The 55375-nt window shown below is 64.7% G+C and carries 52 protein-coding genes, 1 pseudogene and 1 riboswitch (2 of these 54 running past the window's edge); of the genes and pseudogenes, 35 read left to right on the plus strand and 18 right to left on the minus strand.

What is annotated here, in order from left to right; translation table 11 throughout:
- The 3 genes from uvrA to ASD75_RS05210 form a co-directional block, all read left to right on the plus strand.
- Window positions 1–1941, plus strand: partial view of an excinuclease ABC subunit UvrA gene (gene uvrA, locus ASD75_RS05200; RefSeq protein ID WP_056743809.1) — the 3' end only. The gene continues 3933 nt to the left of window position 1, outside the view; 1941 of the gene's 5874 nt are visible here — the last part of the coding sequence; its start codon lies beyond the left edge, outside the window; the stop codon is at window positions 1939–1941.
- A 182-nt stretch (window positions 1942–2123) separates the two neighbouring features.
- The gene (locus ASD75_RS05205) at window positions 2124–2630 is read left to right on the plus strand and encodes a hypothetical protein (protein ID WP_056057896.1); all 507 of its coding nucleotides are present in this window, start codon (window positions 2124–2126) and stop codon (window positions 2628–2630) included.
- 275 nt (window positions 2631–2905) lie between these two features.
- Window positions 2906–3265, plus strand: a complete 360-nt coding sequence (locus ASD75_RS05210; RefSeq protein ID WP_056743811.1) for a hypothetical protein — start codon at window positions 2906–2908, stop codon at window positions 3263–3265.
- A 12-nt stretch (window positions 3266–3277) separates the two neighbouring features.
- On the opposite strand, the gene ctlX is transcribed toward ASD75_RS05210, so the two are convergent.
- Window positions 3278–4270 carry a citrulline utilization hydrolase CtlX gene (ctlX, locus tag ASD75_RS05215; protein WP_056743813.1) on the minus strand — a complete coding sequence of 331 codons (993 nt, stop codon included), beginning with the start codon at window positions 4268–4270 and terminating at the stop codon, window positions 3278–3280.
- A gap of 128 nt (window positions 4271–4398) precedes the next feature.
- Between ctlX and ASD75_RS05220 the strand changes: the two genes are divergently transcribed.
- From ASD75_RS05220 to ASD75_RS05230, 3 genes are all read left to right on the plus strand, one after another.
- Complete coding sequence (locus ASD75_RS05220; RefSeq protein WP_056057905.1) at window positions 4399–4830, plus strand: Lrp/AsnC family transcriptional regulator; 432 nt, start codon at window positions 4399–4401, stop codon at window positions 4828–4830.
- Between the two features lie 141 nt (window positions 4831–4971).
- The gene (locus ASD75_RS05225) at window positions 4972–5934 is read left to right on the plus strand and encodes a tripartite tricarboxylate transporter substrate binding protein (protein WP_056743815.1); all 963 of its coding nucleotides are present in this window, start codon (window positions 4972–4974) and stop codon (window positions 5932–5934) included.
- Window positions 5935–6006: 72 nt separating this feature from the next.
- Window positions 6007–7518, plus strand: coding sequence for an NYN domain-containing protein (locus ASD75_RS05230; protein ID WP_056743817.1), 1512 nt, complete (start codon window positions 6007–6009; stop codon window positions 7516–7518).
- 3 nt (window positions 7519–7521) lie between these two features.
- Here ASD75_RS05230 and ASD75_RS05235 read toward each other — a convergent pair whose 3' ends face one another.
- Complete coding sequence (locus tag ASD75_RS05235; RefSeq protein ID WP_056743819.1) at window positions 7522–8580, minus strand: PfkB family carbohydrate kinase; 1059 nt, start codon at window positions 8578–8580, stop codon at window positions 7522–7524.
- Between the two features lie 136 nt (window positions 8581–8716).
- On the opposite strand from ASD75_RS05235, the gene ASD75_RS05240 reads away from it, so the two are divergent.
- The 5 genes from ASD75_RS05240 to ASD75_RS05260 all read left to right on the plus strand — a co-directional run bounded on the left by ASD75_RS05240 (window position 8717) and on the right by ASD75_RS05260 (window position 13297).
- Entirely contained in the window at window positions 8717–9730 is a 1014-nt protein-coding gene (locus tag ASD75_RS05240; protein WP_015015733.1) for a sugar ABC transporter substrate-binding protein, read from the plus strand.
- Between the two features lie 81 nt (window positions 9731–9811).
- Complete coding sequence (locus ASD75_RS05245; RefSeq protein WP_015015732.1) at window positions 9812–10771, plus strand: ABC transporter permease; 960 nt, start codon at window positions 9812–9814, stop codon at window positions 10769–10771.
- Window positions 10772–10773: 2 nt separating this feature from the next.
- Window positions 10774–11580 carry an ATP-binding cassette domain-containing protein gene (locus tag ASD75_RS05250; protein ID WP_056743821.1) on the plus strand — a complete coding sequence of 269 codons (807 nt, stop codon included), beginning with the start codon at window positions 10774–10776 and terminating at the stop codon, window positions 11578–11580.
- Between the two features lie 9 nt (window positions 11581–11589).
- Window positions 11590–12042 (plus strand): RbsD/FucU family protein, encoded by a 453-nt coding sequence (locus ASD75_RS05255; RefSeq protein ID WP_056743823.1) that lies wholly within the window; start codon window positions 11590–11592, stop codon window positions 12040–12042.
- Window positions 12043–12055: 13 nt separating this feature from the next.
- Complete coding sequence (locus tag ASD75_RS05260; protein ID WP_056743825.1) at window positions 12056–13297, plus strand: ROK family transcriptional regulator; 1242 nt, start codon at window positions 12056–12058, stop codon at window positions 13295–13297.
- Window positions 13298–13486: 189 nt separating this feature from the next.
- Here ASD75_RS05260 and ASD75_RS05265 read toward each other — a convergent pair whose 3' ends face one another.
- From ASD75_RS05265 to ASD75_RS05285, 4 genes are all read right to left on the minus strand, one after another.
- On the minus strand, window positions 13487–14308 hold the full coding sequence (locus ASD75_RS05265) for an HAD-IIB family hydrolase (RefSeq protein WP_200947565.1): 822 nt from the start codon (window positions 14306–14308) through the stop codon (window positions 13487–13489).
- Between the two features lie 1530 nt (window positions 14309–15838).
- Window positions 15839–16231 (minus strand): GtrA family protein, encoded by a 393-nt coding sequence (locus ASD75_RS24265; protein ID WP_056743831.1) that lies wholly within the window; start codon window positions 16229–16231, stop codon window positions 15839–15841.
- Window positions 16209–17174 (minus strand): glycosyltransferase family 2 protein, encoded by a 966-nt coding sequence (locus ASD75_RS05280; RefSeq protein ID WP_192422255.1) that lies wholly within the window; start codon window positions 17172–17174, stop codon window positions 16209–16211. Before ASD75_RS05280 ends, ASD75_RS24265 begins: the two co-directional genes overlap by 23 nt.
- Before the next feature lie 80 nt (window positions 17175–17254).
- Complete coding sequence (locus ASD75_RS05285; protein ID WP_056743833.1) at window positions 17255–18880, minus strand: peptide chain release factor 3; 1626 nt, start codon at window positions 18878–18880, stop codon at window positions 17255–17257.
- Between the two features lie 176 nt (window positions 18881–19056).
- Window positions 19057–19136, plus strand: a riboswitch (S-adenosyl-L-homocysteine riboswitch).
- Window positions 19137–19209: 73 nt separating this feature from the next.
- Between ASD75_RS05285 and ahcY the strand changes: the two genes are divergently transcribed.
- The 4 genes from ahcY to ASD75_RS05305 all read left to right on the plus strand — a co-directional run bounded on the left by ahcY (window position 19210) and on the right by ASD75_RS05305 (window position 23191).
- Window positions 19210–20643 (plus strand): adenosylhomocysteinase, encoded by a 1434-nt coding sequence (gene ahcY, locus ASD75_RS05290; RefSeq protein WP_056743912.1) that lies wholly within the window; start codon window positions 19210–19212, stop codon window positions 20641–20643.
- A gap of 150 nt (window positions 20644–20793) precedes the next feature.
- The gene (locus ASD75_RS05295) at window positions 20794–21780 is read left to right on the plus strand and encodes a TlyA family RNA methyltransferase (RefSeq protein ID WP_056743913.1); all 987 of its coding nucleotides are present in this window, start codon (window positions 20794–20796) and stop codon (window positions 21778–21780) included.
- On the plus strand, window positions 21777–22628 hold the full coding sequence (gene metF, locus ASD75_RS05300) for a methylenetetrahydrofolate reductase [NAD(P)H] (protein ID WP_056743835.1): 852 nt from the start codon (window positions 21777–21779) through the stop codon (window positions 22626–22628). Before ASD75_RS05295 ends, metF begins: the two co-directional genes overlap by 4 nt.
- Before the next feature lie 176 nt (window positions 22629–22804).
- Window positions 22805–23191: a septal ring lytic transglycosylase RlpA family protein gene (locus tag ASD75_RS05305; protein WP_369817452.1), complete on the plus strand. Its 387-nt coding sequence runs from the start codon at window positions 22805–22807 to the stop codon at window positions 23189–23191.
- A gap of 34 nt (window positions 23192–23225) precedes the next feature.
- Here ASD75_RS05305 and ASD75_RS05310 read toward each other — a convergent pair whose 3' ends face one another.
- Window positions 23226–24113 carry a 23S rRNA (adenine(2030)-N(6))-methyltransferase RlmJ gene (locus tag ASD75_RS05310; protein WP_056743839.1) on the minus strand — a complete coding sequence of 296 codons (888 nt, stop codon included), beginning with the start codon at window positions 24111–24113 and terminating at the stop codon, window positions 23226–23228.
- A 250-nt stretch (window positions 24114–24363) separates the two neighbouring features.
- Between ASD75_RS05310 and ASD75_RS05315 the strand changes: the two genes are divergently transcribed.
- From ASD75_RS05315 to mdtD, 7 genes are all read left to right on the plus strand, one after another.
- Window positions 24364–26331 (plus strand): serine/threonine-protein kinase, encoded by a 1968-nt coding sequence (locus tag ASD75_RS05315; protein WP_056743841.1) that lies wholly within the window; start codon window positions 24364–24366, stop codon window positions 26329–26331.
- A gap of 191 nt (window positions 26332–26522) precedes the next feature.
- A complete protein-coding gene (gene rplM, locus ASD75_RS05320; protein ID WP_015015720.1) occupies window positions 26523–26954 on the plus strand; it encodes a 50S ribosomal protein L13 in 432 nt (143 codons plus the stop codon).
- Between the two features lie 11 nt (window positions 26955–26965).
- The gene (gene rpsI / locus ASD75_RS05325) at window positions 26966–27358 is read left to right on the plus strand and encodes a 30S ribosomal protein S9 (protein WP_005798582.1); all 393 of its coding nucleotides are present in this window, start codon (window positions 26966–26968) and stop codon (window positions 27356–27358) included.
- A 157-nt stretch (window positions 27359–27515) separates the two neighbouring features.
- Window positions 27516–28226, plus strand: coding sequence for a DUF6776 family protein (locus tag ASD75_RS05330; RefSeq protein WP_056743844.1), 711 nt, complete (start codon window positions 27516–27518; stop codon window positions 28224–28226).
- A 155-nt stretch (window positions 28227–28381) separates the two neighbouring features.
- The gene (locus tag ASD75_RS05335; RefSeq protein WP_056057955.1) at window positions 28382–28780 is read left to right on the plus strand and encodes a polymer-forming cytoskeletal protein; all 399 of its coding nucleotides are present in this window, start codon (window positions 28382–28384) and stop codon (window positions 28778–28780) included.
- A 60-nt stretch (window positions 28781–28840) separates the two neighbouring features.
- A complete protein-coding gene (gene erpA / locus ASD75_RS05340) occupies window positions 28841–29206 on the plus strand; it encodes an iron-sulfur cluster insertion protein ErpA (protein WP_008907234.1) in 366 nt (121 codons plus the stop codon).
- Window positions 29207–29309: 103 nt separating this feature from the next.
- Window positions 29310–30731 (plus strand): multidrug transporter subunit MdtD, encoded by a 1422-nt coding sequence (mdtD, locus tag ASD75_RS05345; protein WP_056743846.1) that lies wholly within the window; start codon window positions 29310–29312, stop codon window positions 30729–30731.
- A 33-nt stretch (window positions 30732–30764) separates the two neighbouring features.
- Here the strand turns inward: mdtD and ASD75_RS05350 are convergent, their stop codons facing one another.
- Both ASD75_RS05350 and ASD75_RS05355 read right to left on the minus strand, forming a co-directional pair.
- Complete coding sequence (locus tag ASD75_RS05350; RefSeq protein ID WP_056743848.1) at window positions 30765–31874, minus strand: anhydro-N-acetylmuramic acid kinase; 1110 nt, start codon at window positions 31872–31874, stop codon at window positions 30765–30767.
- A gap of 35 nt (window positions 31875–31909) precedes the next feature.
- Entirely contained in the window at window positions 31910–33280 is a 1371-nt protein-coding gene (locus ASD75_RS05355) for a M23 family metallopeptidase (protein ID WP_056743850.1), read from the minus strand.
- A 204-nt stretch (window positions 33281–33484) separates the two neighbouring features.
- Here ASD75_RS05355 and tyrS point away from each other — a divergent pair, with 204 nt between their 5' ends.
- Window positions 33485–34717, plus strand: a complete 1233-nt coding sequence (tyrS, locus tag ASD75_RS05360; protein ID WP_056743852.1) for a tyrosine--tRNA ligase — start codon at window positions 33485–33487, stop codon at window positions 34715–34717.
- A gap of 91 nt (window positions 34718–34808) precedes the next feature.
- On the opposite strand, the gene ASD75_RS05365 is transcribed toward tyrS, so the two are convergent.
- Window positions 34809–35810: a LysR substrate-binding domain-containing protein gene (locus tag ASD75_RS05365; RefSeq protein WP_056743853.1), complete on the minus strand. Its 1002-nt coding sequence runs from the start codon at window positions 35808–35810 to the stop codon at window positions 34809–34811.
- Window positions 35811–35941: 131 nt separating this feature from the next.
- On the opposite strand from ASD75_RS05365, the gene ASD75_RS05370 reads away from it, so the two are divergent.
- Entirely contained in the window at window positions 35942–36481 is a 540-nt protein-coding gene (locus ASD75_RS05370; RefSeq protein ID WP_056743855.1) for a DUF2917 domain-containing protein, read from the plus strand.
- Between the two features lie 105 nt (window positions 36482–36586).
- Window positions 36587–36964, plus strand: a complete 378-nt coding sequence (locus ASD75_RS05375; protein ID WP_056057975.1) for a DUF2917 domain-containing protein — start codon at window positions 36587–36589, stop codon at window positions 36962–36964.
- Between the two features lie 88 nt (window positions 36965–37052).
- Here the strand turns inward: ASD75_RS05375 and ASD75_RS05380 are convergent, their stop codons facing one another.
- Window positions 37053–37676, minus strand: coding sequence for a TetR/AcrR family transcriptional regulator (locus tag ASD75_RS05380; protein WP_056057976.1), 624 nt, complete (start codon window positions 37674–37676; stop codon window positions 37053–37055).
- Between the two features lie 159 nt (window positions 37677–37835).
- Here ASD75_RS05380 and fabF point away from each other — a divergent pair, with 159 nt between their 5' ends.
- Window positions 37836–39110 carry a beta-ketoacyl-ACP synthase II gene (gene fabF, locus ASD75_RS05385; RefSeq protein ID WP_056743857.1) on the plus strand — a complete coding sequence of 425 codons (1275 nt, stop codon included), beginning with the start codon at window positions 37836–37838 and terminating at the stop codon, window positions 39108–39110.
- 55 nt (window positions 39111–39165) lie between these two features.
- Here the strand turns inward: fabF and ASD75_RS05390 are convergent, their stop codons facing one another.
- Window positions 39166–39564, minus strand: a complete 399-nt coding sequence (locus ASD75_RS05390) for a BLUF domain-containing protein (protein WP_056743858.1) — start codon at window positions 39562–39564, stop codon at window positions 39166–39168.
- A gap of 125 nt (window positions 39565–39689) precedes the next feature.
- Here ASD75_RS05390 and ASD75_RS05395 point away from each other — a divergent pair, with 125 nt between their 5' ends.
- The 3 genes from ASD75_RS05395 to ASD75_RS05405 all read left to right on the plus strand — a co-directional run bounded on the left by ASD75_RS05395 (window position 39690) and on the right by ASD75_RS05405 (window position 43006).
- Window positions 39690–40445 carry a Crp/Fnr family transcriptional regulator gene (locus ASD75_RS05395; protein ID WP_056743860.1) on the plus strand — a complete coding sequence of 252 codons (756 nt, stop codon included), beginning with the start codon at window positions 39690–39692 and terminating at the stop codon, window positions 40443–40445.
- A gap of 175 nt (window positions 40446–40620) precedes the next feature.
- Window positions 40621–42039, plus strand: a complete 1419-nt coding sequence (gene glmU / locus ASD75_RS05400; RefSeq protein ID WP_056743862.1) for a bifunctional UDP-N-acetylglucosamine diphosphorylase/glucosamine-1-phosphate N-acetyltransferase GlmU — start codon at window positions 40621–40623, stop codon at window positions 42037–42039.
- A gap of 181 nt (window positions 42040–42220) precedes the next feature.
- Window positions 42221–43006, plus strand: coding sequence for an ATP-binding protein (locus ASD75_RS05405; protein WP_200947566.1), 786 nt, complete (start codon window positions 42221–42223; stop codon window positions 43004–43006).
- A 21-nt stretch (window positions 43007–43027) separates the two neighbouring features.
- On the opposite strand, the gene ASD75_RS05410 is transcribed toward ASD75_RS05405, so the two are convergent.
- On the minus strand, window positions 43028–44080 hold the full coding sequence (locus ASD75_RS05410) for a diguanylate cyclase (RefSeq protein WP_056743867.1): 1053 nt from the start codon (window positions 44078–44080) through the stop codon (window positions 43028–43030).
- Window positions 44081–44347: 267 nt separating this feature from the next.
- Entirely contained in the window at window positions 44348–44836 is a 489-nt protein-coding gene (locus ASD75_RS05415) for an Lrp/AsnC family transcriptional regulator (RefSeq protein ID WP_056743869.1), read from the minus strand.
- A 139-nt stretch (window positions 44837–44975) separates the two neighbouring features.
- Here ASD75_RS05415 and glmS point away from each other — a divergent pair, with 139 nt between their 5' ends.
- A complete protein-coding gene (gene glmS / locus ASD75_RS05420) occupies window positions 44976–46910 on the plus strand; it encodes a glutamine--fructose-6-phosphate transaminase (isomerizing) (protein ID WP_056743871.1) in 1935 nt (644 codons plus the stop codon).
- A 234-nt stretch (window positions 46911–47144) separates the two neighbouring features.
- Here glmS and ASD75_RS05425 read toward each other — a convergent pair whose 3' ends face one another.
- The gene (locus ASD75_RS05425) at window positions 47145–47429 is read right to left on the minus strand and encodes an antitoxin (protein WP_056638830.1); all 285 of its coding nucleotides are present in this window, start codon (window positions 47427–47429) and stop codon (window positions 47145–47147) included.
- A 236-nt stretch (window positions 47430–47665) separates the two neighbouring features.
- Between ASD75_RS05425 and ASD75_RS05430 the strand changes: the two are divergent.
- The 5 genes and pseudogenes from ASD75_RS05430 to ASD75_RS23110 all read left to right on the plus strand — a co-directional run.
- Window positions 47666–47911, plus strand: a pseudogene (locus ASD75_RS05430) (transposase); the annotation flags it as partial.
- Window positions 47912–48028: 117 nt separating this feature from the next.
- Window positions 48029–49555, plus strand: a complete 1527-nt coding sequence (gene istA / locus ASD75_RS05435) for an IS21 family transposase (RefSeq protein ID WP_056743915.1) — start codon at window positions 48029–48031, stop codon at window positions 49553–49555.
- Complete coding sequence (gene istB / locus ASD75_RS05440) at window positions 49548–50333, plus strand: IS21-like element helper ATPase IstB (protein ID WP_024815605.1); 786 nt, start codon at window positions 49548–49550, stop codon at window positions 50331–50333. Before istA ends, istB begins: the two co-directional genes overlap by 8 nt.
- A gap of 212 nt (window positions 50334–50545) precedes the next feature.
- Complete coding sequence (locus tag ASD75_RS05445) at window positions 50546–52084, plus strand: IS3 family transposase (RefSeq protein ID WP_056743875.1); 1539 nt, start codon at window positions 50546–50548, stop codon at window positions 52082–52084.
- 320 nt (window positions 52085–52404) lie between these two features.
- The gene (locus tag ASD75_RS23110) at window positions 52405–52632 is read left to right on the plus strand and encodes an antitoxin Xre/MbcA/ParS toxin-binding domain-containing protein (protein ID WP_082564895.1); all 228 of its coding nucleotides are present in this window, start codon (window positions 52405–52407) and stop codon (window positions 52630–52632) included.
- A 297-nt stretch (window positions 52633–52929) separates the two neighbouring features.
- Here ASD75_RS23110 and ASD75_RS05450 read toward each other — a convergent pair whose 3' ends face one another.
- From ASD75_RS05450 to ASD75_RS05460, 3 genes are all read right to left on the minus strand, one after another.
- Complete coding sequence (locus ASD75_RS05450; protein WP_056743877.1) at window positions 52930–53610, minus strand: TetR/AcrR family transcriptional regulator; 681 nt, start codon at window positions 53608–53610, stop codon at window positions 52930–52932.
- A 96-nt stretch (window positions 53611–53706) separates the two neighbouring features.
- Window positions 53707–54858, minus strand: a complete 1152-nt coding sequence (locus ASD75_RS05455) for an acyl-CoA dehydrogenase family protein (protein ID WP_056743879.1) — start codon at window positions 54856–54858, stop codon at window positions 53707–53709.
- Window positions 54859–54901: 43 nt separating this feature from the next.
- On the minus strand, window positions 54902–55375 hold the 3' portion of the coding sequence (locus tag ASD75_RS05460) for an ABC transporter ATP-binding protein (protein WP_056743881.1). 315 nt of this gene lie beyond the right edge of the window; 474 of the gene's 789 nt are visible here — the last part of the coding sequence; the start codon falls outside the window, past its right edge — the gene reads right to left on this strand; the stop codon is at window positions 54902–54904.

Below are 55375 nucleotides of genomic sequence, written 5' to 3' on the forward strand. Positions count from 1 at the left end.
ACCAAAGACCAGCGCAAGGTGTTTGACGACTCGGTGCAGGACGACAAGGAAAAAGGCCGCGAGCAGACCTTTGCCGAGCCCGAGGTGGAAGACCTGGCCGACATGGCCTGCCCGAGCTGCAGCGGCACGCGGCTGAATGCCACAGCAAGAGCGGTCCGATTTGCCGGTGTAGGCATCACTGACATCGCCGCGCTGTCGGTGACCGATGTGCGCCGCTGGATCGAGACCCTGCGCATTGAAGGCGGCATGACCCAGCGCGAGGCCGACATTGCCCGCGACCTGGTGCCCGAGATCCAGAGCCGCCTCGAATTTCTGGAAGAAGTGGGCCTGGGCTACCTCACGCTGGACCGGGGCGCGCCCACCCTGAGCGGTGGCGAGGCCCAGCGCATCCGCCTGGCCGCGCAGCTGGGCAGCAACCTGCAGGGCGTGTGCTACGTGCTCGACGAGCCCACCATCGGCCTGCATGCGCGCGACAACCAGATTTTGCTCAACGCCCTGCACAAGCTGGGCGACAAGGGCAACACGCTGGTGGTGGTGGAGCACGACGAAGACACCATCCGCCGTGCCGACCACATCATCGACATCGGCCCCAGCGCGGGCAAACGCGGCGGGCGCCTGGTGGCGCAGGGCAGCGTGGCCGACATCACGGGCGCGGAGGATTCACAAACCGGCCGCTACCTGCTGCATGCCATGAAGCACCCGCTGCAACTGCGCCGCAGCATGTCGGCCACCGAGGTGAGCGCTGAGGCCACAGCCGCCTTTGCACAGGCCGAGGCGGCAGCGCCCACGGGCCGCCAAAGCGCCGCCGTCAAGAAGCGCGCAGCCCAGGCTGCATCGCTGGCTGCAGACGCGCTGACCGAGGCCAAGGAACGTGCCGCCATGCGCTGGCTCACGGTGCATGGCGCGCAGTTGCACAACCTGCAGAACGTCACAGCCACTGTGCCGCTGCACCGCCTGGTGGCGGTGACGGGCGTGAGTGGTTCGGGCAAGTCCACCCTGGCGCGCGATGTGCTGCTGGCCAACGTGCAGGCCTGGGTGCAGCAGCGCAGTACCAAGGCCGGGCGCGATGCCATGGATGCAGGCAAGGCGCCGCCACTGGTCGGTTGCACGGGCCTGTCGGGCTTTGAGAGCATCGACCGCGTGCTCGAAGTGGACCAGACACCCATCGGCAAGACGCCGCGTTCGTGCCCCGCCACCTACATCGGCTTCTGGGACACCATCCGCAAGCTGTTTGCCGAAACGCTGGAGGCCAAGGCACGCGGCTATGCAGCCGGGCGCTTCAGCTTCAACACCGGCGAAGGCCGCTGCCCCAGCTGCGAAGGCGCGGGCGTGCGCACCATCGAGATGAGCTTCTTGCCCGATGTGAAGGTGCCCTGCGAGACCTGCCACGGCGCGCGCTTCAACCCCGAAACGCTGGCCGTCACCTGGCGCGGCAAGAGCATTGGCGATGTGCTGCAGATGGAGGTGGACGAGGCGGTGGGCTTCTTTGCCAGCATGCCCAGCATTGCGCATCCGCTGCAGCTCTTGCAGGACGTGGGCCTGGGCTACCTCACGCTGGGCCAGCCGTCACCTACGCTCAGCGGTGGCGAGGCGCAGCGCATCAAGCTGGTGACCGAACTCACCAAGGTGCGCGACGAGGTGGGCCGACGGGGCCAGAAGGCGCCGCACACGCTGTATGTGCTGGACGAGCCCACCGTGGGCCTGCACATGGCCGACGTGGACAAGCTCATCCGCGTGCTGCACCGCCTGGTGGACGGCGGCCACAGCGTGATCGTGATCGAACACGACCTCGACGTGATCGCCGAAGCCGACTGGATTCTGGACCTGGGGCCCGAGGGCGGTGGCGCAGGCGGTCGCATCGTGGCGGCGGCCACGCCCGAAGACGTGGTGGCGGCGGGGACCCACACCGGCAAGGCCCTCGCGCCCGTGCTGGCCCGCTGAGGCGTGCAGGGCTGACGGCAGGAGGCTGGGCCAGCCTGGTGGTTGGCGCACAGCCCTGTCGGCCTCTGTCCTACGCACTGCGCAGAACATGGCGCACGCGCTGCATGGGATGGGCTTCCTACGATGGATTGCAGGGGATCGGCTCCCCACCTTCCATCCACATTTCAAGGACGCCCATCACCATGAACGCATTCAAATTCCTCAAGACCTGTACCGCTCTGGCGGCCACCTCCGTGTTGCTGGTGGCCTGCGGCGGTGGCAATAACGACGACCCATCTCCCAGCAACGAGCCCGGTGTGCTGACAGTCAGCAACGCCACCATCGACGGCCTGAATGGCGTGTATGGCAATGGCGCTCTCAACCTCACCGATGTCGACAAGAAGAACCCTGTCGGTTCGGTGCCGGAGCTGTGCACCTTCCGGTTTGATGGCGCCAACAAGGTGGGCTCATCGGCCACGGCCTTTGGCGATATCCGTTACCGCCCCGACGCCACCAGCCTGCACCAGGTGTTCCTGACGTTCGATGGCAAGGAATACGGCAGCGGCGAACCCACCGACACTGCCGTGGTCCGCGAAAGCGACCAGGTGCGCTTCAGCGGCAAGACGCTGACGGCGTCGGATGGATCTGGCGCCACGCTGCGCGTCAGCGGCATCGTGCCCATGCGCCCCAACCGTCCTTCGGGCTGTTGAGTCCGCGTTTTGCGCCTCGGAGACCCGGTTCAAGATCTGATTGCTTGTCTCCCTCCCCGGTCCCTTCGGCCGGTTCAGCCCCAGCTGCGATAGCGGCAGGGGCTTTTTTTATGGGGCGTGCGTGGGGCGGGTGCACACCGCTCTCCCTCGGGTTGCGGCACAGGGCTGGGCGAACCTGTGCACCTGCGATCCCGGTGCGCGCAGCGCTTTGCTGGCGGCACAATGCATCGGTGTGCTTGCGGCGCTGTGGCCGCGCTGCACGCTACCCATCGTCCATGCCCGTACCACCCCCTCAACCAACCACCGTGGTGTGGCTGCACCCCGAAGCACCTGCCAAGCCGGCCGAGGGAGCGCCCTGCAATGGCTGTGGTCTGTGTTGCCTGGCGGAACCATGTCCGCTGGGTGTACTGGTCTCGCGCCGCCGCCGTGGCGCCTGCGTAGCCCTGCGCTGGAGCGATGTGGACCAGCGCTACTGGTGCGGCATGGTGGCCGATCCGGCCGGGGTGACGGGGCTCACCCACCCCTGGGCAGTGCGCGCCATGTCGGCGCTGGCGCGGCGCTGGATCGCATCGGGTGTGGGTTGTGATGCGCGGCTGGACGTGCAGGGTCCGCCATCAGGCAACCAGCTGAAGTAGTTTGCTATAAATTCAATAGCTATTCGGGCATATTCGACTAGCGCAAGCAGTGAATTGGACTGAAATTTCAGCCCCCGCACTGCGCCGAGCCAGGTGCACCCCCGCCAGCATGCAGCGCACCGATCCACCCGCCAGTTCGATGGTTGGCACGTCCAACGGCAACAGGCGGGCGCTTTGCTCGATGGTGGCACGCTGCGCCGGTGTGAGGCTGGCAGCGGCGCGCGCCGACAGCGCCAGCACCCGGCCCTGGGCGCCCGAGAGCTCCAGCGCGTTGCCGGCAAATTCCCTGATCTGGTGGGGGCTCAGGGCGATGACCTCGCGGCCCGTCTCGCGCAGGCGCTCGCACACGGCTGCACGGCGCGCAGGGTCGGTGATCATGTGAAAGCCACCCAGCGCAAACGCGGTGCCAATGCAGAGCATCACGTTGGTGTGGTAGCAGGGCTGGCCCTCCTCGTCTGCCGTGGCAAAGACCATGGGCTCGTAGTTGAAGTGTGTGCAAAAGCGCTCCAGAGCCACGGGGTCGGCGCGGTTCGATTGCGCGGTGTAGGCAATGCGGCCGATGTGGTCCAGGACCATCGCACCGGTGCCCTCCAGAAACATGCCATCGGCCTCCAGTCCCGAGTAGTCGATCACGTCCTGCACGCGGTACTCGGCCTTGAGCAACTCGATGACATCGCTGCGCCGCTCTCGCCGCCGGCTCCTGGCGTACATGGGGTAGATCGCCACATGGCCGCCCGCGTGGGTGGAGAACCAGTTGTTGGGGAACACTGCGTCGGGCGTGTCGTGCTCGCCGGGGTCGTCGAACAGGTGCACGCGCACCCCTGCGCCCTCCAGGCGCTCTGCAGCAGCAGTGACCTCGGCAAACGCGCGACGCGAGGTGTCTGGGGCCGCCAGCTGCGCGGTGCGCACCTGAAAGGCGTTGTCGGCGGCGGTTTCGGGGTTGGGGCGAAAGCGGTGCGGGCGCACCATCACAACGGCGCTGGGGGCTTGGACTGAGGCGTGCATGGCGGGGCTGGGTGTGAAAGAAGAGCGAAGAAGTCCCAGAATTTTCTTGGCAGCCCCCGCTATCCTCTAGCCTCAGAGTTGATCAAAATGGCTGATAAATTGCCGTTCTGCCAGTTTTGAAGCCCACTATGACCAAGCTCGACGACACCGACCGCGAAATCATCAGCATCTTGCGCGCCGACGCGCGCACCCCTGTGGCCACGTTGGCGCAAAAGCTGCGCGTATCACGCGGCACAGTGCAGAACCGCCTGCACAAGATGGAAGAGAGCGGCGTCATCACCGGCTACACCGTGCGCCTGCGCCCTGATTCCGAGCCGCAGCGCATCCGGGCGTGGATGAGCATTGCGGTCGAAGGCAATGCCGCCCCCGCCGTCATCCGCGCGCTGCGCGGCGAGCCCACGGTGGGGACGCTGCACACCACCAATGGCCGCTGGGACATCGTGGCCGAGGTGCGTGCCGAGAGCCTGGAGGCGTTTGACGCGGCCCTGGGCCGCATTCGCCTCACGCCCGGCATTGGCAACACCGAAACCAGCATCTTGTTGTCCACCTACAAGGCGTGATGCGGCCCTGGCGGTGCACCAGCGCAAGGGCTGCGCGCTGGCGCCTGGGCGACAGCGGCTAGGGGGTTTCCGCATGCCCTCGAAGCGCGGCCTGCAGTCCAATGGCGAAGTCTTTGTTTTTGCATTTTCAGGAGCCTCGCCATGCAACGTCGCCAGATCATCCAATGGGGAGCCGCCAGCCTCGCTGCCCCCGCATTCCTGGCGCAGGCCCAGAGCTTTCCCAACAAGCCCATCAAGCTGGTCATCGCCTTCCCGGCCGGTGGCCCCACCGACATCACCATGCGGTCGCTGGCCGACAACGCCAGCAAGATCCTGGGCCAGCCCGTGATCGTGGAGAACAAGCCCGGTGCCGGCGGCACCTTGCCCGCGCAGCAGCTGCAAACTTCTCCGGCCGATGGCTACACGGTGGCGCAGATTCCGCTGGGCGTGTTCCGCCTGCCCTACACCACCAAGATCAACTGGGACCCGGTCAAGGACATCAGCTACGTGCTCAACGTCACCGGCTACGCGTTTGGCCTGGTGGTGCCTGCCGACTCCCCGCTCAAGACCTGGACGCACTTCGTGGCCTGGGCCAAGGCCAACCCCGGCAAGCTGAGCTACGGCTCCACCGGCACCATGACCAGCCCGCACCTGACCATGGAGCTGATCGCGCAGCAGCTGGGCCTGGAGCTGCTGCACGTGCCCTACAAGGGGAGTGCCGACCTCATGCAGTCCATCCTGGGCGGGCAGATCATGGCGGCGGCCGACTCCACCGGTTTTGCACCGCAGGTCGAGGCTGGCAAGCTGCGCGTGCTCAACACCTGGGGCGCCGAGCGCCTGGCCAAGTTCCCCGATGCGCCAACGCTCAAGGAGCTGGGCCTGAACCTGGTGCAGAACTCGCCCTTTGGAATCGGTGCGCCCAAGGGCACACCCGATGCGGTGGTCAAGCGCCTGCACGATGCCTTCAAGCAGGCCATGGAGCAGGAGAGCTACAAGACCGCACTGGCCCGCTACGACATGGTGCCGATGTACATGAGCACGGCGGCGTACAAGAAGTTCGCGCAGGACACATTCACCCGCGAGAAGGCGCTGGTCGAGAAACTGGGCTTGGCCAAACCCACCTGAGGCCACGCCCTTTGGAGGGGGCAATGCGTTCCGTGTGATGATCCGCAGCATTGAACGGAACTCACACACGATATGGCATCCCCCTCCGACAGCATCAGCATGGCCCTGTTCTGCGACTTTGAAAACGTCGCTCTGGGCGTGCGCGATGCGCAGTACGAAAAGTTCGACATCAAGCCCATCCTGGAGCGCCTGCTGCTCAAGGGCTCCATCGTGGTCAAGAAGGCCTATTGCGACTGGGAGCGCTACAAGGGCTTCAAGGCCACCATGCATGAGGCGAACTTCGAGCTGATCGAAATCCCCCATGTGCGCCAGTCGGGCAAAAACTCGGCCGACATCCGCCTGGTGGTGGACGCGCTGGACCTCTGCTACACCAAGTCGCACGTCAACACCTTCGTCATCATCAGCGGCGACTCGGACTTCTCGCCGCTGGTGTCCAAGCTGCGCGAGAACAACAAGCAGGTGATCGGTGTGGGCGTCAAGCAGTCCACGTCCGATCTGCTGATTGCCAACTGCGACGAATTCATCTTCTACGACGATCTGGTGCGCGAAAACCAGCGCGCCCAGGCCCGCCGCCAGAGCCCTGGCAGCAACCCGCCACCTGCGCCCCGCCGCAGCCCTGAGGAGGAGCGCAGCCGCAAGGAGAGCCAGGACGCGCGCCGCACACAGGGCGTGGAGCTGGCGGCCGAAACGTTTGAAGCCCTGCTGTCCGAGCGCGGCGACACCGGCAAGATCTGGGCCTCGGTGCTCAAGGAGGCCATCAAGCGTCGCAAGCCCGACTTCAGCGAAGGCCGGTATGGCTTCCGCACCTTTGGCAATCTGCTGGAGGAAGCGCAGGCGCGTGGGCTGCTGGAGTTTGGGCGCGATGAAAAATCGGGTGCGTATGTGTACCGCAGCCACGGTGGGCCGACGGCCGCCGCCGCGCGGCCTGAAGGCGCCGGTGAGCGAGCCAGCCAGGGCGGCGCCACGCGGCACGACTTTCATGCGGTGGCGACGGCACCCGATTTGCGTTCTGACAGTGGCGAAGGGCAGGGCGCGCCGGGCCGCAGCCGGGGGCGTCGTGGTGAGGGCGCAGACCGCACGGACACACGCTCCACGCAGCGCAGCGAGCCGCGCCATGACTCGAACCAGGAGCCACAGGCGTCCGAGCAGGCGCATGTGCCGTCAGAGCGCCCGGCCAGCCGCTATTTCAGCCAACCGGTGGCCCACGAGGCCGGGCCATTGGAGCGGGTGATCGACAGCAGCCCTGGGCAGGATGCGCGCGCCGAAGCGTTGGATGGCTCCGAGGCCCCGGCAGAGCAGATACCTGCTGAGAGCGATGGTGCCGAGCCTGCAGCCCCTCGCCGCAGCCGCGCCCGCAGTGGAGGCGGTGCCAAGCCAGCTGCCAGCGCCCCCAAGGCTGCTGCTGCGCCCCGAGCGCGTGGCGCGCGTGCCGTGGCGGATGCGGGCGGTGCTACAGCTGCCGAGGCATCGGCTTCTGAGGCCGAGGCACCAGCCGCTGAGGCACAAGACGCGGCTCCCACCAAGGCGGCCGCTCCCCGTCCACGCAGCCGGGCCCGCAAGCCGGCCGCCAAACCCGCCGAGTAAGTGTTACTGGCCCGCTGCGGTCGCTGAGCGCCGCAACGCCAGCCGCTCTTGCACTTCTTCGTAGCGGGGCGGCGTGCAGCCCGCCCGCTCCACACAGTGGCTGGCGCTGGCCAGCGCATGGTGCAGCACGGCGCGCAGCCGGGCCTCCGCAACGGGCGCCGTCAGGCCACCCGGGCGCAAGGTCAGGGCTTCTTCGCCCCGCTCAGGCCCTGCCAGCCAGGCGGTGATCAAACCCGCCAGAAAACAGTCGCCCGCGCCCACCGTGTCCACCACCGTGATCGGAGCCTCCTCGCGCGCATGCACGGCCAAGCCGTCGCGCTGCAGCAGCCAGGCACCTTCCGGCCCCAGGGTCAGGGCGAGCCATTGGGCCTGTGTTTGCTGCTGCAAATAGTGGGCGCGTTCCAATGCGTTGGCGCCCGGAACAGCCAGCGCCTCCAGGTCATCGTCGCTCACCTTGATGAGGTGGGCGTGCTGCAGGGCGGCCATCACATTGGCGCGGTAGGCCTCCGCATCGTCCACGGCCGACAGGCGCAGGTTGGCATCCACCACCACCATGCGGCCTGCTGCGCGCTGCGCTGCCAGCCAGGGCTGGTAAACGGCAGCGTCCTGTGCCACCAGCGCCAGGCAGCCCGTGGCCACTACTTGCAGCTCTGGCAATGCGGCGCAAGCAGCCGTCAGCGCGGCGGCCGTCACCTGGCGGTCGGCCACGCCGTCGCGGTAGAAGCTGTAGCTGGCCTTGCCCTCGGCATCCAGTGCGGCCAGCGCCAGCGCGCTGGGCGCACGCACCGGCGTGGGGGAGGCCAGGGCCACGCCCGCATCGTGCAGGCCGCGTGCCAGTTGTCGCCCCAGCATGTCGCCCGACAGCGGGTTGAGGTACAGCGTGCCCACCCCTTGCAAACCCAGCGCGCGCGTGAGGTTGTACACCGCGCCGCCCGCGCAGGGCTTGAGGCGGCCATCGGGCTCTTCGATCAGGTCAAACAAGGCCTCGCCCGCCGTGGCCACCCGCAGCGGCGGTGCGGTGTGGGCGGGGCTGGAGTCGGCGGACTGGATAGGGAAAACCATAAGTAAATCCACTTGATTTATTAACTTGTCGGCCACTATAGTTCGATCCCATCCACCCGACAAGAGTGGTTCACCTGCCAGCCGCGCAGCACGGGGCCGACAGGAATCTGCCATCCCACAACCCGGAGACAACGCCATGCAACGCACCCCCGCCTTCGCGCTTTCTGCCCTTGCCCTCACCGGCGCCCTGGCCTGTGGCCTGGCCCAGGCACAAGCATCCGAACCCGTGATCGGCCTCATCACCAAGACCGAGACCAACCCCTTCTTCGTGAAGATGAAAGAGGGCGCTACGGCCGAGGCCAAGAAGCTGGGCGCCAAGCTGGTGTCGGCCGCAGGCAAGACCGATGGCGACAACGCGGGTCAGGTCACGGCCATGGAGAACCTGATCGCCGCCGGTGCCAAGACCATCCTCATCACCCCCAGCGACGCCAAGGCCATCGTGCCCGCGATCAAGAAGGCGCAGGCGCGCGGCGTGATGGTGATTGCGCTCGACAGTCCCACCGAGCCCATGGATGCGACCGACGCGCTGTTTGCCACCGACAACTACAAGGCGGGCGAGCTGATCGGCCAGTACGCGAAGGCCGCCGCTGCGGGCAAGAAGCCCGTGATTGCCACGCTGGACCTGTTCCCCGGCCACCCGGTGGGCGCGCAGCGGCACAACGGCTTTCTGAAAGGCTTTGGCCTGCAGGCGAATGACGCCAAGAGCAATGAGCTGTCGCGCCCCGCCGAAGTGGTCTGCATGGCCGACAGCTTTGGCGACCGCGCCAAGGGCCAGACCGGCATGGAAAACTGCCTGCAGAAGAACCCCGACATCAACATCGTCTACACCATCAACGAGCCCGCCGCTGCCGGTGCCTACAACGCGCTCAAGGCCGCAGGCAAGGAGAAGAACGTGCTCATCGTCTCGGTGGACGGTGGCTGCGCGGGCATCGCCGACGTGGGCAAGGGTGTGATCGCCGCCACCAGCCAGCAGTACCCGCTGCGCATGGCCGCGATGGGCGTGGCGGCAGGCGTGGAATACGCCAAGACCGGCAAGAAGGTCAGCGGCTACACCGACACCGGCGTGACGCTGATCGCTGCCAAGCCCATGGCGGGCGTGGATAGCAAGGATGTGAAGACCGGCACCGACCTGTGCTGGGGCGCCAAGTAAGCCGCCTCTGCTGAATAGGCGCCAGGCAAGCTGCAACGTGCCTGCCTGAGCGCCACCTTTGTCCACCCGCACGGAGCCGCCATGTCCTCGACCGCTTCCAAACTACCGCCGCTGGCCACGCTGGGGCCGTTCATCGCGCTGATCCTGGCGTGCGCCTTTTTTGCCACGCAGAGCGAGCGTTTTCTGTCGGCGCAGAACTTCGCGCTGATCCTGCAGCAGGTCATGGTGGTGGCGGTCATCGCCATTGGCCAGACGCTCGTGATCCTCACCGCGGGCATCGATTTGTCGTGTGGCATGGTGATGGCGCTGGGCGGCATCGTGATGACCAAGATGGCGGCGGACTATGGCCTTTCGGCACCCGTGGCGATTGCCTGCGGCATGGCCGTGACCATGCTGTTCGGCCTGATCAACGGCCTCCTGGTCACGAAGATCAAGCTGCCGCCCTTCATCGTCACGCTGGGCACGCTCAACATCGCGTTTGCCGCCACGCAGCTGTATTCAGGCGCGCAGACCATCACCGACATCCCCGCTGGCATGACCGCGCTGGGCAACACCTTCCAGCTGGGGCAGACCGCCATCGTGTGGGGGGCTGTGCTCATGCTGGCCCTGTACCTCGTCACCTGGTTTGCGCTGCGCGAGACCGCGCCCGGACGCCATGTGTACGCCGTGGGCAACAGCCCCGAAGCCACGCGCCTTACCGGTATTGCCACCGACAAGGTGCTGCTGGGCGTGTATGTGCTGGCCGGCCTGTTCTACGGCATCGCGTCGGTGCTGTCGGTGGCTCGCACCGGCGCGGGCGACCCCAACGCGGGCCAGACCGAAAATCTCGACGCCATCAGCGCCGTGGTGCTGGGCGGCACCAGCCTGTTTGGCGGGCGCGGCGTCATCCTGGGCACGCTGGTGGGGGCGCTGATTGTGGGCGTGTTCCGCAACGGGCTCACGCTGATGGGCGTGTCGTCGGTCTACCAAATCTTGGTCACCGGCATCCTCGTGATCCTGGCCGTGGCCACTGACCAACTCTCGCGCAAAGGAGTGCGTTGATCATGACCACCTCCCCACACACAACGAACGCCCCGCTGGTCATGCAGGCCAAGGGCCTGGTCAAGCGCTATGGGCAGGTCACCGCGCTGGATTGCGCCGACTTTGAACTGCGCGCCGGTGAAATCCTGGCCGTGATCGGCGACAACGGCGCGGGCAAGTCGAGTCTCATCAAGGCGCTGTCGGGCGCCACCGTGCCCGACGAAGGCGAGATCCTGCTCGACGGCCAGCGCATCCAGTTCAAAAGCCCCATCGACGCACGCCGCGCGGGCATCGAAACCGTGTACCAGGACCTGGCCGTGGCCCCGGCCATGACCATTGCCGAAAACCTGTTCCTCGGCCGCGAACTGCGCCGCCCCGGACTGCTGGGCAGCGCGCTGCGCATGCTCGACAAGAAAAAGATGCTCGAAGAAAGCGTGGCCCGCATGGCCGAGCTGAAGGTCGGCATCCGCTCCATGACGCAGGCGGTGGAGACCCTCTCTGGCGGCCAGCGCCAGTGCGTGGCCGTGGCGCGCGCAGCAGCGTTTGCGCGCCATGTCGTCATCATGGACGAGCCCACCGCCGCATTGGGCGTGAAGGAAGGCAACATGGTGCTGGAGCTGATCCGCCGCGTGCGCGACAAAGGTCTGCCCGTCATTCTCATCAGCCACAACATGCCCCATGTGTTCGAGATTGCCGACCGCATCCACATCGCCCGCCTGGGCAAGCGCGCCGCCGTCGTCAACCCGAAGAAGATCAGCATGAGCGATACGGTGGCCGTGATGACGGGCGCCATGGCGGCCACCGACCTGCCTGCCGAATGCCTTGCCTGAAACGCCCCCATGCTGAAAAACATTGATCCCCTGCTGACCCCCGACCTGCTCAAGGTGCTGGCCGAGATGGGCCATGACGACGCCATTGTTTTGGCCGATGCCAATTTCACCGCCATGAGCCTGGGCGCGGGCAAGCCCGTGCTGCGCCTGCCCGGCATCGGCATGGCGCGCGCCGTGCAAGCGGTGGCCAGCGTGCTGCCATTGGCGCAAGACGTGCCGCACCCCGTGGCCTACATGCAGGTGGGCGGCACCGAGCCGCCGTACCGCTCGGCCCTGCAGCGCGAAACCATGGACGTGCTGGCACGCGAGGGCGTGGCCAGCGCGCAGGCAGAAGGCGTGGAGCGTTTCGCGTTCTACGAGCGCGTCAAAAAGGCCTATGCCATCGTGGTGACGGGCGAGCTGCAGCCCTGGGGCAACTTCCTGCTGCGCAAGGGCGTCATCGGCGACACTCTGAACGCCTGATCGTTTCATCACCATGCTGGACACCGACGCATCCCTACCCGCCGTTGACAACGCTGCCGCCAGCCCCGCGCTGCTGCGCCAGCGCGGCTCCAACCACGTGGGGCTGCGCCAGTTCAACGAGCGCGTGGTGCTGCAGGCATTGCGCACCCATGGCAGCCTGGCCAAGGCCGAGATGGCGCGGGTCACGGGCCTCACGGCGCAGACCATCGGACTCATCACCGCCCGGCTGGACGAAGACCAGTTGCTGCGCCGCGAAGCGCCCGTGCGCGGCCGCGTGGGCCAGCCCTCGGTGCCGATTGGCCTGAACCCCGACGGCGCCTTTGCCATCGGCATCAAGATCGGCCGCCGCAGTGCCGACTGGCTGCTGGTGGACTTCACCGGCCATGTGCGCGAGCGCATCGTGCTCGACTACGCCTTCCCCGACATCGATGTGCTGTTGCCCGCCATCCGCACGCACCTGAACCAGCTGCTCGACGGCCTGGGCCCGCTGCGCTCGCGCGTGGTGGGCGTGGGCGTGGCAGCGCCGTTCCAGCTCGGCGGCTGGCACCGCATGCTGGGGCTCACCGAGGCCCAGTCCGAAGCCTGGAACAACATCGACCTGGCCGAGAAGGTGCAGCAGATGACCGAGCTGCCCGTGAGTTTTGCCAAGGACACCTCCGCCGCCTGCGTCGCCGAGCTGCTGCAGGGGCGGGGACGCGACATCCCGAGTTTTCTGTACCTGTTCATGGACACCTTTGTGGGTGGCGGGCTGGTCATCAACTCGCACCTGCATCGCGGTCTGCATGGCAACGCAGGTGCGGTGGCTTCGCTGCCGCTGTCACCCGCCCAGCCGGGCCAGGCGCCCGCGCAGCTCATCAGCCAGGCCTCGCTGTGGGAGCTGGAGCAGCGCTTTCGCGAACACGGCCTCGACCCCATGGCCGCCTACGACAAACGTGTGCTGCAGGCCCCGTGGCTGGAACACAGCCGGGGCTGGATTGCGCGCGCTGCGGTGGGCCTGGCGCACTGCATCGTCTCGGCCACCGCGTTTTTGGATCTGGACGCCGTGGTGGTCGATGGCGCTGCGGCCCCCGAGCTGCTGCAGGCCCTGTGCGAGAGCGCCCGCCACGCGCTGGCCGACTACAACTGGGAAGGCCTGCACCAGCCCCCCCGGCTGGAGCTGGGCACCATGGGCTCGGACGCCCGCGCGCTGGGCGGGGCGCTGCTGCCGCTGCATGCGTGTTTTGCGCCGGATACGGACATCTTCCTCAAGGCCTGATGGTCGTGCTATTGAAACAATAGCTATCACGGCATATTCCACTAGCGCAGGTGGCGTTTTCAGTCAAAACTGCTTCCTGGAGGTCTTGCGTACACTGTGCCCTCCTGGGAGCGCTGGCCCAGTTGCGTCGATCAGCCAGGGGCTGTGGCGACTGCGCCCTGTTGCCTGCTGCGCTTGCTTCGCTGACAGTTAGCGCCCCGCCAGGATCGCCCGCGCCACTTCGGCAAACCCCGCGCCCCGTTCGCCCTGCGTCACATAGCGTGGCAGATGTGTGAGCTGCGGCACAAACCGCGCGATATTGGCCACGCCCACGCTGTGGTTGAAGTGCTGGAACATCGCCTGGTCATTGCCCGAGTCGCCCACAAACACCCAGCGGTCCAGCTCCTGCGCCAGGTCGCGGCCCAGCAGCTCGCGCACGATCCAGTTGGCACCCTGCCATTTGTTGAAATCCCCAAAGCAGCCATGGATGTGGATGCTGCTCACGGTGGTCTGCATGCCAGCGTGCTGCAGCACAGCCAGCACCTGCTCCACGGTGTCGGGCGCGTGCCGGTCGAACTCTGCGTAATCAAAGGCCAGGTCCGTCTCACGCCCGGCGCTGTCGCGGCTGAGGACGACGCCTGGCACTTCCGCAGCGACCTGGGCGGCGATCTCACGCATGCGCGCCTGGTTGGCACTGCGCGTGGCGGCGTCTTGCTGGTAGCGCTTGACCAGCGTTGGTTGAGTGCCAGAGCTGCGGGTAAATGCCACGGCACCGTTCTCTGCCACCATGGCATCGACAGGCCAGGTCGAACCGGCAGGCCCCGCCATGAAAGGCTCGCACCAGCCAATCGGCCGCCCGGTGATGGGAATGACCACCAGGCCCGCCGCCTTCAGGTCAGCCAGCGCCTGCAGTGCGTCGGGCGTGATGGCGCCCTCGGTGGTCAGGGTGTCGTCGATGTCGGTGAACAGACCTGCGAGATTGGCCGGTGGAATCCAGGCACTCAGTGGCAACAAGGGGGGGCAAGAAGGCATGGTGTGGCGGGTTGGGTGTTGGCGGATGTCATGGCGGCTTGGTGCTTGGGCTCACCCCTCCGGGTGAACGGAAGGAGATCCGTTGTCAGCGAGGGCTTTGGGCCGGTTGCATGCGCGTTGGGTTGTGCCATTTCTCCGCGAGTTTGTCGGTGGATATGGGGACCATGTGGCCGCCACTGAATTCGAAAAACTGCAAGGTATCCAAGGCGATGGAGTCCGCGCTCGGGCTCTTCTCGTCCACGACCCGCAGGTCGCCCGGCTGAGGATTTGGCACAAAGAGGTCGGCGGTTTGTCTGGCCCGGGTCAGCACAAAGCGCTTGTATCCCTCATCGGTGCCACCGAATTCTGGGGCGACGAAGATGCCCTGCCGTGCTTTGTCCAGCGACAGCGCAAAACGGTACAGCGTGTCCCAATAGGCCAGATTGGGCCCCAGCACCTGTTTCTCCTGCGCATGCACGCCCGCAAGAACAGCAACGAGCACCCCGCTGGAGAGCGTTGCAGCCATGGGGCGCAGCCCCTGGGGCCAGACGGCTGCCAGACAGGCCGAGAACGCAATCCATGGCACAAACAGGTAGCGGTCCGGGCTGTGGATGCCTGGAAAGGCTGTGAGTGGTACCAGCGGCAACAAGACGATGCCAAAGGATACGAGGAGCATGGGCCCGTTCAACCGCCGTTTCACGGCAGCGATACACAGCAGGCCAAAGAATGCGAGTGCAAGAAGGTTGCCTGGGGGCTTGGAGCCCAGGAGCAGCTTGGGAACCTTGAGCAGCTGGCGCAAGGCCTCGCTGGCCTCAAAAATCCCCTGGCTGTAGCCCCCCATGAGACGCCCCAGCAGCAGATAGCGCCATCCCACATAGGCGAGCGCAATCAGCACGAACGGGATCAGTGCGTGCATCCGTTGCCGCAGCCCGCCCACGGGCAGGAAGGGCAAGAGAATGACCAGGGGTACGTAGACTTCTTTGCACGCGGTCGCTAGCAGGTAGGCAAGGGTGGATAGCCCCAGCCAATATTCGCGCCCGCCCTGCAGATGCCGGGTCCAGCCCAGGATCGACAGCATGGCGAACAGAAAGCCGGTCGCATAGTGCCCATGCATCAGGCCCGCTGCAATGTGGGCTGTGGGCTTGCCAAGCAGCAGTGCGACGGCACCGACCAGTGCAGGCAGGGGCGCCAGCCACTGCCGCAACACGGCGTAGAACAGCACTGAACCCAGCGCCATCACGAACAGCAAATGTGCGTAGTGGCCAGCCGGGGCCATGCCGAACAAGCTCAGATTGATATCGTAGAACAGCAGGTTCCATGGCGCCACGTTGGCGCTGGAGTGCCCTTGGGCAACGAGGGGCTCGAAGAAATATTGCCAGGGCGCATATTGCGCCGCGTAACTCAGGTGCGCGCCGTCATCCCAGCGCCAAAAACCCTGGAGTGACTGGCCGTGTGCAAGCAGGGTGATCACTGACACAAGCAGCGTCACGCTGAGATACTCGACCCCGGGGTGGCGGTCGATCTTTTCGCGCAGTGCGAGGCGGCCGGTCGTCAGTGCTTGAACGTCCATCGCCAATGCAGGAGGAACGTGAGCGCCGGAAGTGCGACAAAAACCATCCCGAGCCCCACCAGGTAATGCCAGCCCGCCCAGGCAGCCAGCCCGCTGACCAGCACGGTGATGGCCAGCCCGGCCAAGGACACGAGGAGAAAGCGCCCGTATTGCCCTAGCGACGCCGCCGTCTTGAAATTCCATCGGCGGTTGGCCCAATAGGAAAAGATGTTGGCGGCCATGAATGCTATGGCGTTAGCCAGGGAGGGGTGAGCGCCCAGGCGCTCCACAAACAGCACAACGATGGCCGTATGGATCAACGTATTGATGACACCGATGCCAGAGAACTTGGCAATCTTGCTCGATAGGGAATCAGGTGCGATCCGGAAAGTCATAAAGTTCGCGAACAATGTAGATGGGTCGCTGCTTCACTTCCCCATAGATGCGGCCGATGTATTCGCCAAGCACGCCCAGCCCGGCGAGCTGGAGTCCGCCGAGAAAGAGAACGGATGTGATCAGCGAAGCGTAGCCAGGCACGTCGCGCCCGAAGATCAAGGTTTTGAGCAACAGAAAGATGGCATAAACCAGGGCGAAGGCCGCAATGGTGGACCCGATGTAGGTCCAGATGCGAAGCGGGACCGTGGAGAAGGAGGTGATACCTTCCAGCGCAAAATTCCACAAACGCCACCCTGAGAAATTGCTCGCGCCGGCAAACCGGGGCTCGCAGACAAAAGTGACCGTCGTTTGCCGAAAGCCGGCCCACGCGAACAGACCCTTCATGAAGCGGCGGCGTTCCGGCAGTCTTTTCAGGGCTTCGATGACCTTGCGGTCCATGAGTCGGAAATCGCCGACATCGGCGGGAATATCGACTTCGGAAATCTTGTTCTGCAGGCGGTAAAACCATCCGGCGGTTGTGCGCCGCGCCCAGTGTTCCTCCTCGCGGCTTTGCCGTTTCGCCAGGACTACCTCGAAGCCCTCGCGCCAGTGGCGCACCATGTCCGGGATCACTTCGGGCGGGTGCTGGAGGTCAGCATCCATGGGGATGACGACGTCGCCCCTTGCCAGCTCTATGCCGCAGGTGAGGGCCGCCTCCTTGCCGAAGTTTCGTGACAGGTCGGCGATGCGAATGTGAGGATTGCGCTCCCTTGCCAGCAGTAATTGCGGCAGGGTGTCATCGCTGCTACCGTCGTTGATGCATAGGATTTCGTAAGTGTCCGCAACGGACTCCAGAACGGGAACCAGTCGCGCAAAAAATGCAGCGAGATTTCCAGCCTCGTTTTTCATCGGGCAGATGATCGTCAGCGAGGAAGGACGAGGCTTCAGGGGTGGCTGTTCCATGGTCGAAGGCTGGGTGATTCATTTCTGCATGAGGAAAATCCGAGGGGCTGAGTGCACAAGAATGTTGTGCCTTGTGCGGACTATGCTCCCTGCAAAGCCAGCCCCGCATGCTCCCGCAGAGGATGGAAATGGATCTTCGGAAACCGCTCCTGCGCCAGCCGCACGTCGTAGGGCGAGGTGCAAAGGTACGCCAGTGTGTCGGCCGCGTCGTGCGCCAGGCGCAGCGGGTAGGCGTCGGTGAACGCGCGCAGGTCGGCGGCATTGTCGGCCGTGATCCAACGCGCGCCCGTGTACTGGCAGCCCTCCAGCCGCACATCGGCGTCGTACTCGGCCTTCAGGCGGTGCTGCACCACTTCGAACTGCAGCTGGCCCACGGCGCCCAGCAGCATGTTGCCGCCGGCATCGGGCTTGAAGACCTGGATCGCGCCTTCCTCGCCCAGCTGGGCCAGGCCCTGCTGGAGTTGCTTGGTGCGCAGCGGGTTCTTGAGCACGACGGTCATGAACATCTCGGGTGCGAAGAACGGCAGGCCAGTGAACTGCAGGTTGGCGCCGTCGGTGATGGTGTCGCCCAGCTGCACGCCGCCGTGCGTGGTAAAGCCGATGATGTCGCCTGCATAAGCTTCTTCGACGGCCTCGCGGCGCTGGGACATGAAGGTCACGACCGAGGTGGGACGCAGTTCCTTGGCGGTGCGCTGCACCTTGAGCTTCATGCCCGGCGTGTACTTGCCGCTCGCCACGCGCACGAAGGCGATGCGGTCGCGGTGGTTGGCGTCCATGTTGGCTTGCACCTTGAACACCACGCCAGCAAAGCCTTCGTCTTCGGGCTGGATGGTCTTGACCACGGGCTGTTTGTTGACTTCGAGCGTGCTCACGCGCGGGCCGGGTGGCGGTGCCATGTCCACCAGTGCGTCCAGCACCTCCATCACCCCGAAGTTGTTCACGCCGGAGCCAAAGAACACGGGGGTCAGCTTGCCGGCCAGGAAGGCCTCGTGGTCCCATGCGGGGGATGCGCCCACGGCCAGTTCCATGCTCTCCAGCGCGGCGTCAAACTCGGCGCCGAAGCGCGCGCGCAGCGTGGTTTCATCCGACAGAGGTATGGATTCAAAGTCCTGCGGGCGGCGTTCGCTGCCGGACTCGAACACCGTCATGGTCTTGGTGCGCAGGTTGATGATGCCGCCGAAGGCCTTGCCCTGGCCTACGGGCCAGGTCATGGGGCAGCAGGGCATGCCCAGCTCGCGCTCCACTTCGTCCATGATGTCCAGCGGGTCCCGCACTTCGCGGTCCATCTTGTTGACGAAGGTAATGATGGGCGTGTCGCGCTGGCGGCAGACTTCGATCAGGCGGCGGGTTTGTGCTTCCACACCGTTGGCGGCGTCGATCACCATCAGCGCCGAATCGACGGCGGTGAGCACACGGTAGGTATCTTCCGAGAAGTCCTTGTGGCCGGGCGTATCCAGCAGGTTGATGACATGCTCGCGGTAGAGCATCTGCATGACCGACGAGGCCACCGAGATGCCGCGCTGCTTTTCAATTTCCATCCAGTCGGAGGTGGCGTGGCGGCTGGCCTTGCGGCCCTTCACGGCGCCGGCGATCTGGATCGCGCCAGAGAACAGCAGCAGCTTTTCCGTCAGCGTCGTTTTACCGGCGTCGGGGTGGGAAATGATGGCAAAGGTGCGGCGGCGCCGGGTTTCTGGGGCGTAGGACACAAGGGTTCCTGAGTGGGATGGAGCGGGGCAGCGTGCCCTGCACAAGAATCTGGGGGCGGGGCCTGCGGGGAGGCCACGAGGTCTGCGGTCGCGGGATTTTACTGTTCCGTGCAAGGCTGGGGGATGGATTGCCCCGCTGGCGTAGCGCCGGGCGAGCACTTGCTTTTATAATCCGCCGATCCGAGGAGCGTTGCAGCGTCCCCAGCACAGGCGGGGCGTGAGGCTCGGAGTCATCTAGCAACGACGCTCATCCACTTCGCGTGCGGTGAGTCGTATCGACCATCCCCTTCGCGCAGTGGCTTTTCAAACATGCTTTGGAGCACACCATCATGAACGCACGCGTCAACGCCCCGGTCAACACCGACTGCATCATTGCCGACATCGGCCTGGCCGAATGGGGCCGCAAAGAGATCCGCATCGCCGAAACGGAAATGCCCGGCCTCATGGCCATCCGCGAAGAATTCGCCGCCAAGCAGCCGCTCAAGGGCGCGCGCATCACCGGCTCGTTGCACATGACGATCCAGACCGCCGTGCTGATCGAAACCCTGCAGGCGCTGGGTGCACAAGTGCGCTGGGCATCGTGCAACATCTTCTCCACACAAGACCACGCCGCTGCCGCGATTGCTGCCGCTGGCACGCCCGTGTTCGCCATCAAGGGCGAAACCCTGGCGGAATACTGGGACTACACCCACCGCATCTTTGACTTCGGCGCTGCCGGCACCGAGGGCGAAGGCCCCAATCTGATCCTGGACGACGGCGGTGATGCCACGCTGCTGATGCATCTGGGCAAGCGCGCCGAAAAGGACGCATCGCTGATCGCCAACCCCACCAGCGAAGAAGAAACCTGCCTGTTCGCCTCCATCAAGGCCAAGCTGGCGCAAGACCCGACCTGGTACAGCCGCAAGAGCGCCCAGATCATCGGCGTGACCGAAGAAACCACCACGGGCGTGCACCGCCTGAAGGAAATGTCGGCCAAGGGCTCGCTGATGTTCCGCGCCATCAACGTGAACGACTCGGTGACCAAGTCCAAGTTCGACAACCTGTATGGCTGCCGTGAGTCGCTGGTGGACGGCATCAAGCGCGCCACCGACGTGATGATCGCCGGCAAGGTGGCCGTGGTGGCGGGCTACGGCGACGTGGGCAAGGGCTCTGCCCAGGCGCTGCGCGCCCTGAGCGCCCAGGTGTGGGTGACCGAGATCGACCCCATCAACGCCCTGCAGGCCGCAATGGAAGGCTACAAGGTCGTGACCATGGAATACGCTGCCGACAAGGCCGACATCTTCGTGACCACCACCGGCAACAAGGACGTGATCCGCCATGAGCACATGCTGGCCATGAAGGACCAGGCTATCGTCTGCAACATCGGCCACTTTGACAACGAAATCCAGGTCGCCACGCTGGAGCAATACCAGTGGGAAGAAATCAAGCCCCAGGTGGACCACGTGATCTTCCCGGACGGCAAGCGCATCATCCTGCTGGCCAAGGGCCGCCTGGTGAACCTGGGCTGCGGCACGGGCCACCCGAGCTTCGTGATGTCGTCGAGCTTCGCCAACCAGACCATCGCCCAGATCGAGCTGTTCACGCACAGCGACTACTACGAGAACGGCAAGGTCTACGTGTTGCCCAAGCACCTCGATGAGAAGGTGGCACGCTTGCACCTCAAGAAGGTGGGCGCCATGCTGACCGAGCTGAGCGATGAGCAGGCCGCCTACATTGGCGTGCCCAAGCAAGGCCCCTACAAGCCTGACACCTACCGCTACTGATCCCTGTGCAGCGCGCCCCGGCGACGGGGCGCGCGCACGGTGGTCTGGCGCCGTTGCTCGGAGCAATGTCTGATTGCTCTTTAATTGATAGCTGCTGGCGCATGATTCACTAGCGCTACCAGCCGATTTGACTCTAAAAGGATGGGCGCGATGCGCGCAGATGTATTTTTGGTGGAGCGTGGCCACGCTGCCACGCGCTCGCAGGCGCAGCGCCTGATTGCCTCGGGCGCGCAGTGGCGCCTGTCGCCGCTGGCGCCCTGGCAGAAGGTGGTGAAGAACGGCGACGACATTCCGTCAGTGGCCGAGGTGCAGCTGCTGGACGATGCAGAAGCCAAGTACATCTCGCGCGGCGGGCTCAAGCTGGAAGGCGCGCTCAAGGCGCTGGGCCTGTCGGTGGCTGGCCTGCGGTGCCTGGATGTCGGGCAGAGCACAGGCGGCTTTACCGACTGCCTGCTTCAGCAGGGCGCCGCCCAGGTGATTGGGGTGGACGTGGGCCACGCCCAGTTGCACGACCGGCTGCGCAGCGATCTGCGTGTGGTGTGTGTGGAGGGCGTCAATGCCCGCTCGCTCACGCCCGATGCGTTGGTGCAGGCTTGTGAGATGGCCTTGTCCGAAGTCATCGTGCCCGAAGAAGACAACGAGACCCAACCCGAGGCCCCCTACAGCTGGATGCGCAATGGCGGCTTGGTGGACGAGGCGTACGACGACAGCGACGACGCCAAGGACCAGGACATCGAGGCCTTCAAGTCCGAGCGCGCGCAGCGCGCCCAGGGAACGCTGCCGGTGGAGCGCCGCCGCCGGCCCGAGTGCGCCGATGTGGACATCACGCCCAGTTTTACGCTGGTGACCGGCGACCTGTCTTTCATCTCGCTCACCCTGGTGTTGCCTGCGTTGGTGCCGTTGCTGGCGCCCCAGAGCGACCTGGTCATGCTGGTCAAGCCGCAGTTCGAGCTGCAACCCGGGCAGGTGGGCAAGGGCGGTATCGTGCGCGACGAGTCCTTGTATGCGGTGGTGGAGCAGCGCATCCGCGATTGCTGCGCCGCGTTGGGCCTGGAGGTGTTGGCGTGGATTGATAGTCCCATCCAGGGCGGCGATGGCAACCGAGAATTTTTTGTACACGCAAGGAGAGCCGCATGAATGCAGCCCACGCGCAAGGCACCGGGTTCCCGGTGAGTTTCGAGTTTTTTCCGCCCAAGACGCCTGAAGGTGCCGACAAGCTGCGCGTGGCACGCCAGCAGCTGTATGCCCTGCACCCCGACTTCTGCTCGGTGACCTATGGCGCAGGGGGCTCCACGCAAGAAGGCACCTTCGGCACGGTGCGTGAGATCCTGTCCGAAGGCGTGGGTGCCGCCTCGCACTTTTCGTGCATCGGGGCCACGCGCCAGTCGGTGCGCGAGCAGCTGGCCACACTCAAGGCCATGGGCGTCAAGCGCCTGGTGGCGCTGCGCGGCGACCTGCCCAGCGGCTATGGCGCGGGTGGCGAGTTCCAGTACGCCAGCGATCTGGTGGCCTTCATCCGCGCCGAAACGGGCCACGACTTCCACCTTGAAGTGGCAGCCTACCCCGAGGTGCATCCCCAGGCCAGGTCGCCCGAGGCAGACCTGCAGGCCTATGTGACCAAGGTGCGTGCGGGCGCGGACTCCGCGATCACCCAGTACTTCTACAACAGCGACGCGTATTTCCGCTTCGTCGAAGACGCTCACCAGCTGGGTGCCGACGTACCGGTGGTTCCGGGCATCATGCCGATTTCCAGCTCCACGCAGCTGATGCGGTTTTCGGATGCCTGCGGTGCCGAGATTCCGCGCTGGATCCGCCTGCGGCTGCAGGCGTTTGGGGACGACACCGCCAGCATCAAGGCGTTTGGCCTGGATGTGGTGACCGACCTGTGCGACCAGCTGCGCAGTGCCGGTGTGCCCGCGCTGCACTTTTACACCATGAACCAAAGCGCCGCGACGCTGGAGATCTGTCGCCGGCTGGGGATCTGATGGCGGGGGGCACACAGCCTCCCGGGGCCCATCGCGGCGCTGCCCTGCGGGTGCTGCTGCGGCGAGCGGTGGGTCTGTGGCTGCTGTGCAGCGCCTGCGCCGCTGTTCAGGCCCAGGGGTTGCAAGCTGAGCCGGATGCGCTGGCCCCTAATCTCTTGTCCGTGCCGGGTGAGGCCATGCTGATCGATCCCCCGGCCAAACCGGAGCCGAACACTCCTGCCGGGTCGCCGCTCAGCCTGGAGGCGGATGAAGTGGGCCTTGCCTCATGGTACGGGGCGCAGTTCCACCGGCGGCGTACTGCCAGCGGGGAGCTGTTTGACATGCGAGCGCTCACGGCCGCGCACCCCACGCTGCCCTTTGGCTCACGCGTGTGCGTACGCAGCCAGGCCACAGGGCGCACGGTGATCGTGCGCATCAACGACCGTGGTCCACACACCCGCAACCGGGTGATTGATTTGAGCCGGGGCGCCGCCGAGGCGCTGGGTATGGTGGGCCTGGGGCTGAAGCCAGTGGAGCTGTTTGCCCTGCAGGACGACGACAAGGACTGCCCGGCGGCGCCCTGACGCCAGGCTTTTGGACAGGTTCTTAGGAGGCCGGTCAGCCGCCCGATTCGAGCGTGTGGGTGGCGTGTTTGTCCTGCGCCAGCAGCTCGGCCATCTGGGGCAAGGCGTCTTTGAGCGCGGCCTTCAATGTGTAGGGCGGGTTGATCAGGAACATGCCGCTGGCGGGCAGGCCTGGGCGCTTGGTGTCGCCCGTGACCGTTTCCGTGACCTTGCTCGATTTGACGGTGAGCGTGGCGTGCAGCCAGCTTTTGCCCGCCTTGGTGGCCAGCGTTTTCAGGCGGCGGGGCAGGTCGTGGGCTTCGGGGCGCGGAATGATGGGGTACCAGAACGCATAGGTGCCCGTGGCAAAACGCTTGAGCGAGTCGGCCGCCATGTCGAGCACCTTGGCGTAGTCGCTCTTGATTTCATAGCTGGGATCGCACAGCACCAGGGCGCGCCGGGCCGGTGGGGGTAGGAACTTTTTGATGCCCTCAAAGCCGTCCTCGTGCAGCACGGCCACCTGACGGCCTGCCTCCAGCTGGGCCACGTTGCCGGCCAGCGCGCGCAGGTCGGTGGGGTGCAGCTCAAACAGCTTGAGCTTGTCGTGGTCGCGCAGCAGGCGCTGGGTGATGAAGGGCGATCCGGGGTACACGCGCAGCGCCTTGCCCTGGTTGAAGGCGCCCACCATGTCCACATAGGCCTGCAGGGCGGGGGTGAGGGCGGGGGTGGTTGGCGCAAACAGCCGGGCCACGCCATCGGCGGCTTCGCCACTGGTGCTGGCATAGTCCCCGTCCAGCCGGTACAGGCCCGCGCCCGCATGGGTGTCCAGCACGGTCAGCGCCGCGTCTTTTTCGGTGAGATGTTGCAAGGCGGCAATCAGGACGGTGTGCTTGAGCACATCGGCATGGTTGCCTGCGTGGAAGGCGTGGCGATAACTGAACATGGCCCAATGGTAACGAGTGTGTTGTGCCAAGGGGGCTCCCATGTCCGGGCGCGGCACAATCGGGGGGCCGTGTGGTGGCGGGGGACGTGATGTTTTTGGCAGACAGGCCGCACTTTGTTAGCCATTTGTTGCCAAATCCGGCGCGGCCATGCTTCATGATCGCGCCTGCGGCGGGGTCAGCGTTTCGCCGTCGCCGTAGTTGCCTCATTGATTTGCATTTGAAATTGCCAGCCCGCCCCGTCCTCTGACCATGACCGCAAGCTCCAGCACAGCCCCCGCCAGTGGTGTCAGCCATATCGATGCGCTGCCCCCTGGCACCCGCCTGGCGGAGTTCGAGATCCTGGGGTTGCTGGGGGTGGGCGGGTTTGGCATGGTCTACAAGGCGTTTGACCATTCCCTGCACCGGGCGGTGGCCATCAAGGAGTACATGCCCTCGGCGCTGGCCGGACGCTCGCAAGGGCAGTCGCTCTGGGTGCGGTCCTCGTCCGACCAGCAGACCTTCCAGGCCGGGCTGGTCTCTTTTGTGGGCGAGGCCCGTCTGCTGGCGCAGTTTGACCACCCCTCTCTGGTCAAGGTGTTCCGCTTCTGGGAGGCCAACAACACAGCCTACATGGTCATGCCACTGTACTCGGGCATGACGTTCAAGCAAGCCCGTGCACAGATGCGCACCCCCCCACCCGAGGCCTGGCTGCGCAAGCTGCTGTGGTCGGTGCTGGATGCGCTGCGCGTGCTGCACGATGGCAACACGCTGCACCGCGACATTTCGCCCGATAACATTTTCCTGCAGGACAACGGTCCGCCGGTGCTGCTGGACCTGGGCGCCGCCCGGCACGCCATCAACGACCAGGACCGCAAGCACACGGCCGTGCTGAAGGTGAACTACGCCCCCATCGAGCAGTATTCCGACGGCGACGAGGAACTGCGCCAAGGCCCGTGGAGCGACTTGTACTCGCTGGCGGCGGTCATGCACGGGTGTCTGGCCAATGACACGCCTCTGCCCGCCACGCTGCGCTCCATCCGTGACCGCATGGTGTCGTTCTCCCGTATCGCCAAAACCGTCAAGCGGCAGTTTGGGGTGGAGTATTCAGCGCCTTTTGTCGCGGCGATTGCCCAATCGCTGGCCCTTCGGCCCGAGGACCGCCCACAGAGCATTGATGCCTTTCTCCAGACCATGGAGATGACCTCGGCGCCGGACGATGTGCAGCACTTCGACTTCCGGGCGGAGTTGGGCGACATCTGGGTGGAGCCCGCCGACCAGCCTGGCCCGGGTCTGGCCGCACCTACCGTGGACGTGACCTCCGCCCCCAAGATCGTGGCCGAGATGCAGGCACAGGCCCAGCGTGAGGACTTGGTGGCGGCGGCTCCCGCATCTGATGCCAGCCGCCCTGGCGATGATTTTGGTGGGGACACGGTCATGCTGGCTGGTCCTGACACCGTGGCGGCCGATGCTGGCGACACGGTGTTCATCGATGCCGGCGATACCGTGGTGGCCGACGACGATTCGCGCTTTGAGGACCTGCCACACCACCGTTCACCGGGCGCGGGCGGGTCGCGTGCAGCCGATCGGCGTTCTGCGCCTTTGGAGCGGGATGTAGTGCGCAGCAATGGCAAGCCGACCCCATCCCCACGGCGTTCCCCTTTGGTGGCGGGCATCGTGGTGGCGGCGTTGGTGGCTGTGGTGGCTGGCGCCGGTTGGCGCTGGAGCCAGGGCAGCAAGCCGCCCCGGGACGAGATCATTACGGAGATGGCCGAGCGGCCTGCCGCAGCGGCTGCTTCAGACGCAGCCCTGGTGGAGGTCAGCGCTCCGGCTGCTGCCGGGGGCGACGCGCAAGGTCTGAGCTCGGATGGCGCAGTGGCGTCAGCCAGCGCCGCCTCTGCGGCCGCACCTGCTCCTGCCTTTGTGGTTGCGTCTGCACCCAAACCGAGCCCCCGGGTGGCCAAGCGTGCAGGCGCAGAGCCCGCACCCACACCCATCGTGGTGCATGAAGAGCCTGTGCCGGCGCCGCCTCCGGTGGTGGCCGAGCCCAAGCCCCGCCCCGCGCCGCCGCCCCGTCTGCCCTCGCCGCAAGAGGTGTGCGCCGACGCCAACTTCCTGGCCCGCCCGATGTGTATTCACCAAGAATGCCAGAAACCGTCCCAGGCCAATCAAACTGTCTGCGTGGAAAACCGTCGCCGTTACGAGGCCGACGAGCAGCGCCGCCGCCAGACGCCGAACTGACCGGAGCAGGTGCCCCGAGGGCCGTGGCTGGGGTGCTCTTGCGCTAACGCATGGCTCTTTCGTATAATGGAAGGCTTCGCAGCGCTTTTGTGGTCCCGCGGCGAAGACTTTTTGCCACCTAAGAGGCTTCCTTCAGAGAAGCACCGACCGTGGAAAAGGACCCGCCAAACCCTCTTTTGAAGAGAAAACTCATGACAACTACTTTCAGCGCAAAGCCCGCTGAGGTCGTGCACGAGTGGTTTGTGATTGACGCGACCAACAAGGTCCTCGGACGAGTAGCCAGCGAAGTTGCTCTCCGTTTGCGCGGCAAACACAAGGCCATTTACACGCCTCACGTCGATACCGGTGACTTCATCGTCGTTATCAACGCAGCCCAACTCAAGGTCACCGGCACCAAGTCCCTGGACAAGGTGTACTACCGTCACTCGGGTTATCCCGGCGGTATCACGGCCACGAACTTCCGCGACATGCAAGCCAAGCACCCCGGCCGCGCGCTGGAAAAGGCTGTCAAGGGCATGCTGCCCAAGGGCCCCCTTGGCTACGCGATGATCAAGAAACTCAAGGTGTACGGTGGTGCTGAGCATCCCCACACCGCCCAGCAGCCCAAAGTGCTGGAAATCTAAGGAGCCTTGAGATGATTGGTGAATGGAACAATGGCACCGGCCGTCGCAAGTCCAGCGTCGCCCGCGTGTTTCTGAAAAAAGGCTCCGGCAAGATCACGGTGAACGGCAAGGACATCCAGTCCTACTTCGGCCGCGAAACCTCGATCATGATTGCCAAGCAACCCCTGGCGTTGACCAACCATGTCGAAACCTTCGACATCCAGATCAACGTGCACGGTGGTGGTGAATCCGGCCAGGCTGGCGCTGCCCGCCACGGTATCACCCGCGCCCTGATCGATTACGACGCATCCCTCAAGCCCGTCCTGAGCCAAGCTGGCTTCGTGACCCGCGATGCCCGTGAAGTCGAGCGTAAGAAGGTCGGTCTGCACTCCGCACGCCGCGCCAAGCAGTTCTCCAAGCGTTAAGCTGTGGCCCTGCCGGATGTTGCCTTGTGCAGCATCCACTGCAAGGCACTCCTCGCGGGTGCTTTACAGAGAAAAACCGCCTTCGGGCGGTTTTTTCGTTTATGGTGCGCTCTTTTCGTTTTTTGGGAAGGCCTTCCATGGTCCGCCTGTTGAGCCTATGCGCTTTCGCCTGCTTCGCCGTCGGTTGACCATCAGTGCCCCCCGGGTGGCCATCCGCAGCGCCTTGCCCTGGCCCTTTCGATGGCTGGCCCTGGCCGTGGTGATGGGTTTCTGCGCTGCCGTGGCGTTGTGGGCCTTTGAATTCGGCAAATCCATTGCCGGGATCGATACCGTTTCGCGTGACGAAGTGATCCAGATGAAGACGGAGATCAGCCGCCTGCGCGAAGAGGGCCAGGAGCGCCAGACGGTGGCATTGACCGCCGAGAGCCTGCTGGCCACCGAACGCGCTGCCAAGGAGAGCCTGATGGCCCAGGTGCGCCAGCTTGAAGCCGACAATCGCACGCTGCGCGAGGATCTGGGCTTCTTTGAAAAGCTGATCCCTGCGGCCAAGACCGATGGGCTGGCCATTCGCGCGCTGCAGGCTGAGGTGCTGGGCGGGATGCAGCTGCGTTGGCAGGTGCTGGTGATCCAGGCCGCCCGCAATGCGCCGGAGTTCAACGGGCGGCTGGAGTTTGTGCTGGCGGGCACTCTGGATGGCAAACCGTGGGCACAGACCCAGCCACCCCAAGGCCAGTCGCTGCAGGTCAAACAATACCGCCGCATCGAGGGCGTGCTCGATCTGCCGCCGCAGGCCGTGGTAAAAACCGTGACCGCGCGCGTGCTGGAGGGCGCCACCGTACGCACCAGCCAGACCATGGCCATCGAATAGTGCAGGGTGGACGGTGGATGCGCTGATCAGGTTTTAGCGCTCTCGCCCCGGCAATCCAGCCCCAGCTGCCACCCACAACCTGCCGCCTTGCTGGCACGAATTCCATCCCCAAGCGGGCCTTTGTAACCGCCTGGCACTTCAGGAGTCTTCCGACCATGTTCTCGCGTAAAAAGCAGCCACCCATCAAAAGCCTGGTGGCGCAGGGCACCAAGATCGAAGGCAATGTGCATTTTGCCGAGGGCATGCGCATTGACGGTGAAGTGGTCGGCGATATCCGGGCGGCGGCGGACCAGCCCAGCATCCTCGTGATTTCCGAGACGGCGCGGGTCGAGGGGGCGGTGCATGCCGACCATGTGATCATCAACGGCCAGGTGCTGGGCCCTGTGCATGCGGGAGAGCTGCTGGAGCTGCAGCCCAAGGCGCAGATCACGGGCAATGTGCATTACAAGGCCCTGGAGATGCACCAGGGCGCCGTGATCGCGGGGCAATTGATTCCAATGGCCGTGCTGGTGGAGGAAAAGCCCCCACTGAAGTTAGCGTCAAACAGCCAGTGACCTGAATTCCCGAGAGGTTTGCAGTAGTATTCCCTGCAAACCCTGAACCCGGAGTACCCCATGAGCGCAGTTGCCGAAAACATCCAGACCGAAATGCCCGCCCCCATCCTGTTCACCGACAGCGCGGCGGCCAAGGTGGCGGACCTGATTGCCGAAGAAGGCAACCCCGACCTGAAGTTGCGGGTGTTTGTGCAAGGCGGCGGCTGCTCCGGCTTCCAATACGGCTTCACGTTCGATGAAATTACCAACGAAGACGACACCACCATGACCAAGAACGGTGTGTCGCTGCTCATCGACGCCATGAGCTACCAGTATCTGGTGGGTGCCGAGATCGACTACAAGGAAGACCTGCAAGGTGCGCAGTTCGTGATCAAGAATCCGAACGCCACCACCACCTGCGGCTGCGGCTCCAGCTTCTCGGCCTGAGGGGCACCGTGACAGGCGCAGCCCTGCACCCCTGACTGAATCAACCGCCTTCGGGCGGTTTTTTCATGGGGTGCGTTCGTTTCGTTTGAAAACCCTGCAAACCATGCACCAGGAACCCTCCCAGAAAGTACTGCTGTGGCTGGTGGCCGTCGGCTTCTTCATGCAGACGCTGGACGCCACCATCGTCAACACCGCGCTGCCCGCCATGGCGCAGAGCCTGGGCGAGAGCCCGCTGCGCATGCAGTCGGTGGTTGTTGCGTATTCGCTGGCCATGGCGATGCTGATTCCGGCATCGGGCTGGGTGGCCGACCGGTTTGGTGCGCGCCGGGTGTACTTTCTGGCCATCGTCTTTTTTGTGGCGGGCTCGGTGTTCTGTGCGCTGTCGCACAGCCTGACCCAACTGGTGGCCGCCCGGGTGCTCCAGGGGCTGGGCGGCGCGCTGCTGCTGCCCGTGGGGCGGCTGGTGGTGTTGCGCACCTTTCCGCGCGAGAAGTTCTTGCAGGCCATGAGTTTTGTGGCCATTCCCGGGCTGATCGGCCCGCTGATCGGTCCCACGCTGGGTGGCTGGCTGGTTGAGGTGGCCTCCTGGCACTGGATCTTCCTGATCAACGTGCCGGTGGGCCTGCTGGGCTGTGCCGCCACCATGCGCTACATGCCCGGGGTACCCGCGCCGACGGTGGCGCGGTTTGATCTGGCGGGCTACCTGATGCTCGCCTTTGGCATGGTGGCGCTGTCGCTGGCGCTGGATGGCCTGGCCAGCCTGGGGCTGCGGCAGGCGAGCGTGCTGGTGCTCATGATCTTCGGTCTGGCGAGCCTGGTGGCCTACTGGCTGCACGCGGCGCGGCGGCCCGACCCCTTGTTTTCGCCCCGGCTGTTTTCGGTGGACACCTTGCGCATCGGGCTGCTGGGCAACCTGTTTGCGCGGCTGGGCAGCTCGTGCATGCCGTTCCTCATTCCGTTGCTGCTGCAGGTCACCATGGGCTATTCGCCGCTGCAGGCGGGCATGATGATGCTGCCCGTGGCGGTGGCGGGCATGTCCATGAAGCGGTTCACCACCACGCTGATCACCCGCTTCGGCTACCGCCAGGTGCTGGTGGGCAACACGCTGCTGGTGGGGGTGACCATGGCCAGCTTCGGGCTGGCGGCACCCTCGCAACCGCTGTGGGTGCATGTGGTGCAGCTGGCGGTGTTTGGTGCGGTGAACTCGCTGCAGTTCACGGCCATGAATACCGTGACCCTCAAGGACCTGGGGCACGACATGGCCAGCAGCGGCAACAGCCTGCTGTCCATGGTGCAAATGGTGGCCATGGGGATGGGGGTGGCTGCGGCGGGGGCGGTGCTGGCGGCGTTCACCGATTTCTTCCAGCCCACCGGCGCGGCACAGACCCTGCAAGCCTTTCAGGCCACGTTTGCCTGCATGGGACTGATCACGGTGGCTTCAGCCGGTATCTTCTGGCAACTGTCGCCGCAAGACCGTTCCGGCACCCAGGCAGGCGCCTCGGTTGATGCCGGGGACCACGGCTGATCGCCCTGTCCAGGGCTGTGTAGACCGGACGGTTCAGGCGGGGTACACCGCGCCCAGCACACGGCTACCGGCCGCACCGGTCACGCTGGGCAGGTTGCCTGGCGCCCCCTGCAGCGCCTGGCGTGCCAGCCAGGCAAACGCGGCGGCCTCCACCTGCAGGGCGGGCAGGCCCAGCGCATCGGTGGCCACCACCTGCAAGGACGGGCAGGCAGCCTGCAGCCGCTGCATGAGCTGGCCATTGAGCGCACCACCGCCGCATACGGCCAGGTTTTTGCTATTGTTTAGATAGCTTTTGGCGCATATGGCACTAGCGCTTGCGGTGAATTCGGTCAATGTGGCCTGTACGTCGGCCGCTGCGGCCTGCGCAAAGGGCTGCAGGTGCGTTGCCAGCCAGGCGGGGTTGAACAGGTCGCGGCCCGTGCTTTTTGGGGGGGCCTTGTGCAGATACGGCTCCTGCAGCAACGCAGCCAGCAGGTCCGGCAGCACCTGGCCCGTGGCGGCCCAGGCACCATCCTTGTCAAACGGCTGGCCGGTGTGCTGCTGGCACCAGTGGTCCATGAGGGCGTTGCCCGGGCCGCAGTCGAAGCCCAGCACGCTGCCATCTGCCCCCAGCACGCTGAGGTTGGAGATGCCGCCAATGTTCAGCACCAGCACCGTCTCGTCCGGCCGGCCGAACACGCCCTGGTGGAAGGCGGGCACCAGCGGCGCACCTTGGCCGCCCGCGGCCACGTCGCGGCTGCGCAGGTCGGCCACCACGGTGATGCCCGTCAGCTCGGCCAGCAGGGCGGGGTTGCCCAGTTGTAGTGTGTAGCCTGTGCCGTCAAATTCCTGGGGGCGGTGCCGCACCGTCTGCCCGTGGGCACCTATTGCACGGATGGCGCTCGCCGGGTGACCGCTGCGCTGCAGCAGGGTGTGCACCACCCCGGCATAGGCCCGGGATAGCGCGTTGCCTGCGAGGGCCGCACGGTGCAGTTCGTTGTCGCCGGGGGTATTGAGAGCCAGCAGCTCGGTGCGCAGTGCGGGGGCAAAGGCGGCGCTGGCGTGGTGTGTGACCTGCAGGCGCGGGCCCGAGAAATCAGCCAGCACCCCGTCGATCCCGTCGAGCGAGGTGCCCGACATCAGGCCGATGTACAGATCGGACATGGCCTGACGGGTGGTGTCTGGAGGTGCGGGGGCGATCAGTCTGCGCTGGCCTGCTCGATGAGCGCAGCGGCGTTCAGCTGGACACGCATGTTGGCCGCGAGGCGGTCAAACGCGGGGCGTGCGGCTGCAGACACCGGTGCTGCGGCTTCGCTCTGGGCGACGATGGTCATCGGGTCCTGGTGCACGCCGTTGACGCGGAACTCGAAGTGCAGGTGCGGGCCGGTGGCCCAGCCCGTGGCGCCCACGGCGCCCAGCGTCTGGCCTTGTTCGACCGACTGGCCCTGGCGCACGTCAATGCGGCTCAGGTGGGCATACACCGTGACGTGCTGGTTGCGGTGCTTGACGAACACCACGTTGCCGTAGCCATTCTGCACACCCGCAAACTCCACCACGCCATCGCCCACGGTGCGCACGGCGGTGCCAGTGGGCGCCGCAAAGTCGGTGCCCAGGTGGGCGCGCCAGGTTTGCAGGATGGGGTGCAGGCGCATCTTGAAGCCGCTGGTCACGCGCGAGAACTCGACGGGCGAGGTCAGGTAGGCGCGGCGCATGCTTTCGCCGTCCAGCGTGTAGTACGCGCCCTTGGTGGCGTTGGGTTCCTGGAACCAGACGGCCTGGTGGGTCTTGCCGTTGTTGACGAACTCGGCGCTCAGCACGCGGCCGCTGGACAGGGGCTCGCCATCGGCTTCCAGGGTTTCGTACACCACCGAGAAGCGGTCGCCCTTGCGCAGCGAGCGGCGGAAGTCGATATTGCCCGAGAACAGTTCGGCCACTTGCACGGCCACGGCGTCGGGGATGTTCGACGCGTCGGTGGCGGCAAACAGCGAGCTATTGATGATGCCGCCCGCCAGACGGCTGTTGGTCGTCATCTTGGCGGTTTCGATGCGGGTCGCAAACTTGTTGTCGCCCGTGCGCTCGACGATCAGGCGGCGGAAGTTGCCGCTGTCGTCCGGCACCCAGCGCACCGTCAGGCGGATCAGGCGGTGGTCGTCGGTGGTTTCTGCCGACACGATGCGGCCGGTGCGGCCCAGCACGTTCTGGCGCACCGGCGTGTCGCTGCGCATGAAGGCGGCGGCGGCCGGGTCGGCCACGCCCATGCGCTGCAGCAGCGACTCGGGGGTGTCGCTGCTGCGCACCTGTTCGGAGCGGAACAGCGAAAAACTGGGCGCATCCAGCTGTCCCAGCACCATGTTCTCGGCGAGCGATTCGACCGGGTAGTTCACCATGCGCACCGGCAGCTCGGCCGGGTCGGGTGCGAAGGAGGCCACGGCAAATGCGCCGCCGCCGCCCGTCAGCAGGATGGCTGCAACGGCGGCGGTGATGCGTTTGGGATGTTGTTGGATCGTGCGGGACAGCCGGTCAAGCAAAGCGATGCTGGCGGTGCGGACCGTAGTGAGGCCGTGAATCAAAGGTCTATCCCCAGGGTGATTGCGGATCCGTGGCACACCCCCGGTGTGAATGCGGGGCGGGGCCAGGAGCACAGACTGTCAGGCTGCAGCCATTCGACAGGTTGATGAAAAACAGGTCGAAACGGCGGGCCCACTAGAATCCGCCTCTGCAATGTGGGCTGAAGTATAGCGGTGCATGCTGTCTAGACATCCCAAAAAACCCTTATGAATCAATCTGCTGTTACAACAACCCCGGTCTCTGATGGTGTAAGACAAGCCCTCGAAATCTCGCTGCGCGGCGTGCAAGAGCTGCTGCCACAGGACGAATGGGTCAAGAAGCTGGCGCGTTCGGAGGCCACGGGCCAGCCGCTGCGCATCAAGCTGGGTCTGGACCCCACTGCCCCCGACATCCACATCGGCCACACGGTGGTGCTGAACAAGATGCGGCAACTGCAAGATCTGGGCCACCAGGTCATCTTCTTGATCGGCGACTTCACCAGCCTGATCGGCGACCCCTCGGGCCGCAACAGCACCCGCCCGCCGCTCACGCCCGAGCAGATCAAGGTGAATGCCGAGACCTACTACAAGCAGGCCAGCCTGGTGCTGGACCCGGCCCGCACCGAGATCCGCTACAACAGCGAATGGAGCGAACCCTTGGGCGCTACCGGGATGATCCAGCTGGCCGCCAAGTACACCGTGGCGCGCATGATGGAGCGCGACGACTTCCACAAACGCTTCACCACCGGCCAGTCCATTTCGGTGCATGAGTTCCTGTACCCGCTGATGCAGGGCTACGACTCGGTAGCCTTGAAGAGCGACCTGGAGCTGGGTGGCACCGATCAGAAGTTCAACCTGCTCATGGGCCGTCATCTGCAGCAGGAATATGGCCAGGAGCCGCAGTGTGTGCTCACCATGCCGCTGCTGGTGGGGCTGGACGGCGTGGACAAGATGTCCAAGTCCAAGAACAACTACATCGGCATTGCCGAGGACGCCAACACCATGTTTGCCAAGGTGCTGTCGATCAGCGACACCCTGATGTGGGACTGGTACACGCTGCTGTCGTTCAAGAGCCTGGCCGACATCGCCGCGCTCAAGGCGGAGATCGCTGGCGGGCGCAACCCCAAGGACGCCAAGGTGATGCTGGCCAAGGAGATCACCACGCGCTTTCACAGCGCGGCTGCGGCCGATGCCGCGGAGCAGGACTTCATCAACCGCAGCAAGGGCGGCGTGCCGGACGAGATCCCCGAGGTGAGCGTGTCTGGCGCGCCGCTGGGCATCGGTGCGCTGCTCAAGCAGGCCAACCTGGCCCCCTCGACCAGCGAGGCCAACCGCCTGATCGACGGCGGCGGCGTGCGCGTGGAAGGCAGCGTGGTCAGTGACAAGGGCCTGAAGCTGGACGCCGGCACCTACGTGGTGCAGGTGGGCAAGCGCAAGTTTGCACGGGTGACTCTGGCCTGATTTGGGGTCAAAACAGCCGCAAGCGCTAGAAGAATAAGCGCTGATAGCTATCAAAATGAAAGCGCTGAGGCCGCAGGGCCCAGCGCTTTTTTCATGACCCGTCCAGGTTGTCGTTCAGGTCCGGGTCGGGCACATCGCCAATCGCCTGGCGGGTGGCCTCGGCCTGCACCTGCAACCAGGCGCAGAAGGCCTTGATCTCCGGCCGTTGCGCGCTGCGCGGCCCCACCATGAGCCAGTAGGCCAGGGGCGAGTCGATGCGGTGGCCGGGCAGCACCTCCACCAGGTCGCCCGCGGCCAGGGCATCGGCAATCAGTGGCATGCGCGCCAGTGCCAGGCCCTGGCCGGCCAGCGCGGCCTGCACGATCTGGTGGGCGTAGTTGAAGTACAGCCAGCGCTGGGGCTGGAGCTTGGTCAGGTCGCGGGTGTCGAACCAGCGGCGCCAACTCAGGTATTCCAGGTAGTGCGTGCGGTGGGCGTCGCCCGCCTCGATCAGGGTGAACTGCGCCACATCGGCGGGGGTGCGCAGCGGTTTGCCGCTCTTGAGCAGCCAGGGGCTTGCCACCACGGCCAGTTGCTCGCCAAACAGGCGGATGCCGCCCTGGGTGGCACCGGCCGGCATGGCATAGCGCAGGGCCAGGTCCACGTCCGAGGTTTCCAGGTCCACCTGCACGTCGCTCGCATCAATGCGGATGTCGATGCCCGGATTGTCGCGCTGAAACTCCTCCATGCGTGGGATCAGCCACATCGATGCAAAGCTGGCCCAGGTGGTGATGGCCACGCTGCGGCGCCCAGCCGTCTGGCGCACCAGGCGCACGGCGGCGTCCATGCGCTCCAGCGCCGGGCCCACGGCGCGCTGCAACTGTGCGCCCGCGCTGGTCAGCTCTACAGCACGGGTGTGACGCAGGAACAGGGGCACGCCCACTTCTTCTTCCAGCGCCTGGATCTGGCGGCTCACGGCCGACTGGGTGAGGGCCAGCTCGTCGGCGGCCGCGCGAAAGTTCAGGTGTTTGGCCACAGTCAGGAAGGCGCGCCAGTGCCCTGTGGCCACGGGCCGGGTGCGCAAGACGGCGGGAGAGTATTCGGCAGAGGCCATGGCAGTGATCCTGAGTGCGATTCATGCGTTGACGGAATGAATAGCGTACCTTGTTTTCATTGGACTGTGTACGGTGTAAAGCGCACTATCCAGGCTCCTCAACACGTTTTACTGAAGCCAAGGAGCCTGTCATGTCCCCCCGCAACGTTCTGGAATCGCAACAATCCGTCCACGCCGCCACGGCTGGCCGTCGCGCGGCCGGTTGCTGGAAACTGGCCACAGGCCAGGCCTTGTCATTGCACCCCGACACCCATGGCGTGCTGCAGATCGCCCAGGGGCAGGCGTGGGTCACCTTGCGTGGCGTTCTGGCGGACATGCCGGGCGCCGCTGTGGACCACGTGCTGCAGCCCGGCCAACAGCTGACGGTTGCGCCGGGGCAGCATGTGGTGATGGAAGCCTGGACCGGTTCCGGCTGCGCGGAGCCGGTGGCTTTCCGCTGGGACGTCGTGGCAGCCCCCGCTCTGGCGCAGCCCGCCAGCACGGCTGCCAGAGATTGGGAATGTGGCGTCGTGCAGCCGCTGCGCGATCTGGGCCAGGCGCTAGGGCAGGGCGGACGTGCGCTGGGCACGGCGCTGGCCGGTGTGGCGGGCGCTGGGGGCCGGTTTGCCGCTGGCCTGGCCCGGTTTGCTCTGCTTCGGATAGCAGCACCGCTACAGCGCAGAACCGTTTGAGCAGCTCATGCAGGAAAAGCATCAATCGGTGCCGTGCTTTTCATTGGACGTTGTTCTGCAACCGGCGCACCATACGGTCATATTAGGGTTAACCCGGAGAAAGCCATGACAACCTCTCACGCTTTGCATCTGTTTGCATCTTCCCGCGCCACGGGCGCTGCCGCCGGTGAGGCGGGGCAAGTGGCCGCAGGCGCCGCCGTCACCCTGGCCCCCAAGGCCGCGATGACCCTGCGCATTGCCGAAGGCCAGGCCTGGGTCACGCTGGGCCAGGGCCTGGGCAATGGCAGCGACGTGTTTCTGTGCGCCGGTCAGTCGCTGCCTGTGGCGGCAGGCCAGGCGGTGGTGGTCGAACCCCTGAACGGTCGCCGCCTGCAATACCGCTGGGTGCGTGGCGATGCCGCCGATGCGCGCCCTGCCACGTGGTGGCGCCGTGCGTCGGTGGGCAATGGGGCTCCCGCCTGGGGCGACGCCTGCTGCGCCTGACGTGATCCCAGGGGTGTCTTGCCCCGGGTGATGTGACTTGTTAATAAGAACGGCCAGTGCTTGTGACGCAAGCGCTGGCTGTTCTTTTTTACTTCGAGGGGCTGGTGGATGTGTTGTCCAGCCAGTCCGTCAGCTGCGTCTGCAGCGTCACCATCAGCTCATTCGACAACGCGGGTTGCGCCGCTGCCGTGGCGCGGGCCAGCACCATCCCCCCCACCATGGTGGCCAGCACATGGATCGCGCGGGCGCGGTCTTGTGGCGATGGGGTGGCGCCGCCGCCGGCATCGGCAGCGCTGTCAGCCAGCAGCTGGGCAAACCGCTGGATGTTGCGCTCGATGCCCTGGGCAAACACTTCGGACAACCCGCCGCCCGCCCGCGCGGCGTCCACCGCCAATGCGGCCACGGGGCAGCCTGAGCCCGGCGCGTCGCGGTGTTCAGGTGAGAGGTAGCGCTGGATGCGGTCGCCCACCGTGGCGTGGGGCCGCTCGCCGTCCAGCACGGGGATGGACCAGTCGAACGCCTTGGTGCACGCCTCCTGCACCAGCACATCCTTGGACGCGAAATGCCGGTACAGCCCGCCATGCGTAAGCCCGGCATCGCGCGTGATGTCGGCCACCCCTACGCCGGTCAGCCCCCGCTCGCGGTACAGGCGGGCCGCCGCGTCCAGGATGCCCTGCCGGTTTTCTGCGGCCTGTGCTTTGGAAACCTTCATGGAAGCCTCTTATTGATTGCGGTCGTACGCAAAAATGGGTTTGCAGTTTATGATGACGATTGCAATCATAAAGGTGCAGAACCTCTGTGCCCCAACTGTCTGACGAGGTGAATCCATGAAAAAAGTGAGTGGTATGTGCAGCAACGAGGGGGTGGCCTGATGCGCCGCGTGGTGGTCACGGGCATGGGCCTGGTGTCGCCGCTGGGCTGCGGTGTAGAACTGGCGTGGCAGCGCTTGCTGGCTGGGCGCTCCGGCCTCTCGCGCTTGCCGGACGCGGTGACAGAAGGCATTGCCGCCAAGGTTGCCGGGCAGGTTCCCGGCATAGCGCAAGACCCCGAGGGCGGCTGGGATGTGGACGCCATCGTCTCGTCCAAAGACCAGCGCAAGATGGACCGTTTCATCCCCTTTGCACTGGGCGCCGCGCAGCAGGCGCTGGCCCAGGCGGGCTGGCCACCGGCCGACGAGCGGGCGCGTGAGCGCACGGCCACGGTGATCGCCTCGGGCATCGGCGGCTTTGGTGCGATTGCCGAGGCCGTGCGCACCACCGACACGCGCGGGCCGCAGCGGCTGTCGCCGTTCACGGTGCCGTCATTCCTGGTCAATCTGGCGGCGGGGCAGGTGTCGATCCGCCACGGGCTCAAGGGACCGCTGGGAGCTCCGGTCACCGCGTGCGCCGCCAGCGTGCAGGCGATTGGCGATGCCGCACGCCTGATCCGCAGCGGCGAGGCCGATGTGGCCGTGTGCGGCGGCAGCGAGGCGGCCGTTGACCGCGTGAGCCTGGGCGGCTTTGCAGCGGCCAAGGCGCTGGGCACCGCGTTCAACGACACGCCCGAGCAGGCCTCACGCCCGTTCGATGCGCAGCGCGACGGCTTTGTGATGGGCGAGGGCGCAGGCATGCTGGTGATCGAGGCGCTGGACCATGCCCTGGCGCGCGGCGCACAGCCGTTGGCCGAGCTGGTGGGCTACGGCACGTCGGCCGACGCGTACCACATCACCTCCGGCCCCGAAGACGGTGACGGGGCCGCGCGCAGCATGTGGGCCGCGCTGGCGCAGGCAGGGCTCACGGCCCAGGACGTGCAGCATCTGAACGCACACGCCACGTCCACCGGTGTGGGTGACCGGGGCGAGCTGGCCGCCATTCGCAGGGTGTTCGGCGCGGGTGCGCAGGTGGCCATCAGTTCGACCAAGTCGGCCACCGGGCACCTGCTGGGGGCGGCGGGCGCCGTGGCCGCCATCTTCACCACCCTGGCGCTGCGCGACCAGGTGGTGCCTGGCACGCTGAACCTGCACACGCCCGATGCGCTGGCCGAGGGGCTGGACCTGGTAGCCCTGCAGCCCCGGCCCATGGCACTCACGCATGCCATGCTCAACGGGTTTGGTTTTGGCGGCGTAAATGCCACGCTGATCCTGCGGCGCTGGTTGCCCACGGCTTGAGGCTGGCCACGGGGGCCAAGGCGCCGCAAGGTGTGCAAAAGGCGCCGGGCAGCGTTCAGATCACGAGTTCTCCGCGCATGGCTTCAAACGCGGCCAGTGCCGCTTCACCATCGAGCCGCTCCATGCGGGCCAGCGCATCGGCGTCTTCCACCGTGCTGAACGCCAGGCTGAACTGCTGAAACCGCCGCCCCGCCAACGGGCCGTTGTGCACCACCTCCACGTTCACATGGCGCGGGTCGTTGCGGATGCGTTCGATGAGCTTGAGCACAGCCTTTTGCGGGCCTTCGAGCTGCTGGCAAAAGCGCTGGCCGTCAAAGATCAGCAGGCCCGTCACGTCCAGTTCGGCATTGACCTGGCGCGCCTTCGCGGCAATCTCTGCCACGACGGCGGTCGGCTGGTCGGGCGCCAGCGTGCTGACGTAGAGAACTTCGTAGAGGGCGGAGCTGATTTTCATAAGTAGCGCCCAATGTAGAAGGCCCGGCTGCGCGGTGCAATGTCAAAAGACATAGGCGCGGCAGGCGTTGCGGGGCGGCTGCACAGCTTCGCGGTCACCGCCCGGGTCCCTAGAATGGCGCCACCATGAACGTCTCCCTGCCGCCCCATGCGTGTCCGCCCGCCTGCCAGCAATGCCGCTTGCGCAAAACGGGTGCCTTCACGGCCGTGAGGCCGGAGGTGCTGGATTTCATCGAAGGCTTTCGCACCGACAGCCTTGCCGTGGAAGCGGGCGGTGCGCTGGTGCGCGAGAACCAGACCAACGCCAAGCTGTTCACGCTGTATTCGGGCTGGGCGTTTCGCTACAAGACGCTGAGCGACGGGCGCCGCCAGATCCTCAACTTCCTGCTGCCCGGTGACCTGGTAGGCCTGCAGCAGGAGTTTGGCGATGTATCGGCGCACGGCATCGAGGCGCTGACCGACTGCTCGCTGTGCGTGTTCCAGAACGACAGCCTGTGGGCGCTGTTTCGCGAGCACCCGCGCCTGGGCTACGACATCACCTGGCTGTCGGCGCACGAGGAGGGCCATGTGGACGACAACCTGCTCACCGCCGGCCGCCGCAACGCCACCGAGCGTGTGGCCATGCTGCTGATGCACCTGTACCGGCGGCTCGACCGCATCGGGCTGGTGGAAGATGGCTCGGTGGCCTTCCCGCTCAACCAGCAGCACATTGCCGATGCACTCGGGCTGTCGCTGGTGCACACCAACAAGACGCTGCGGCGCCTGGCCATGCTGGGCCTGCACGAGCTGAAAAACGGGCGGCTGCGCCTGCTCAACACCCGCGCGCTGGCGCGCATTGCCGAGTACTACGACACACCGCCTCGCTTGATGCCGCTGTTGTAGGCCGCGCTGGCTCGTGGATGCGACAAAAATCGTATGCCAGGGGCCGAAGGCGCCTATAGTGAAAGCGCTAGCAGCTATCAAATAAATAGCAATGCGTGCGCTGCGATTGGCAGCACGATAATCCCCACCATGCACGCGAGCGTGCCTTGGCTGCGCTCACCACACCGATCTGTTTATGACCCCACTCGACATCCTCATCATGGCGGCCGGCAAAGGCACGCGCATGAAAAGCCGCGCCCCCAAAGTGCTGCAGCGCCTGGCCGGGCGCCCGCTGCTGCACCACGTGCTGGACCAGGCCGCGCACCTGCAGGCCCGCAGCGCCATCGTCATCACCGGCCATGGTGCTACAGAAGTAGAAGCAGCTACCGCAAGCACGACTAGCGCTACCGGCACTTTTGACCTGAAGTTTGTGCGCCAGGAGCCCCAGCTGGGCACCGGCCACGCCGTGCAGCAGGCCGTGCCGCACCTGCGCGACGACGGCACGGTGGTGGTGCTATCGGGCGATGTGCCGCTGACGCAAGCCGACACCCTGCGCGCCCTGGTGGCCGCCAGCGAAGGTAGCAAGCTGGCCCTGCTGACAGTGACTCTGCCCGACCCCACCGGCTACGGCCGCATCGTGCGCAACGCCGACGGCGCCGTGCAAGGCATCGTCGAGCACAAGGACGCCACCGAGGCCCAGCGCGCCATCACCGAGGTCTACAGCGGCATCATGGCTGTGCCCGCGCGGCTGCTCACGCCCTGGCTGGCGCGGCTGACCAACCACAACGCCCAGGGCGAGTACTACCTTACCGATATCGTCGCCATGGCCGTGGCCGATGGTGTGCCCGTGGTGGCCCACCGCATCACCGACGCGCTGCAGGTGGCGGGCGTCAACAGCCCGCTGCAATTGGCTGAGCTGGAGCGTGCCCACCAGCTGCGCCAGGCCCGAGCCTTGATGGAGCAAGGCGTGCGCCTGGCCGACCCCGCCCGCTTTGACCTGCGCGACGACACCCGCACCGGAGTGCGCGGCGAGCTGGTCTGCGGGCAGGACGTGGAGATCGACGTGAACTGCGTCTTCACCGGCCGCGTGGAGCTGGGCGAGGGCGTAAGCATTGGCGCGAACTGCTGCATTGCCAATGCGCGCATCGCAGCAGGCGCGGTGATCCACCCCTACACCCACATCGACGGCGAAAAGGCCGGAGCCACCGTGGGCGAGGGCGCCTTGATTGGCCCCTTTGCCCGCCTGCGCCCCGGCGCCCAACTGGGCCGCGAAGTGCACATCGGCAACTTTGTGGAAGTGAAGAACAGCACGCTGGCCGACGGCGCCAAGGCCAACCACCTGGCCTACCTGGGCGACGCCACGGTGGGCGAGCGCGTGAACTACGGCGCGGGCAGCATCACCGCCAACTACGACGGCGCCAACAAGCACCGCACGGTGATCGAGGCCGATGTGCATGTGGGCAGCAACTGTGTGCTGGTGGCGCCCGTGACCATTGGCGCTGGCGGCACGGTGGGCGGCGGCAGCACCATCACCAAGAGCACGGCGCCCGGCGCGTTGAGCGTGGCGCGGGGCAAGCAAGTCAGCATTGCCAACTGGTCTCGTCCGAAAAAATGAAGCCCCCCCTGAGTCGCTTCGCGCCTTCCCCCTCCAGGGGGACGACAGCCTTTGCTGCGGGGCGGCCCTTGCTGGCTGTCCTCGCCTGCGTCTTCGTCTTCGTGCATAGCGCGTTGGCGCCTCGTTGTGCCGTGCACGCTTCTGTGGCCTGCGGCGGGAGATGAAAGTGGCTGGTGCAGAAATGACCCCCGAACAGCTGCGCGCCGAACTGGCCCGCAGCCAGCAGCAGGTGGCCGATATGGCGGCTGCGCAAGAGGAGTTCTTGCGCGCCGTCTCGCATGACCTGCGCGCGCCGCTGCGGCATGTGACGTCTTACGGAACGCTGGTGCGCGAGGTGTTGGGCGACCTGCCGCCCGAGGTGGTGCAGGGTGCTGAGGTGCAAGAGGCCCTGGGCTTCCTCGCCACCATGGACCACTCGGCTCGGCGCATGGGGCTCATGATCGACGGCCTGCACGCCCTGGTGCGTGCCAGCCGTGCGCCGCTGCGCCTGCAGCCCGTGCCGCTGACCGATGCCTTTGCCCAGGCGCGCGCCACACTGGCCCCGGCCGAGGCCGGGCGCGCTGTGGAGTGGCGTGTGGGCACCGATTTGCCCACGCTGTGGGCCGACCCGACGCTGCTGCAGGATCTGCTGGTGCAACTGCTGGGCAACGCCCTCAAGTTCACGCGCTCCGTGGCGCACCCGTGCATCACGGTGTCGGCGGACGCGGCACCCGCAGGCCAGTGCGCCTTCACCGTGCACGACAACGGCGTAGGCTTTGACCCGGCGCGCGCGGGCAGCTTGTTTGGCGTGTTCCAGCGCCTGCACCGCGAGACGGAGTTCGAGGGCGTGGGCACAGGGCTCGCGCTGTGCCGTGCCATTGCGCAGCGCCACGGCGCACAAATCAGTGCGACGGCGGTGCTGGGGGGCGGTTGCACGGTGCAGGTGCGGTGGCCGGTGAATCCTGCAGTTGCCACCGACGAGTCCTGAACCTGCACGCAGTGCTGGTGGCTACACCGCCGGCACCAGCGCCGGTTCCATGCACCCCGCCACCTGATTGCGTCCGCCGTTCTTGGCGACGTACAGCGCCGCATCCGCCGCGTCGATCCACGCACGCAGGCTGCTGTGGCGGTGGTCGGCCGGGGCCACGCCGATGCTGCTGGTGATGCGCAATTCGGGCAGGCTGCGCAGGCGCACGCCTTCGGTCTGCTCGCGGATGCGCTGGGCAATGGCCAGGGCGTCCCGGGCCTGCATGCCGGGCAGCACGATGGCGAACTCGTCCCCGCCGTAGCGCCCCGCGCAGTCGCCTGCGCGCACGTTGCCCCGCACCACATGGGCCAGCGCGCGGATCACCTCGTCGCCCACAGTGTGGCCGTAGGCGTCGTTGATCTCCTTGAAATGGTCGATGTCCAGCATCAGCATGCAGGCGGGCTCGTCGGTGGTGTGGTGGCGGCGCAGTGCGGCCTCTGCCTGCTCTTGCCAGTGGCCGCGCCCGAACAGGCCGGTCAGCGCGTCCACACGGCGCAGCTCGTCCAGCATCTGGTTCTGGCGCGCAGACTGCCGTATGAGCTGGTAGCTGACCACGCTGACCGACAGCGTGTGCAGCGACATCACCGGCAGGCAGGCCACCATCACGCGCATGGAGGTCTCGGGCGCCCAGTGCAGGCCCATGACCGCCGTGCTGGCCACACCGGCCGCCAGCATCACCCACAGGGCGCGCACCCACAGCCCCCGGATGCCGGTCGTGATCTTGTCCACCATGGTGAGGGTGAGCAACATCACGCTGGGCAGCAGGTTGAAGTGCATCAGCGGCACCAGCGTAGCGACCAGCGCCGAGTCGATGAGCAGGTTGCGCACCTCGGCGGCGTACGGGTCGGCCGCGCGGCGGGTGAGCAGGTAGGCCACATGCGGCCACACCAGCGTTGTCAGTAAGAGCGCGGTCCAGGCCATGGGGGATGCCTGGCGCTCCCACAGCACCACCGCCACCACCATGCCACCCAGCCCCATGCCCAGGATGCGCAAGGGGTAGATGCGGCGTGGCATCTGGCGGCGGGGCGTCGGCATGGGGTATGCGGGGGAAAAGGCGGCGCTGCCACGCGGGCATCCACCGGCCAAGTAGGTAGAAAGTGCGGCGGAGCTTACAACGCACCGCCAGGCGAGACCAGCAAGAAATGACCGCGGGCCATGCCCCGTCCGTCGTCTGGATGACGTTGATGGGTGGTGGGGCCTTGTTGCCGGGACTGTCAGGGTGGTTTGTGGGGCTGGGTGGTGAGAGGGCGTCGGTGAGGATTTGGGGTGATCTGCTAACAAATTAATAGCAACCAGGGCATATCACACTAGCGCCACTGGCACTTTTGTTTCAAATTTGGCCCGCCGGGTCGCAAAGAATGCCTTCACATTGCGCACGTTGGCGTCACCGGTGAACAGCCGCTGCGACAGCGCCAGGTAGCCCGGCATGTCCCGCGTGTGCACCACCAGCACAAAGTCGGGCCCCGGCGACACGCGCCAGCACTGCTGCACCGCGGCCTCCTGCACGGCGCGGGCTTCGAACGCGTCGAGTTGTTCTGCGCCCTGGCGGTCCAGCGACACCTCCACGATGCACCCCAGCCCATGGCCCTGCAGCGTTGCCAGTCGGTCGGGCTGCAGGATGGCCACCTGCCGCTCGATCAGCCCCACATCATGCAGGCGCTTGACCCGGCGCAGGCAGGTGGGCGGGGACACGTGCACCTGTTCGGCCAGGGCCTGGTTGCTTTGTGCGGCATCGGTTTGCAGCAGGTTGAGCAGCTGGAGATCGATCGCATCGAGAGATATGGATTCCATTAATTGATAAAAAATGAATGAAAATTTCACCGGTATGAATCGGTGAAATTTAAGTTCATTTTTGTGCAAATATCAATGAATAATTTTTCTCTTTGCTGCCTACGATCGCCCCATCGAATCCAACCCAAGGGCAACCACCATGTGCGGCATCGTCGGCGCAGTCTCCACGCGCAACATCGTTCCCATCCTCGTGCAGGGCCTGCAGCGGCTTGAATACCGGGGCTATGACTCCTGCGGCGTGGCCGTGCATGCGTCCAGCCTCGACGCCACGCGCCCTGCCGGCCTGCAGCGCGCCCGCAGCACCGCCCGCGTGGCCGAGCTGCTGGAGCAGGTGAGCACCGAGCACATCGACGGCGCCACCGGCATCGCCCACACCCGCTGGGCCACGCACGGCGCGCCCGCCGTGCACAACGCCCATCCGCATTTCAGCCACGGCACGGGCGCAGACGCGCAGGTCCAAGGCGCAGGTCGCGTGGCGCTGGTGCACAACGGCATCATTGAAAACCACGAAGAACTGCGCAAGGCACTGCAGTCACGCGGCTATGTGTTTGCGAGCCAGACCGACACGGAGGTCATCGCCCATCTGGTGGACAGCCATTACAGCGGCGACCTGTTCGAAGCCGTGCAGGCCACCGTGGCCGAACTGCACGGCGCCTACGCCATCGCCGTCATGCACAAGGACGAACCCCACCGCGTGGTGGGGGCACGCGCCGGGTCCCCATTGATCCTGGGGGTGGGCAAAGACGCCACCGCTGGCGCATCTGCGTCGCGCGAGCACTTTCTGGCCAGCGACGCCATGGCCCTGGCAGGCGTCACCGACCAGATCATCTACCTGGAAGAAGGCGACCTGGTGGACCTGCAGCTGGGCCGCTACTGGATCGTAGGCAAGGAAGGCGGCGCGCTGACCACCGAGCAGCGCCCCGTGCGCACCGTGCTCGCCCACAGTGGTGCGGCCGAGCTGGGGCCTTACCGCCACTACATGCAAAAGGAAATCTTCGAGCAGCCACGCGCGATTGCCGACACGCTGGAAGGCCTGGCCGGCATCGTGCCCGAGCTGTTCGACGGCGCAGGCCAGCATGGCGAGCCCGGCGCGGCCGCCTGGCGTGTGTTCAAGGAGATCGACAACGTGTTGATCCTGGCCTGCGGTACGAGCTACTACAGCGGCTGCACCGCCAAATACTGGCTGGAAGACATTGCTGGCATCCCCACGCAAGTGGAAGTGGCCAGTGAATACCGCTACCGCACCAGCGTGCCCAACCCGCGCACTCTCGTTGTCACCATCAGCCAAAGCGGCGAAACCGCCGACACGCTGGCCGCCCTGCGCCACGCGCAGTCGTTGGGCATGCAGCACACGCTCACCATCTGCAACGTCGCCACCAGCGCCATGGTGCGCGAATGCAAGTTGGCCTACATCACGCGCGCCGGGGTCGAGATCGGCGTGGCCAGCACCAAGGCCTTCACCACCCAGCTGGCAGGCCTGTTCTTGCTGACGCTGGCGCTGGCGCAGAGCAAGGGCCGCTTGAGTGAAGAGCAAGAGGCCGCTCACCTCAAGGCCATGCGCCACCTGCCTGTGGCCTTGCAGGCCGTTCTGGCGTTGGAGCCACAAATCATCAGCTGGGCCGAAGACTTTGCGCGCATGGAAAACGCGCTCTTTTTGGGCCGGGGGCTGCATTACCCCATCGCCCTCGAAGGTGCCCTGAAGCTCAAGGAAATCAGCTACATCCACGCCGAGGCCTACCCGGCTGGCGAACTCAAGCACGGCCCCCTGGCCCTGGTGACCAGCGCCATGCCCGTGGTCACCGTAGCACCCAACGACACCCTGCTCGAAAAGCTCAAGAGCAACATGCAAGAGGTGCGTGCGCGCGCGGGTGTGCTGTACGTGCTGGCTGACGCCGACACCCGCATCGAGAGCAGCGAGGGTATCCACGTCATCCGCATGCCCGAGCACTACGGCCCCTTGAGCCCGCTGCTGCATGTGGTGCCGCTGCAGCTGCTGGCGTACCACACGGCCTGCGCGCGGGGGACGGATGTGGATAAGCCCAGAAATTTGGCCAAGAGCGTCACGGTGGAGTGACTTGTCGAACGGACCGCTTTTTTTCCTTAATTGACTAAAGTTATGGACTTTTTCATGTATAAAAATTAGATTTCAACAATTATTTTTCGATTGTGGGAATTTTCTACAAATTTGACTCATGCACTGTGGGTCGTAAAGATAGCTCTGCAGCCTGTAGATAAAGCCCCAAGGGTACCTGTCACCGGAAGCGGTTCGGACGGACGCATGAACGACAAGGAGTCGTGAATCCACGCACTACCTCGGGCTCAACAGGCTGGACGTCAAACCACACGTTCCTGAATTTGGCAAGCGTTCGCGCACCGCCATGAAGTCGGCCGAGGTCTTCACCCCCGAAGCAAAGAAGTCAGACCAATCGGTTGGACGCGGGGTCAACACCAGCCTCTCGCCATCGCGGCGGATGAACACCTCACGGACGGAATCGGCAAACCTGAATCCGGGCGGCAACACTACCGTCTGGGAGCCATTGCTCCAGCCGACGCGGGCTATCAGCAAAGGGTTGGTGGTGTGCTTTTTCGGCATGTCATCCTCCAGCAAAAAGACTGCTTATGCGAACAACTGCCCCCTTCGGCAGATCCTCATTGGCCACTGCCTGAAGCACCGATATCTGCGCAGGAGATAGCGGCCCATCGTCGGTATTCTGGGTAATTAAAGTCGTAAACACGCAATTAAAGTCGTAAACAAGCATCTAGGGAAATCCTGCAAAACCCCCCGCAGTGTTTGGTACATGTCAGCATGCAATGGCATCCTCACAGGCCATGAAGCAAAGCAGCCTTGACCTGAATCTGAGCACCAAGAAGACCCGCAAACAGGAACTGCTGGTCCAGATGGATCGGGTGGTTCCCTGGGCTGCATTGATCGATGTCATTGCCCCGTACTACCCCGAGGGCAAGAACGGCCGCCCACCCTTTGCCCTGGAGACCATGCTGCGCATCCACTGCATGCAGCAGTGGTTTACCTTGTCGGATCTGGCGATGGAAGAAGCCCTCTTTGACACCCCGATCTGTTGACGCCGACCGAAAACTGAGCCACTTTTTGGTGTGATGCCGACCTAAAACTGAGCCAGGTGTTTTACCTACCCTGCTGTTTTGTGCAGCAAGGGAATGAAGAGGGTGATCACCATGGACATGATTGGCAAGATACGGCGGATGCACCGCCGGGACAAGAAGACGAAGCGGGAGATATCGAGGGCCACGGGCCTGTCGCGCAACACGGTGGCCAAGTGGCTGGACGAGGCGCAGCCGGTCGAGCCCAAGTACCGCCGGGAGGCGGCGAAGGCGACCAAGCTGTCGGCGCACGAGGCGGAGCTCAAGCAAGCCTTGAAGGCCGATGCCAAGCGGCCCAAGAAGGAGCGGCGCACGGCCAAGGCCTTGTTCACGCAGATCAAGGCAGCGGGCTACGAAGGTGGCTACACGCGGGTGACGGACTTCATCCGCGAGTGGCGCCAAGGTGAAGGCCAACAGGCGGCCTGCAAGGCCTTCGTGCCATTGACCTTCGAGCTTGGCGAGGCCTTCCAGTTCGACTGGAGCGAAGACGGCTTGCTGGTGGGCGGGGTGTACTACCGCATGCAGGTCTCGCACATGAAGCTGTGTGCCAGTGGGGCCTTCTGGCTGGTGGCCTACCCCAGCCAAGGCCACGAGATGCTGTTCGATGCGCACACCCGCAGCTTTGCAGCGCTGGGTGGCGTGGCACGCCGTGGCATCTACGACAACATGAAGACGGCGGTCGACAAAGTCAAGAAGGGCAAAGGCCGCGTGGTCAATGCGCGCTTTGCAGCCATGTGCGCGCACTATCTGTTCGACCCTGATTTTTGCAACCGTGCCAGCGGCTGGGAGAAGGGGCGCGTGGAGAAGGATGTGCAAGACAGCCGCCGTCGCATCTGGGTGGAGGCGGGGCAACGGCGCTTTGGCAGCTTTACCGAGCTCAATGCGTGGCTGGGCGAGCGCTGCCGGGCTCTGTGGCGAGAGCTGCGCCACCCGCAGCACAAAGCGTTCAGCATCGCCGAGATGCTGGAGCTGGAGCAAAGCCACCTGATGCCGATGCCGGTGGCCTTTGATGGCTATGTTGAGAACCCGGCCAAGGTGAGCAGCACCTGCCTGGTGACGGTGGCGCGCAACCGCTACTCGGTGCCCTGCGAATGGGCGGGGCAAATGGTCAGCACACACCTGTACCCGGCGCAGATCGTGGTGGTGGCCGGCGATGCTATGGTGGCCACGCACGAGCGCCTGAGCGATCGCAACCAGACCCGCTACGACTGGCAGCATTACGTGCCGCTGATCGAGCGCAAGCCGGGCGCGCTGCGCAACGGCGCGCCCTTTGCAGACCTGCCCGAGCCATTGCAGCGCATGCGCAAAGGCTTGCTGCACCAGGAGGGCGGCGACAGGGTGATGGCGCAGGTACTGGCCGAGGTGCCCAAGCAAGGGCTGGACGCCGTGCTGGTGGCGGTGGAGTTGGCCCTGGAGAGTGCGCCGCCATCGGGGCGGGTGAGCACCGAGCACGTCATCAACGTGCTCGGCCGCCTGCAAGCGCAGCCCCTGCCCGAGACGGTTGCGACCAACCTGCAAGTGAGCCAGACACCCCTGGCCGACACGGCGCGCTATGACAGCCTGCGCGCTGGCAGCGACATGCAGGAGGCCGATCATGCGTGAGCTGGACAAGGAGTTCAAAGAGCTGCGCCTGTACGGCATGGCCGGGGCCTGGGAGGACCTGGTCAAGCAAGGCGGCCACGCCACGCTGGAGAGCTCGCGCTGGCTGCTGGAGCACCTGCTGCAAGCGGAAGTCACGGACAGAGCCATGCGCTCAGTGAGCTACCAGATGCACACGGCGAAGTTCCCCGTGCACCGCGACCTGGCGGGCTTCGACTTCGAATGCTCGCCCGTGGACAAAAAGCTCATCGAGCAGTTGGCCAGCATGGCGTTCACCGAGCAGGCGCACAACGTGGTGCTGGTGGGTGGCCCCGGCACGGGCAAGACGCATCTGGCCACGGCCATCGGCGTGGCGGGCATCACGCGCCATGGCTCACGCGTGCGGTTTTACTCCACGGTGGACCTGGTCAACGCACTGGAGCAGGAGAAGGCCCAAGGCAAGGCAGGCCGCATCGCAGCGAGCTTGCAGCGCATGGACCTGGTCATCCTTGATGAGCTGGGCTACCTGCCCTTCAGCCAGGCAGGCGGCGCCTTGCTGTTCCACCTGCTGAGCAAGCTCTACGAGCAGACCAGCGTGATGATCACCACCAACCTGGACTTCAAGGAATGGTCCAGCGTGTTCGGCGATGCCAAGATGACCACGGCACTGCTGGATCGACTCACGCACCACTGCCACATCGTCGAGACGGGCAACGAGTCCCACAGGTTCATGCACAGCACAGCCGTGGCCAAGAAACGCATCAAGGCACGCGAACAGGCCAAGAAGGCTGAGCCGTTCTGAGCGGCTCAAGGGCAAGCCGCTACGGGCTTCGCCCTGCGCGGCTTACCCTCAACGGACGACCACCGAGCTCGATCACCAAGGAGACCAAAACCGACCCAAGGCACTACACTTATCCACAGCCGACCTTCACAGGTTGGCCATTAGCCCTGGCTCAAAATTCAATCGGCACGGTGGGGGTGCGGACGAAAACTTGGACTACTAGAAGGTAGTTCATGTATTCCTACGAAGACCGAATCCGAGCCGTTGAGCTGTACATCAAGCTCGGCAAACGCACCAGCCCGACCATCCGTCAGCTGGGTTACCCAACCAAGAATGCATTGAAGGGGTGGTACCGCGAGTATCAGCAGCGGCTCGACCTGCCGCTGGGATATGCCCGTCGGGAGCCGAAGTTCTCGCAGGGCCAGAAGGCAGCGGCCATCGAGCACTACCTCACACATGATCGATGCATCGCTGCCACCATGAGGGCGCTGGGCTATCCAGGGCGTGGAACGCTAACCAAGTGGGTCCGCGAGGCATTCCCTGAAGCCAGGATGGCCCTTGTCGGCAGTGTGGGCCAGCGAAGATATCCTGAGAGCTTGAAGCAAGCGGGAGTGATGGAGCTTTGCACCCGGCAGGAAAGTGCACAGGCTGTTGCCGACAGGCTCGGCGTGTGCCGACCAACGTTGTACAACTGGAAGAACCAGCTTCTGGGGCGTGAGGCACCCGCATCAATGAAACACACCGATCGATCACCGCAGGCGCAAGAGCGCGAAGAGCTCGAGCGCCAGGTTGAAATACTGCGCCACGAAGTCAGGCAACTGCGCCTTGAGCAGGACCTCTTGAACAAGGCCAATGAACTGCTAAAAAAAGGCCTGGGCGTCGATCTGCAACTCCTGTCCAACCGGGAGAAGACACTGCTGATTGACGCCCTCAGGGAGCACTATGGCCTGCCAGAGCTCCTTGCACAGTTGGGTCTTGCGCGCAGCTCGTACTTCTACCATCGGGCCCGCGCGGCAATCGGAGACAAGTACGTGAAGGTGCGCCAATCCATCACCGAGATCTTTGAGTCCAATCACCGCTGCTACGGCTACCGCAGGCTGCACGCCTCACTGGCCAGAGAGCAATGCCCGATCTCCGAGAAGGTAGTGCAGCGGCTGATGAAGCAAGAGAGCTTGGTCGTTGCAAAGCCCAAGCGGCGGCGGTATGCCTCTTACCTTGGCGAAATCAGCCCGGCACCAGAGAACATCATCAACCGTGACTTCCAGGCTGCGGCGCCCAACGAGAAATGGCTGACCGACATCACAGAGTTCCAGATCCCTGCAGGCAAGGTCTACCTGTCACCGATCATCGATTGCTTCGACGGGATGGTGGTCAGCTGGACCATTGGCACGAGCCCGGATGCTGAGCTGGTCAACACGATGCTGGATGCTGCTATCGAGACGGTGGCAGAGACCAACGATCGACCTGTGGTCCACTCCGACCGCGGAGGACACTACCGCTGGCCGGGCTGGCTATCGAGAATGAGCGAGGCCAACCTTACTCGTTCGATGTCCCGCAAAGCCTGCTCGCCTGACAACGCGGCGTGCGAGGGCTTCTTCGGTAGGCTGAAGAATGAGCTGTTCTATCCTCGGGACTGGAAGAGCGTCACGATCGAACAGTTCATTGGGGTGGTCGACGACTACATCCGTTGGTACAACGAGAAGCGGATCAAGATCTCCCTGGGGGCCCTCAGCCCGATCGAATACCGGGTGAGTCTTGGACTTGCGGCATAAAACCAGTCCAAGTTTTTATCCGCACCCCCGGTGGCTCAATTTTGAATCGGCGCCAACACTCAGCCGCGATAGTTGCAGCAGCACGCGCGGTGCTCGCACGTCCAAAATACCCCCCACACTCTTGCACCCCAGCCGAAGACCAAGGCAGTTTTCATATGTCCGCCCAAAGCAAGCGAGCAATTCGCTGAATCGCCCACTGCAGTTCATCGCCTCCATGTTCGTCATGCAGGCGGTGGTAGGGCGGGGAACTCCCTTCAATTCAAGATACCTTGCCCGGACGTGTGCATTGCATTCATCTGGCGTGCAGATCAGAATGGGCCATGGCCCTCGAAGACGATATCGCTACCCTCTCCGCACTTGTTCAGCGTATGGTTGATGAATCAGGAACACCAGTAGGTTTTGACGCGCGGGCTTGGCTTGACCAATGGCTGTTGGAATTGGCACCGACATTTGGTCATCGTCGTCCACTGGATGTTCTCAGCGGACCCGGCGGGCTGGATTTGGTGCGTAGCCACCTCCTGCGCGCGCAATCCGGGGCCTATTCCTGAGCGCAATTGTGGTGCTCTCCATTCATTGAATGCGTCACTGCCCACTAATTCATTGGGCCATCGCACACGCCTTGAAAGCCGCCTTGGATTCCCGTGTGGGCCGACCAGCTTCTCAGCATCCCATCGTCGAAGCAGAAAGACTCGCATTGGCTGCCTCGAAGAACTCGACCACCTTGCCATCCTGATCAAGCCTGAAGACCTGATTCCAGCACCGGTTTCCGCCATGCACGACGATGTCCGCCAGAATTGCCTCACTGCGAAGAACACAACCGGAAGCCCAAGCCTGTTGCGCCAGATTCACGCTTGACTGGGACGAATACCATGCGCAAGAAAACCGATAAAAATATCGGCCACTTCGTCGCTTCCAAGGCTGCCATCGATATGCATCCATTGGGTAATCGAGCTAACAGCGCCCATGAACCAGAACACCGCCAATTTCACGTTGCACGGGGCAATGGAACCATCCTGAACACCCCCCTCGAGCACTTTGCGCAGCTCTTGATCAAACTTTCGCCGACGCAAAGTGATTTTTTTCTGATCCGCCACAGTCATACCGGAGAAATCCTGGAGGATCGCCGGTGCGCCCATTTCATCCGTTAGCAACGAGATGTAGTTCTTAATGAAGACCGAGATCCGACCGAAACCAGTATTTTCCGAAGCGATCGCGTCTTGCAAGACGCGATCTCCCAAATGCATGGCGAGCTCGTGGCATTCGTAGACAAGTTCCTGCTTGTTCTTGAAGTAGTAGTAGAGGGCAGGCTTGGTGACGTTGAGCGTTTTTGCAATCTCGTCCAAGGACACATTCTTGTACCCATGGCGGCCAAATGCGCGCGAAGCTTCCGCAATGACAGCTTGCTTTTTGAGCTGGTACTGCTCATCCGCGCCGCTGACCGCATTGTTCCATTTTGCGCCCTTGCCCGATCTTTTGGCAGCATTGCGTGTCAGTGACTTGGGCTTTGCCTCAATTGGCGTACTCATTGGTGTTGTTTTCCTTGAGGGCATTCGTATCGCTAACTGAGGCAAAGTGTATCGAACTGCTTTCGCCGATAGGCCTGCGGAGAAAGGCCGTGCTCATCAGCCAGCCAAGATACTGCGCGCAATGATCAACTTTTGAATGTGACTAGTGCCTTCGTAGATCTTTGTAACGCGCACATCGCGATAATAGCGCTCGACCGGGAAGTCGTTGACATACCCGTAGCCACCATGCACTTGCAGCGCCGCAGAGCAAACCTTTTCAGCCATTTCGCTGGCATAGAGTTTAGCAACGGAGGCCTCCTTACTGGTTGGCAGGCCCGCATCCGTAAGACGAGCTGCATACAGCATGTACTGGTGCGCCACCTCAACCTGCATGGCCATTTCCGCCAAATCAAAGCTAATGGCCTGCAGTTCGGTGAGTGGCTTGCCATAGGCCTCGCGCTCTTTGGCGTAGCGGATGGCTGCCTCCAGCGCTGCACGGGCAATGCCGATGGCCAGGGCGGCGATTGCGATGCGCCCATCGGACAACAGCGATAGTGCTTTGCCATACCCGCGCCCTTCCTCACCGATCATGTTCTGAACTGGAACACGCATGTTGTCCAGCTGAATCTGAGCCGTGTGGGCCGTGTGCTGGCCCAGCTTCCTTTCGATACGCAAGCATTGGTAGCCTGGATCTTCGGGGTCCGCGATGAACAGGCTGAAGCGGTGACGGGCACCTGGTTCCGCAGTTGCTGCCACGACGAGCGCAAAGCCCGCTTCACTGCCATTGGAAATCCATTGTTTGCTGCCATTGATCACATAAACGTCGCCGTCCCGCTTAGCCGTGGTCCGGATGGCTGCGGTATCCGAGCCTGCATGGGGCTCTGACAATAAAAAGGCACCAATGCGCTTGCCACTGGCCAGATCCGGCAGATGGCGGGCCATCTGTTGTTCGGTTCCAAAACTACGTAACACGTGCGCAGCTGAGTTGTGGACGTGCATCATGGTGGCGAAGCCACCATCGGCCGCTGCGAATTCTTCAATAGCCAGGCAATACTCCACGAATGAAAGCCCGGAACCGCCGTATGCTGGCGGGGCGAGCATGCCCATGAAGCCTACGTCGGCAACTGCCTTGATTTCGTCGTGTGGCCAAGCCCCCGTGCGATCACGTTCGGCGGCCGTGCTACCCACCACTTCAGTCGCGACACGCCGGGCAGACTCCCGAATAATGACTTCTTGTTCGCTCAGCAATGCATTGGAAACGATGCTCATAAACCCATCCTTGAAAACTTGGAAAACGACTGACCCAATGCGGTCAACCCAGCCAGCGCTTGCGGCGGCGGTAATGTTTCATGTCGCGGAAACTCTTGCGCTCCCCATCGACCGTCAGGCCGAGGTAGAACTCTCGAACGTCCTCGTTGGTCTTTAAGCTGTTGGAGGGGCCCTCTAACACGATCCGTCCGCTCTCCATCACATAGCCGTAGTCGGCTAAATCCAGAGCGACGCGGGTGTTTTGCTCCACGATCAGCAGAGTCAGACCGCTGGTCTTGAGGTCACTCAGCAAACCATAGACCTCATCGACCATCAGCGGAGCCAAGCCGAGCGAAGGCTCGTCGATCATCACCAACTTAGGCTTGGCCATCAGGGCCCGTCCAATTACCAGCAATTGCTGCTCGCCGCCCGACAGGTAACCTGCTGTGCGAGTACGCAAGGCTTTCAGACGCTTGATGCGGCTATACACCTCATCAAGCATTTCCTTGGCATCGCCAGCGCTGCCCATATGACCGCC

This window comes from Acidovorax sp. Root568, from assembly GCF_001427445.1.
Lineage (GTDB): Bacteria > Pseudomonadota > Gammaproteobacteria > Burkholderiales > Burkholderiaceae_C > Acidovorax > Acidovorax delafieldii.

Excerpts from the sequence above, each read along its gene's own strand:
- ASD75_RS05205 (WP_056057896.1), top strand. The coding sequence starts at position 2,124 with ATGAACGCATTCAAATTCCTCAAGACCTGTACCGCTCTGGCGGCCACC.
- ASD75_RS05210 (WP_056743811.1), top strand. The coding sequence starts at position 2,906 with ATGCCCGTACCACCCCCTCAACCAACCACCGTGGTGTGGCTGCACCCC.
- ctlX (WP_056743813.1), bottom strand. The coding sequence starts at position 4,270 with ATGCACGCCTCAGTCCAAGCCCCCAGCGCCGTTGTGATGGTGCGCCCG.
- ASD75_RS05220 (WP_056057905.1), top strand. The coding sequence starts at position 4,399 with ATGACCAAGCTCGACGACACCGACCGCGAAATCATCAGCATCTTGCGC.
- ASD75_RS05225 (WP_056743815.1), top strand. The coding sequence starts at position 4,972 with ATGCAACGTCGCCAGATCATCCAATGGGGAGCCGCCAGCCTCGCTGCC.
- ASD75_RS05230 (WP_056743817.1), top strand. The coding sequence starts at position 6,007 with ATGGCATCCCCCTCCGACAGCATCAGCATGGCCCTGTTCTGCGACTTT.
- ASD75_RS05235 (WP_056743819.1), bottom strand. The coding sequence starts at position 8,580 with ATGGTTTTCCCTATCCAGTCCGCCGACTCCAGCCCCGCCCACACCGCA.
- ASD75_RS05240 (WP_015015733.1), top strand. The coding sequence starts at position 8,717 with ATGCAACGCACCCCCGCCTTCGCGCTTTCTGCCCTTGCCCTCACCGGC.
- ASD75_RS05245 (WP_015015732.1), top strand. The coding sequence starts at position 9,812 with ATGTCCTCGACCGCTTCCAAACTACCGCCGCTGGCCACGCTGGGGCCG.
- ASD75_RS05250 (WP_056743821.1), top strand. The coding sequence starts at position 10,774 with ATGACCACCTCCCCACACACAACGAACGCCCCGCTGGTCATGCAGGCC.
- ASD75_RS05255 (WP_056743823.1), top strand. The coding sequence starts at position 11,590 with ATGCTGAAAAACATTGATCCCCTGCTGACCCCCGACCTGCTCAAGGTG.
- ASD75_RS05260 (WP_056743825.1), top strand. The coding sequence starts at position 12,056 with ATGCTGGACACCGACGCATCCCTACCCGCCGTTGACAACGCTGCCGCC.
- ASD75_RS05265 (WP_200947565.1), bottom strand. The coding sequence starts at position 14,308 with ATGCCTTCTTGCCCCCCCTTGTTGCCACTGAGTGCCTGGATTCCACCG.
- ASD75_RS24265 (WP_056743831.1), bottom strand. The coding sequence starts at position 16,231 with ATGACTTTCCGGATCGCACCTGATTCCCTATCGAGCAAGATTGCCAAG.
- ASD75_RS05280 (WP_192422255.1), bottom strand. The coding sequence starts at position 17,174 with ATGGAACAGCCACCCCTGAAGCCTCGTCCTTCCTCGCTGACGATCATC.
- ahcY (WP_056743912.1), top strand. The coding sequence starts at position 19,210 with ATGAACGCACGCGTCAACGCCCCGGTCAACACCGACTGCATCATTGCC.
- ASD75_RS05295 (WP_056743913.1), top strand. The coding sequence starts at position 20,794 with ATGCGCGCAGATGTATTTTTGGTGGAGCGTGGCCACGCTGCCACGCGC.
- metF (WP_056743835.1), top strand. The coding sequence starts at position 21,777 with ATGAATGCAGCCCACGCGCAAGGCACCGGGTTCCCGGTGAGTTTCGAG.
- ASD75_RS05305 (WP_369817452.1), top strand. The coding sequence starts at position 22,805 with ATGCTGATCGATCCCCCGGCCAAACCGGAGCCGAACACTCCTGCCGGG.
- ASD75_RS05310 (WP_056743839.1), bottom strand. The coding sequence starts at position 24,113 with ATGTTCAGTTATCGCCACGCCTTCCACGCAGGCAACCATGCCGATGTG.
- ASD75_RS05315 (WP_056743841.1), top strand. The coding sequence starts at position 24,364 with ATGACCGCAAGCTCCAGCACAGCCCCCGCCAGTGGTGTCAGCCATATC.
- rplM (WP_015015720.1), top strand. The coding sequence starts at position 26,523 with ATGACAACTACTTTCAGCGCAAAGCCCGCTGAGGTCGTGCACGAGTGG.
- rpsI (WP_005798582.1), top strand. The coding sequence starts at position 26,966 with ATGATTGGTGAATGGAACAATGGCACCGGCCGTCGCAAGTCCAGCGTC.
- ASD75_RS05330 (WP_056743844.1), top strand. The coding sequence starts at position 27,516 with ATGCGCTTTCGCCTGCTTCGCCGTCGGTTGACCATCAGTGCCCCCCGG.
- ASD75_RS05335 (WP_056057955.1), top strand. The coding sequence starts at position 28,382 with ATGTTCTCGCGTAAAAAGCAGCCACCCATCAAAAGCCTGGTGGCGCAG.
- erpA (WP_008907234.1), top strand. The coding sequence starts at position 28,841 with ATGAGCGCAGTTGCCGAAAACATCCAGACCGAAATGCCCGCCCCCATC.
- mdtD (WP_056743846.1), top strand. The coding sequence starts at position 29,310 with ATGCACCAGGAACCCTCCCAGAAAGTACTGCTGTGGCTGGTGGCCGTC.
- ASD75_RS05350 (WP_056743848.1), bottom strand. The coding sequence starts at position 31,874 with ATGTCCGATCTGTACATCGGCCTGATGTCGGGCACCTCGCTCGACGGG.
- tyrS (WP_056743852.1), top strand. The coding sequence starts at position 33,485 with ATGAATCAATCTGCTGTTACAACAACCCCGGTCTCTGATGGTGTAAGA.
- ASD75_RS05365 (WP_056743853.1), bottom strand. The coding sequence starts at position 35,810 with ATGGCCTCTGCCGAATACTCTCCCGCCGTCTTGCGCACCCGGCCCGTG.
- ASD75_RS05370 (WP_056743855.1), top strand. The coding sequence starts at position 35,942 with ATGTCCCCCCGCAACGTTCTGGAATCGCAACAATCCGTCCACGCCGCC.
- ASD75_RS05375 (WP_056057975.1), top strand. The coding sequence starts at position 36,587 with ATGACAACCTCTCACGCTTTGCATCTGTTTGCATCTTCCCGCGCCACG.
- ASD75_RS05380 (WP_056057976.1), bottom strand. The coding sequence starts at position 37,676 with ATGAAGGTTTCCAAAGCACAGGCCGCAGAAAACCGGCAGGGCATCCTG.
- fabF (WP_056743857.1), top strand. The coding sequence starts at position 37,836 with ATGCGCCGCGTGGTGGTCACGGGCATGGGCCTGGTGTCGCCGCTGGGC.
- ASD75_RS05390 (WP_056743858.1), bottom strand. The coding sequence starts at position 39,564 with ATGAAAATCAGCTCCGCCCTCTACGAAGTTCTCTACGTCAGCACGCTG.
- ASD75_RS05395 (WP_056743860.1), top strand. The coding sequence starts at position 39,690 with ATGAACGTCTCCCTGCCGCCCCATGCGTGTCCGCCCGCCTGCCAGCAA.
- glmU (WP_056743862.1), top strand. The coding sequence starts at position 40,621 with ATGACCCCACTCGACATCCTCATCATGGCGGCCGGCAAAGGCACGCGC.
- ASD75_RS05405 (WP_200947566.1), top strand. The coding sequence starts at position 42,221 with ATGACCCCCGAACAGCTGCGCGCCGAACTGGCCCGCAGCCAGCAGCAG.
- ASD75_RS05410 (WP_056743867.1), bottom strand. The coding sequence starts at position 44,080 with ATGCCGACGCCCCGCCGCCAGATGCCACGCCGCATCTACCCCTTGCGC.
- ASD75_RS05415 (WP_056743869.1), bottom strand. The coding sequence starts at position 44,836 with ATGGAATCCATATCTCTCGATGCGATCGATCTCCAGCTGCTCAACCTG.
- glmS (WP_056743871.1), top strand. The coding sequence starts at position 44,976 with ATGTGCGGCATCGTCGGCGCAGTCTCCACGCGCAACATCGTTCCCATC.
- ASD75_RS05425 (WP_056638830.1), bottom strand. The coding sequence starts at position 47,429 with ATGCCGAAAAAGCACACCACCAACCCTTTGCTGATAGCCCGCGTCGGC.
- istA (WP_056743915.1), top strand. The coding sequence starts at position 48,029 with ATGGACATGATTGGCAAGATACGGCGGATGCACCGCCGGGACAAGAAG.
- istB (WP_024815605.1), top strand. The coding sequence starts at position 49,548 with ATGCGTGAGCTGGACAAGGAGTTCAAAGAGCTGCGCCTGTACGGCATG.
- ASD75_RS05445 (WP_056743875.1), top strand. The coding sequence starts at position 50,546 with ATGTATTCCTACGAAGACCGAATCCGAGCCGTTGAGCTGTACATCAAG.
- ASD75_RS23110 (WP_082564895.1), top strand. The coding sequence starts at position 52,405 with ATGGCCCTCGAAGACGATATCGCTACCCTCTCCGCACTTGTTCAGCGT.
- ASD75_RS05450 (WP_056743877.1), bottom strand. The coding sequence starts at position 53,610 with ATGAGTACGCCAATTGAGGCAAAGCCCAAGTCACTGACACGCAATGCT.
- ASD75_RS05455 (WP_056743879.1), bottom strand. The coding sequence starts at position 54,858 with ATGAGCATCGTTTCCAATGCATTGCTGAGCGAACAAGAAGTCATTATT.